At 37.1% G+C, this 57,671-nt stretch carries 55 protein-coding genes and 1 riboswitch (1 of these 56 running past the window's edge); of the genes, 33 read left to right on the forward strand and 22 right to left on the reverse strand.

All coding sequences use genetic code 11. From position 1 onward, the window contains the following. Positions 1-128: 128 nt before the first annotated feature. Positions 129-710 (reverse strand): hypothetical protein, encoded by a 582-nt coding sequence (locus J2Y40_RS21700; protein ID WP_310001303.1) that lies wholly within the window; start codon positions 708-710, stop codon positions 129-131. A 340-nt stretch (positions 711-1,050) separates the two neighbouring features. Between J2Y40_RS21700 and J2Y40_RS21705 the strand changes: the two genes are divergently transcribed. The 5 genes from J2Y40_RS21705 (at position 1,051) to J2Y40_RS21725 (ending at position 5,799) form a co-directional block, all read left to right on the forward strand. Continuing rightward, entirely contained in the window at positions 1,051-1,416 is a 366-nt protein-coding gene (locus tag J2Y40_RS21705; RefSeq protein ID WP_153393007.1) for a BlaI/MecI/CopY family transcriptional regulator, read from the forward strand. 6 nt (positions 1,417-1,422) lie between these two features. Then, positions 1,423-3,279 (forward strand): M56 family metallopeptidase, encoded by a 1,857-nt coding sequence (locus J2Y40_RS21710; RefSeq protein ID WP_310001308.1) that lies wholly within the window; start codon positions 1,423-1,425, stop codon positions 3,277-3,279. Positions 3,280-3,337: 58 nt separating this feature from the next. Continuing rightward, positions 3,338-4,240, forward strand: coding sequence for a GLPGLI family protein (locus tag J2Y40_RS21715; RefSeq protein WP_310001314.1), 903 nt, complete (start codon positions 3,338-3,340; stop codon positions 4,238-4,240). A 107-nt stretch (positions 4,241-4,347) separates the two neighbouring features. Further along, positions 4,348-4,920, forward strand: coding sequence for a sugar O-acetyltransferase (locus tag J2Y40_RS21720; RefSeq protein ID WP_153392998.1), 573 nt, complete (start codon positions 4,348-4,350; stop codon positions 4,918-4,920). A gap of 12 nt (positions 4,921-4,932) precedes the next feature. Further along, positions 4,933-5,799 (forward strand): GLPGLI family protein, encoded by an 867-nt coding sequence (locus J2Y40_RS21725; protein ID WP_310001318.1) that lies wholly within the window; start codon positions 4,933-4,935, stop codon positions 5,797-5,799. A 57-nt stretch (positions 5,800-5,856) separates the two neighbouring features. Here the strand turns inward: J2Y40_RS21725 and fsa are convergent, their stop codons facing one another. Further along, a complete protein-coding gene (gene fsa / locus J2Y40_RS21730; protein WP_153392992.1) occupies positions 5,857-6,510 on the reverse strand; it encodes a fructose-6-phosphate aldolase in 654 nt (217 codons plus the stop codon). Positions 6,511-6,778: 268 nt separating this feature from the next. On the opposite strand from fsa, the gene J2Y40_RS21735 reads away from it, so the two are divergent. Continuing rightward, complete coding sequence (locus J2Y40_RS21735; RefSeq protein WP_153392989.1) at positions 6,779-7,279, forward strand: YdeI/OmpD-associated family protein; 501 nt, start codon at positions 6,779-6,781, stop codon at positions 7,277-7,279. A gap of 84 nt (positions 7,280-7,363) precedes the next feature. On the opposite strand, the gene J2Y40_RS21740 is transcribed toward J2Y40_RS21735, so the two are convergent. Next, positions 7,364-7,921: a hypothetical protein gene (locus J2Y40_RS21740; RefSeq protein WP_310001322.1), complete on the reverse strand. Its 558-nt coding sequence runs from the start codon at positions 7,919-7,921 to the stop codon at positions 7,364-7,366. 192 nt (positions 7,922-8,113) lie between these two features. On the opposite strand from J2Y40_RS21740, the gene pepE reads away from it, so the two are divergent. From pepE to J2Y40_RS21755, 3 genes are all read left to right on the forward strand, one after another. Next, positions 8,114-8,806: a dipeptidase PepE gene (gene pepE / locus J2Y40_RS21745; protein WP_153392983.1), complete on the forward strand. Its 693-nt coding sequence runs from the start codon at positions 8,114-8,116 to the stop codon at positions 8,804-8,806. Between the two features lie 83 nt (positions 8,807-8,889). Next, positions 8,890-10,257 carry a D-alanyl-D-alanine carboxypeptidase/D-alanyl-D-alanine-endopeptidase gene (gene dacB, locus J2Y40_RS21750; protein ID WP_153392980.1) on the forward strand — a complete coding sequence of 456 codons (1,368 nt, stop codon included), beginning with the start codon at positions 8,890-8,892 and terminating at the stop codon, positions 10,255-10,257. 7 nt (positions 10,258-10,264) lie between these two features. Further along, entirely contained in the window at positions 10,265-11,419 is a 1,155-nt protein-coding gene (locus J2Y40_RS21755; RefSeq protein ID WP_409017733.1) for a sensor histidine kinase, read from the forward strand. A 78-nt stretch (positions 11,420-11,497) separates the two neighbouring features. Here J2Y40_RS21755 and J2Y40_RS21760 read toward each other — a convergent pair whose 3' ends face one another. Together J2Y40_RS21760 and J2Y40_RS21765 are read right to left on the reverse strand one after the other, a co-directional pair. Beyond that, positions 11,498-13,354 (reverse strand): peptidase M61, encoded by a 1,857-nt coding sequence (locus J2Y40_RS21760; RefSeq protein WP_153392977.1) that lies wholly within the window; start codon positions 13,352-13,354, stop codon positions 11,498-11,500. A gap of 179 nt (positions 13,355-13,533) precedes the next feature. Next, positions 13,534-15,165: a M1 family metallopeptidase gene (locus J2Y40_RS21765; RefSeq protein WP_310001326.1), complete on the reverse strand. Its 1,632-nt coding sequence runs from the start codon at positions 15,163-15,165 to the stop codon at positions 13,534-13,536. 225 nt (positions 15,166-15,390) lie between these two features. On the opposite strand from J2Y40_RS21765, the gene J2Y40_RS21770 reads away from it, so the two are divergent. The 6 genes from J2Y40_RS21770 (at position 15,391) to gwsS (ending at position 19,026) form a co-directional block, all read left to right on the forward strand. Continuing rightward, positions 15,391-15,981 carry a Crp/Fnr family transcriptional regulator gene (locus J2Y40_RS21770; protein ID WP_310001328.1) on the forward strand — a complete coding sequence of 197 codons (591 nt, stop codon included), beginning with the start codon at positions 15,391-15,393 and terminating at the stop codon, positions 15,979-15,981. Between the two features lie 122 nt (positions 15,982-16,103). Continuing rightward, on the forward strand, positions 16,104-16,343 hold the full coding sequence (locus tag J2Y40_RS21775; RefSeq protein ID WP_153392969.1) for a hypothetical protein: 240 nt from the start codon (positions 16,104-16,106) through the stop codon (positions 16,341-16,343). A 90-nt stretch (positions 16,344-16,433) separates the two neighbouring features. After that, entirely contained in the window at positions 16,434-16,673 is a 240-nt protein-coding gene (locus J2Y40_RS21780) for a hypothetical protein (protein ID WP_153392966.1), read from the forward strand. Between the two features lie 54 nt (positions 16,674-16,727). Then, positions 16,728-17,714, forward strand: a complete 987-nt coding sequence (locus tag J2Y40_RS21785) for a hypothetical protein (protein WP_310001333.1) — start codon at positions 16,728-16,730, stop codon at positions 17,712-17,714. Positions 17,715-17,716: 2 nt separating this feature from the next. After that, on the forward strand, positions 17,717-17,953 hold the full coding sequence (locus J2Y40_RS21790) for a hypothetical protein (protein WP_153392960.1): 237 nt from the start codon (positions 17,717-17,719) through the stop codon (positions 17,951-17,953). Beyond that, entirely contained in the window at positions 17,935-19,026 is a 1,092-nt protein-coding gene (gene gwsS, locus J2Y40_RS21795; protein ID WP_310001336.1) for a grasp-with-spasm system SPASM domain peptide maturase, read from the forward strand. The genes J2Y40_RS21790 and gwsS overlap by 19 nt, the downstream gene beginning before the upstream one ends. Positions 19,027-19,163: 137 nt before the next feature. Here gwsS and tatC read toward each other — a convergent pair whose 3' ends face one another. The 5 genes from tatC to J2Y40_RS21820 all read right to left on the reverse strand — a co-directional run bounded on the left by tatC (position 19,164) and on the right by J2Y40_RS21820 (position 23,031). Further along, positions 19,164-19,991, reverse strand: a complete 828-nt coding sequence (tatC, locus tag J2Y40_RS21800; protein ID WP_185151935.1) for a twin-arginine translocase subunit TatC — start codon at positions 19,989-19,991, stop codon at positions 19,164-19,166. Positions 19,992-20,060: 69 nt separating this feature from the next. Further along, on the reverse strand, positions 20,061-20,573 hold the full coding sequence (locus tag J2Y40_RS21805) for a hypothetical protein (protein ID WP_153392954.1): 513 nt from the start codon (positions 20,571-20,573) through the stop codon (positions 20,061-20,063). 119 nt (positions 20,574-20,692) lie between these two features. Continuing rightward, complete coding sequence (locus J2Y40_RS21810; protein WP_310001338.1) at positions 20,693-21,379, reverse strand: type 1 glutamine amidotransferase domain-containing protein; 687 nt, start codon at positions 21,377-21,379, stop codon at positions 20,693-20,695. 117 nt (positions 21,380-21,496) lie between these two features. Further along, complete coding sequence (locus J2Y40_RS21815; RefSeq protein WP_153392950.1) at positions 21,497-22,060, reverse strand: Crp/Fnr family transcriptional regulator; 564 nt, start codon at positions 22,058-22,060, stop codon at positions 21,497-21,499. A gap of 11 nt (positions 22,061-22,071) precedes the next feature. Beyond that, positions 22,072-23,031 carry an SIS domain-containing protein gene (locus J2Y40_RS21820; RefSeq protein WP_153392947.1) on the reverse strand — a complete coding sequence of 320 codons (960 nt, stop codon included), beginning with the start codon at positions 23,029-23,031 and terminating at the stop codon, positions 22,072-22,074. A 158-nt stretch (positions 23,032-23,189) separates the two neighbouring features. On the opposite strand from J2Y40_RS21820, the gene recQ reads away from it, so the two are divergent. The 12 genes from recQ (at position 23,190) to J2Y40_RS21880 (ending at position 38,999) form a co-directional block, all read left to right on the forward strand. Then, on the forward strand, positions 23,190-25,394 hold the full coding sequence (gene recQ, locus J2Y40_RS21825) for a DNA helicase RecQ (RefSeq protein ID WP_153392945.1): 2,205 nt from the start codon (positions 23,190-23,192) through the stop codon (positions 25,392-25,394). Positions 25,395-25,462: 68 nt separating this feature from the next. After that, complete coding sequence (locus J2Y40_RS21830) at positions 25,463-26,443, forward strand: polysaccharide deacetylase family protein (RefSeq protein ID WP_153392942.1); 981 nt, start codon at positions 25,463-25,465, stop codon at positions 26,441-26,443. Continuing rightward, positions 26,430-27,212 (forward strand): formyl transferase, encoded by a 783-nt coding sequence (locus tag J2Y40_RS21835; RefSeq protein ID WP_153392939.1) that lies wholly within the window; start codon positions 26,430-26,432, stop codon positions 27,210-27,212. The genes J2Y40_RS21830 and J2Y40_RS21835 overlap by 14 nt, the downstream gene beginning before the upstream one ends. Continuing rightward, on the forward strand, positions 27,209-28,288 hold the full coding sequence (locus J2Y40_RS21840; protein ID WP_153392936.1) for a glycosyltransferase: 1,080 nt from the start codon (positions 27,209-27,211) through the stop codon (positions 28,286-28,288). The genes J2Y40_RS21835 and J2Y40_RS21840 overlap by 4 nt, the downstream gene beginning before the upstream one ends. 62 nt (positions 28,289-28,350) lie before the next feature. After that, a complete protein-coding gene (locus J2Y40_RS21845; protein ID WP_153392933.1) occupies positions 28,351-28,698 on the forward strand; it encodes a hypothetical protein in 348 nt (115 codons plus the stop codon). A gap of 127 nt (positions 28,699-28,825) precedes the next feature. Then, positions 28,826-30,229 (forward strand): dihydrolipoyl dehydrogenase, encoded by a 1,404-nt coding sequence (gene lpdA, locus J2Y40_RS21850; protein WP_153392930.1) that lies wholly within the window; start codon positions 28,826-28,828, stop codon positions 30,227-30,229. 102 nt (positions 30,230-30,331) lie between these two features. Next, positions 30,332-31,183, forward strand: coding sequence for a DUF4476 domain-containing protein (locus J2Y40_RS21855; protein ID WP_153392927.1), 852 nt, complete (start codon positions 30,332-30,334; stop codon positions 31,181-31,183). Between the two features lie 265 nt (positions 31,184-31,448). Next, positions 31,449-32,273, forward strand: a complete 825-nt coding sequence (locus J2Y40_RS21860) for a S1 RNA-binding domain-containing protein (RefSeq protein WP_153392924.1) — start codon at positions 31,449-31,451, stop codon at positions 32,271-32,273. Positions 32,274-32,691: 418 nt separating this feature from the next. After that, a complete protein-coding gene (locus J2Y40_RS21865) occupies positions 32,692-33,285 on the forward strand; it encodes a TetR/AcrR family transcriptional regulator (RefSeq protein ID WP_153392921.1) in 594 nt (197 codons plus the stop codon). Positions 33,286-33,382: 97 nt separating this feature from the next. After that, positions 33,383-34,735 (forward strand): TolC family protein, encoded by a 1,353-nt coding sequence (locus tag J2Y40_RS21870; RefSeq protein WP_153392918.1) that lies wholly within the window; start codon positions 33,383-33,385, stop codon positions 34,733-34,735. A gap of 9 nt (positions 34,736-34,744) precedes the next feature. Beyond that, positions 34,745-35,806: an efflux RND transporter periplasmic adaptor subunit gene (locus J2Y40_RS21875; RefSeq protein WP_153392914.1), complete on the forward strand. Its 1,062-nt coding sequence runs from the start codon at positions 34,745-34,747 to the stop codon at positions 35,804-35,806. Between the two features lie 7 nt (positions 35,807-35,813). Next, positions 35,814-38,999: an efflux RND transporter permease subunit gene (locus tag J2Y40_RS21880; RefSeq protein WP_153392911.1), complete on the forward strand. Its 3,186-nt coding sequence runs from the start codon at positions 35,814-35,816 to the stop codon at positions 38,997-38,999. 561 nt (positions 39,000-39,560) lie between these two features. On the opposite strand, the gene J2Y40_RS21885 is transcribed toward J2Y40_RS21880, so the two are convergent. Beyond that, complete coding sequence (locus J2Y40_RS21885; protein WP_153392903.1) at positions 39,561-40,007, reverse strand: KTSC domain-containing protein; 447 nt, start codon at positions 40,005-40,007, stop codon at positions 39,561-39,563. Between the two features lie 343 nt (positions 40,008-40,350). Continuing rightward, entirely contained in the window at positions 40,351-42,690 is a 2,340-nt protein-coding gene (metE, locus tag J2Y40_RS21890; RefSeq protein ID WP_310001346.1) for a 5-methyltetrahydropteroyltriglutamate--homocysteine S-methyltransferase, read from the reverse strand. A gap of 178 nt (positions 42,691-42,868) precedes the next feature. Then, positions 42,869-43,055, reverse strand: a riboswitch (cobalamin riboswitch). Between the two features lie 155 nt (positions 43,056-43,210). Between metE and J2Y40_RS21895 the strand changes: the two genes are divergently transcribed. After that, on the forward strand, positions 43,211-43,672 hold the full coding sequence (locus J2Y40_RS21895; protein ID WP_153392894.1) for an Lrp/AsnC family transcriptional regulator: 462 nt from the start codon (positions 43,211-43,213) through the stop codon (positions 43,670-43,672). Positions 43,673-43,690: 18 nt separating this feature from the next. Here J2Y40_RS21895 and J2Y40_RS21900 read toward each other — a convergent pair whose 3' ends face one another. The 3 genes from J2Y40_RS21900 to J2Y40_RS21910 all read right to left on the reverse strand — a co-directional run bounded on the left by J2Y40_RS21900 (position 43,691) and on the right by J2Y40_RS21910 (position 46,383). Then, on the reverse strand, positions 43,691-44,350 hold the full coding sequence (locus J2Y40_RS21900) for a hypothetical protein (RefSeq protein ID WP_153392891.1): 660 nt from the start codon (positions 44,348-44,350) through the stop codon (positions 43,691-43,693). A 198-nt stretch (positions 44,351-44,548) separates the two neighbouring features. Next, positions 44,549-45,538 carry a retropepsin-like aspartic protease gene (locus J2Y40_RS21905; RefSeq protein ID WP_310001351.1) on the reverse strand — a complete coding sequence of 330 codons (990 nt, stop codon included), beginning with the start codon at positions 45,536-45,538 and terminating at the stop codon, positions 44,549-44,551. Between the two features lie 80 nt (positions 45,539-45,618). Further along, positions 45,619-46,383 carry a hypothetical protein gene (locus J2Y40_RS21910; protein WP_153392885.1) on the reverse strand — a complete coding sequence of 255 codons (765 nt, stop codon included), beginning with the start codon at positions 46,381-46,383 and terminating at the stop codon, positions 45,619-45,621. Between the two features lie 271 nt (positions 46,384-46,654). Between J2Y40_RS21910 and J2Y40_RS21915 the strand changes: the two genes are divergently transcribed. Next, a complete protein-coding gene (locus tag J2Y40_RS21915) occupies positions 46,655-49,114 on the forward strand; it encodes an SEL1-like repeat protein (RefSeq protein WP_310001355.1) in 2,460 nt (819 codons plus the stop codon). Between the two features lie 223 nt (positions 49,115-49,337). Here J2Y40_RS21915 and J2Y40_RS21920 read toward each other — a convergent pair whose 3' ends face one another. The 7 genes from J2Y40_RS21920 to J2Y40_RS21950 form a co-directional block, all read right to left on the reverse strand. Next, complete coding sequence (locus tag J2Y40_RS21920; RefSeq protein WP_310001357.1) at positions 49,338-50,027, reverse strand: DUF2306 domain-containing protein; 690 nt, start codon at positions 50,025-50,027, stop codon at positions 49,338-49,340. Between the two features lie 18 nt (positions 50,028-50,045). Then, on the reverse strand, positions 50,046-50,504 hold the full coding sequence (locus J2Y40_RS21925) for a DUF2750 domain-containing protein (RefSeq protein WP_153392876.1): 459 nt from the start codon (positions 50,502-50,504) through the stop codon (positions 50,046-50,048). Positions 50,505-50,744: 240 nt separating this feature from the next. After that, positions 50,745-51,326, reverse strand: coding sequence for a GDP-mannose pyrophosphatase NudK (nudK, locus tag J2Y40_RS21930; protein WP_153392873.1), 582 nt, complete (start codon positions 51,324-51,326; stop codon positions 50,745-50,747). A gap of 27 nt (positions 51,327-51,353) precedes the next feature. Then, on the reverse strand, positions 51,354-52,271 hold the full coding sequence (locus J2Y40_RS21935; RefSeq protein ID WP_310001361.1) for a TIGR01777 family oxidoreductase: 918 nt from the start codon (positions 52,269-52,271) through the stop codon (positions 51,354-51,356). A gap of 17 nt (positions 52,272-52,288) precedes the next feature. Next, positions 52,289-52,633, reverse strand: a complete 345-nt coding sequence (locus J2Y40_RS21940; RefSeq protein ID WP_153392867.1) for a hypothetical protein — start codon at positions 52,631-52,633, stop codon at positions 52,289-52,291. An 8-nt stretch (positions 52,634-52,641) separates the two neighbouring features. Then, complete coding sequence (locus tag J2Y40_RS21945; RefSeq protein ID WP_153392864.1) at positions 52,642-53,235, reverse strand: HPP family protein; 594 nt, start codon at positions 53,233-53,235, stop codon at positions 52,642-52,644. After that, on the reverse strand, positions 53,236-54,141 hold the full coding sequence (locus J2Y40_RS21950; RefSeq protein WP_153392862.1) for an arginase family protein: 906 nt from the start codon (positions 54,139-54,141) through the stop codon (positions 53,236-53,238). 536 nt (positions 54,142-54,677) lie between these two features. Here J2Y40_RS21950 and J2Y40_RS21955 point away from each other — a divergent pair. The 4 genes from J2Y40_RS21955 to J2Y40_RS21970 all read left to right on the forward strand — a co-directional run. Next, on the forward strand, positions 54,678-55,010 hold the full coding sequence (locus tag J2Y40_RS21955) for a single-stranded DNA-binding protein (protein WP_153392859.1): 333 nt from the start codon (positions 54,678-54,680) through the stop codon (positions 55,008-55,010). Between the two features lie 16 nt (positions 55,011-55,026). Beyond that, positions 55,027-55,479 (forward strand): HRDC domain-containing protein, encoded by a 453-nt coding sequence (locus J2Y40_RS21960; protein ID WP_153392856.1) that lies wholly within the window; start codon positions 55,027-55,029, stop codon positions 55,477-55,479. 122 nt (positions 55,480-55,601) lie between these two features. Continuing rightward, positions 55,602-56,972, forward strand: a complete 1,371-nt coding sequence (gene hisS / locus J2Y40_RS21965) for a histidine--tRNA ligase (RefSeq protein WP_153392853.1) — start codon at positions 55,602-55,604, stop codon at positions 56,970-56,972. Between the two features lie 9 nt (positions 56,973-56,981). Then, on the forward strand, positions 56,982-57,671 hold the 5' portion of the coding sequence (locus J2Y40_RS21970; RefSeq protein WP_310001366.1) for a leucine-rich repeat domain-containing protein. The gene runs 645 nt beyond the window's last position; the window shows 690 of its 1,335 coding nt (coding positions 1-690); it begins with the start codon at positions 56,982-56,984; its stop codon lies beyond the right edge, outside the window.

A 57,671-nucleotide genomic window follows, 5' to 3' on the forward strand; every position in this document is an offset into this window, starting at 1 on the left:
AGACTTAATCTAAAAGGAAAGAGTCCGGTACAGTACCGAACTCTTTCATATAATAATATTGTTTAATTTTGTCTAAACTTTTGGGTGCAGTCTATCTTAAGCAGGATTCAGTTTATTTTATACAACGATTATTGAGCTAACTGAGCAAAAGGAGTCAGCTTATTATCATCAGACATTGTTTGTCCTAAGAAGTCTTTTTTCTGCTCTCCTTTCATTCTTCCGGCAGCATCATTGGCATTGAAATAAGCTTCACTTAATTTTGTTGCAATTTCTGCTGGCTTAAAATCAAATTTTGTATCGCCTTCTACTCCAAGATATCCGTTCTTTCTGGTAAGATTGGTGATATAATTGCTGTAATTAGTAAATGTATTTCTCAGATACAGCGTGTGGTATTCCATACATTTTTTAGCTTTTTTGGAAGAATTGTTTAGGATGCAGTTCTTCATATTATTTCTGTACAGGAACCATTCAGATTCCAGAATGCCGTATTCTTTACTTAATGTTGTCTTTCCGTTAGTCACAATATTACCATCGCCTTCCTTGTCTGCAATTGTTTGTAAGTGGGTAATAACCAATGGAACTGTATTTTCAATCTTTGTTTTAGTTTCCTTCAGAATGCTGAGATCTCCAGCAGGAGAGTTCTTCTTTTGAGCCGTAGTAACGTTAAAAATAAGCAGTAATAGTACAATCAATAAATTATATCTTTTCATGAGAAATTTTTAAAGCACTAAAATAAATATAATTTCCCGGTTAAAACAAATTCATTTTAATTTTATTTAATAAAAATTAACAAGTTTTAAGAATTTACAGTGTAATTTCATGTTTTTCTGCCGATTAATAAGGTGCAAAAATCAGAATGTTGAAAATTTAACATATTTTAATAAAATTTATTTTACTGATTTTCAGTTAATTATATTAATTTTGTTTTTATCACTAGAAAAATAGTTGTGAGCATTATATTTATTTCTACATTTGTATAACTAATTTCTTAGTGATATAGATTTTAAGGGTAATAAAACGGTATCACACGAACGATTAAATGATAAGAATATGAAAATTCAGACTTTAACAAAAGCAGAGGAACAGGTAATGCAATACCTATGGAAAATAGAAAAAGGCTTTTTAAAAGATGTTCTCGATCTTTTTCCTGAACCAAAACCGCACACCAACACCGTTTCTACTATTTTAAAAGTATTGAAAGATAAAGAATTCGTAGATTATCACGTACATGGAAGACAGCATGAGTATTTTCCATTGGTTTCTAAAGAACAGTATTCCGGGAAAACAATGAAAAGCCTTGTGAAAAACTATTTTAAAGGATCTTACAAAAGTGCCGTTTCTTTCCTGGTAGAAAAGAATGAAATGACTGTAGAAGATCTGGAAATGTTACTGAACGAACTTAAAAACAAAGACTAACTGATTATGGAAACATTACTTCTATATTTTGGAAAAGTAATTTTATGCTCCGGTGTAACATTTTTGTACTACCAGTTGTCTTTAAAAGACAAGACGTTTCATCATTATAACAGGTTTTATCTGTTGGCTGCCATGGTTGTATCATTGCTGCTCCCGCTGATTAAAATAGAAGATTTTACCATAGAGGTTAATAATGATGTCTATATGCTTCTTGATAAGCTGCAAAATTTTAACACAGAAAAAAATATTAACAATGACCACACTTATTTTAGAATTATTTTTTCAGCTCTGGGACTGGTTACTCTCTATTTTTTAGGGAAACTGATCTATGGGGTCATCAGGATCCAACAGCTTAAAAGTCAGTTTCAAAAGGAAAATATTGAAGGAATTAACTTCTATCGTACTGACCTTACCGAAGCTCCGTTCTCTTACTTTAAAAATCTTTTCTGGAAGAATACAATTACCCTGAATTCTGACATTGGAAAACAGATTTTAAAGCACGAAATGGTGCATATTGAACAGAAACACTCATTTGATAAAATTTTTATCGAAATCATTACCTCTGTTTTCTGGTTCAATCCTTTCTTTCATATCATCAAAAGAGAAATTAGTTTAATACACGAATACCTGGCTGATAAAAAAGCCGTAAAGCAATCGGACACCAAAGCATTTGCGCAGATGCTTTTAGCAAGCCACTTTTCCGGAACCCAGTTGCCTGCCACAAGTCCGTTTCTAAGTTCAAATCTAAAAAAACGACTCAAAATGTTACAAAAACCAAAAACCAAATTCGGATATGCGCGCAGAATTTTTGCCCTTCCGGTTTTATTTTCAGTAGCCTTTGCTTATCTGGTAAATGCTAAGAACAAAGAAATTCAAGAAACCAATATAGTAATTGAGAAAGCTGTTTCTCAGATTAAAAAAGATACCGTTACTCCTCAGAAAACCGAAAAAGCAATAAAATCTCAATTTTTTAAAGAACCTGAAAGTCAGAAAAAAATTACGGCTCTCGGACAAAAAATACAGGAGAAAAGTAAGGCTCTGAAAACTCTGAAGCCTGACAGTAAAGAATTTGAGAAAAACCTTGAAGAGATTGGTGAACTTTCCGGAGAGATTGGAAGAATCACAAGTTCTGATGATTTTAAAATGGTTTATGCTTTTGATGCTTCGGAATTTAAAAAAGTGAATGAATATTTCAAATCCAGTGAATGGAAAAACAAAATGAAAGCGCTGGAAGATATTGGAGTGGAAATACCAGATCTGTCTAATCTGAATATTGACTTCCCCGACACTCCTCCTACACCACCAAGAGCGCCGGGAGCTCCAGCAACACCTCCTTCGCCGCCCAAAGCGCCTAAAGTGAGATTTTTCAAGTCCAACGATTATGTATACGAAAACTGGAGCCCTAAAGCAGAAGCTTCTGCTGAAGATGCAAAAAAAGCAGCAAAAGTGGCTAAGGTAAAAGCTGAAATCGCAAGAAAGAAAGCGAAACTTGATATAGAAAGTGCGAAACTGGAAGGTGAAAGAGCCAAACTGGAGGCACAACGAAGAGCTCTGGATGGAAATGAAAGAAATGTGTATGTTTTTAAATCTTTCAATTCTGATAAGATGGGTGAAATGCCAAAATTGATGGAAATGGAAGCTGATTTTATCCGAAAAGATCCTAAAGGAGAGATCACGATGAACGGAATAAAAAGGTTCAAGCTGAATGAATGGAATAACACCAAGATATTCATAGATGGGAGAGAAGTTTCCAGAGAAGAAATGGAAGCCCTGAAACCTGAAAAAATCGCCAGTATCACCATTAATAAGCACAACTCAGCCAGCATCAGACGCGGAGAAATAAGAATTCAGACAAAGAAATAAAGTTCCATTAAGCTTTGTCAATCAAAGAATGACAAAGCTTTTTATTTAAAGATACACTATGAAAATTCAGATTTTACTTTTACTGCTCGCAGGTATTCTCACCGGAGCACAAACCAACAGATTCTTTTATGAGTATAAATTCATCCCGGATTCCAACAATAAAGAAGACGTGAAGAAAGAAATGATGCTGCTCGATATTAATAAAGAAGGCTCAACCTACTATAGCCATGATAAATTTGTTGCAGATTCAACTTCCAGAGCAGATCTGGAGAAGCAGCTGAAATCTGGGTTAGGAAGCATTAGTGTCAACAGAAGAGAAAAGTTGGGCCAGGTTTCTTATAAAGTAACAAAACAATATCCTGAGTTTAAAACCTATCTTTTTACCAGTGTTTCTACAGATAAATATAAAATACTGGAAGATAAAAAACCGGTTTGGAAAATTCTGTCTGAAAAGCAGAAGATCGGAGAATACAATGCTCAAAAAGCAACAACAAGCTTCGGAGGCAGAGAATGGACCGCTTGGTTTACCTCTGATATTCCTTTTCAGGATGGACCATATAAGTTTTACGGCCTTCCGGGGCTGATCGTCAAAATTGAAGATGCTACAGGTTCCCATACGATGACCCTTGTGGGCAACAAAGCTATACAGACTCCGGAACAGGAAAAAGAAATGACTCTTCCGGGTAATGTGAGGATATTTGGAATGGATGGCAAGGAGCTTGAAATATCAAAAGAGCAATATAAAAAAGCATGGAAAGCCTATGTGAATGATCCCTCTAAAAATATGAGAGAAATGATGAACAGGGGAGGAAGTGATAATTCCAAAGTGGTTTTTAAAGTAAAAACACCGGATGGAAAAGAAATGTCTGATCCCAACGAAGTGTTCAGGGAAATAGAAAAAAGAACCAAGGAAACCCTTAAGAAAAATAATAATCCGATCGAGCCGGATCTGGTGAATTAAAGTTATTTCATTTTTTAATCTTAAAAAAACAGGATAGGTATTATAAACTATCCTGTTTTCTTTTTTATTATCATACTTTAGCATTAAATTAAAACCATAAATTTTTTATGACAGAGAAGGAAAAATGTGCAGTAGGATTGCTTTATGATGCTAATTACGATAAAGAACTGATCCGCGAAAGAATGGCCTGTAAAGATCTGTGTCTGGAATATAATCAGTTAAAAAATTCGGATACTCAGAAAAGAAATGAAGTGATCCGGAAAATCATTAAAGATACGGGGGTAAACATTTGTATAGAACCGTCTTTCTGGTGTGATTACGGATATAATATCGAGGTTGGAGAAAATTTTTATGCCAATCATAATCTTACCATTCTGGATTGTGCCAAAGTAACCTTCGGTGACAATGTTTTCATAGGCCCAAACTGTAGTTTTTATACCGCGGGACATCCGTTAGATGCTGAACAGAGAAATAAAGGTCTGGAGTACGCCCATCCCATTACTGTAGGGAATAATGTGTGGCTGGGTGGAAATGTCGTGGTATTGCCGGGAGTATCTATCGGAAATAATGCTGTGATAGGAGCCGGAAGTGTAATAACTAAAGATATTCCTCACCATGTTGTAGCAGTGGGAAATCCGTGCAGGGTTATAAAGAATATTGAAGAAAACAACACATTTTAAAAAATCATAAATATGAAAAAGAGTATTTTTTTGTTCTGTCTCTTATCAGGGCTATTCTTTTACGGGCAGAGCCAGCGTTTTACCTATGAGTATAAGTTTGTCATTGATTCTACCGCTAAAGATAAGCAGGAGACAGAAATGATGTTTTTGGATATTTCTCCCAAAGGATCAAAATTTTACAGCAAAGATTATTTTGAGTCTGATTCCATTATGAATGCCAATTTTGAAAAGCAGATAAAAAGCGGAACAACAGATCTTCAGCTTACAGGAATGAAGTTCAAAGGAAAAGTGAGATACAGTATTGAAAAATCATATCCCGATTATTCCGTTAACTACTACATCATTTTAGCAACTGATGAATACCAGGTTCAGGACGGGAGAACGCAGAACTGGAAAATTCTTCCTAATAAAGCCAAAATAGGGGAATTTTCCACACAGAAAGCAACCTGTGAATTTGCCGGAAGAAAATGGACGGCATGGTTTACAACAGACCTGCCCATTCAGGACGGCCCGTATAAATTTCATGGTTTGCCCGGATTGATTGTGAAGCTTGAAGATGCTTCAAATTCCCATTCATTTGAGCTAAAAGGGGCTAAAAAGCTTCCTGCAGGATATGAATGGCAAAGTGTCAAAGACAAAGAACGTTATGATCCTTTGATTATAGTAAATGAAAATAAATATAAAAAGGCTTTTAAAGATTTCCTGAATGATCCAATGAAAGGGCATAGAAAAATGATGGGTGATGGTGTGATTACGGAAGTAAGAGACAGTACAGGAAAAATTATAGATCCTGAAAAAGTCAGACGGGATCAGGAAAAAAGAATAAAAGATAATTTAAAAAGGCAGAACAATATCCTCGAAATTGATCTGTTGAAATAAAAACAAACTCCCGGAATCAACGATTTCGGGAGTTTTATATCTGAATAACATTCAGTATTAAGCTAATTTCTGAGAATCAGCAATGAACTGAGCCAGTCCGCTGTCTGTTAATGGGTGTTTCAATAAGCTCAAGATTGGAGGAAGCGGAGAGGTGATTACATCAGCACCAATCTTAGCACAGTCTATGATGTGCATAGAGTGACGGATAGAAGCCGCAAGGATCTCCGTTTCATACATATAGTTATCAAAGATCAGTCTGATTTCCTGAATAAGGTTAAGACCGTCAGTAGAAATATCATCTAATCTTCCAAGGAAAGGAGAAACATAAGTTGCCCCTGCTTTAGCCGCTAAAAGAGCCTGCCCCGCAGAGAAGATTAACGTACAGTTCGTTTTGATCCCTTTATCAGAGAAATATTTCAATGCTTTAATACCGTCTTTGATCATCGGGATCTTTACCACGATATTTTCATGGATAGCCGCTAATTCCTCACCTTCTTTGATCATTTCTTCGTAAGTAGTAGAAAGTACTTCAGCAGAAATATCACCGTCTACAAGTTCGCAGATCGCTTTATAATGATTCTTGATCGCTTCAGATCCCTGGATTCCTTCTTTTGCCATTAGGGAAGGGTTCGTGGTAACACCATCTAAAATTCCAAGGTCTCTTGCTTCTTTGATCTGCTCTAAATTGGCTGTGTCAATAAAAAATTTCATTTTGTTTGATCGATTTATTTGCTGCAAAGATAAGGATTCCTTTGTGAGTGTAAAATTTTAATTGAGATTGATTGTAATAAGCATACTATTTGAATTAACCTCAGTTCGAATTATAGAGGTTTGAAGCTGGGAGCTGGAAGAGGGAAGTTATGAAGGGCACCCATAACAAGTGTTTATCTTTTTTATTTAATTTACAATGTCTTTCAATATCTATAACTAAAGTATCTTGCATCCTTTAAAATAAAATTTAACTGTACATTTGTTCATCATGAAAAAGAGCAGCTTTACTACCCAACTGGAAATTATCGGGATCAATCCGTTTGTTTTCCTTCCTGAAGATGTTTTAAATAAGATATTTGAAGCCTCCGGAAAGGATAAAAGTCCTATTCCGGTAAAAGGGACGGTAAATGGAATAGAATTTCAGCAGAATCTGATGAAATACCTGGGTGAATGGAGGCTGTATGTGAACCTTACCATGTTGAAAAATTCTCCCAAAAGGATTGGAGAAACTATTGAAGTTTGGGTAGAATATGATGATAGAAACAGAAGTATTTCCATTCATCCTCAATTAGAAGAAGCAATACAGGCAAGTTCTGTTGCGGTTAAAAATTTTGAAAATTTAATTCCTTCCAGAAGGCATGAGCTGATCCGCTATATCAATAATCTGAAAACTGAAGCCAGCATTCAACGGAATATTGAAAAAATTATCAGACATTTACACGGCGAAACAGACTTTTTCGGAAAAAAGATTGAAGAAAGGAAGGATTAAAAGCAGTACTGAATTTTATCTATCCAAAAAAATACCCCTAAAAGTATCTGACTTTTAAGGGCATTTTAATATTGTGGATTTTTTTTATGAATTTAAAGCCTGGCTGAGCTTTACAGCATCCTGGTTTGTAGGATCATATTGTATGGATTTAGCAATATGTTCTTTTGCTTTATTGGGATCACTTTTCTGTTCCGCAAAGGCAATATAGAAATAGGCATATGCCAGATTCTTTTTATTTTGCTCTACTTCCTCAGGCTTTACCGTTGCAATATATTTTTCATAAGCCAGCTTTGCATTTACATCATCTTTTGCAGATTGATAAGCATAGGCCTGACTGTAATAGGATGGAGCCCAATCCGGTAATAAAGCGGATATTTTTTTCCACGTATCAACAGCATTGGTCCAGTCGGACGCTTCCTGGTAAGCATTAGCCAGTTTTGCCAGTGTTTCTGCATCTTTTGGATTGGCCTCAACTTGCTTTTTAAGCCCTTCAATAACAGGATTATTTGATTGAGCTGTGGTGGCTGCAGCGGGGGTGTTGGTTTTATCCGTCTGCGTAGTTTGAGCATGTACAAGACTTGCGCTTCCCGCAAGTATCAAACCTAAAAATAGATTTTTAATATTAACTTTAACCATTTTCATAATCTTATATTTAAAAATTCTAAAGGTTGAAGTTCAATAATAATTCCATAAAAACTCAGATTTTAGAAGCTTTAAGTTTTTTTAGAAAATATTAACGGGATTGCTGTTTTTTTTAATTTAATTTTTGATTCGTTGAAGTCTGGGGTCTATCTTTGTAATTCAACTATTTTTTAATCAATATAATTTTCTTGTATGAACATCATATTAGCCTCAACATCTACCATTTTCGGTGGAGAATACCTGGAATACTTAAGAGAAGAATTAATTCAGTTATATAAAGGAGTGGACGAAATTGTGTTTGTCCCTTTTGCAAGACCCGGTGGGATTTCTCATGATGAGTATACCGCAAAAGCACAATCTTTTTTTGAAACCATTCATATTAAGGTGAGAGGACTGCATGAATTTGAGGATAAGGCAGAAGCTTTACATCATGCTCAAGGATATTTTACAGGCGGAGGAAATACTTTTTTGCTGGTTAAAACATTACATGAAGAAGGATTGATGTCCGTTTTAAAGGAAAATGTAGAAAAAGGGAAAGCGTATTTAGGCTGTAGTGCGGGAAGCAACATCGGAGGGCAGAATATGAAAACCACGAATGATATGCCGATTGTTTATCCACCAAGTTTTGACTGTATGGGGCTGGTTCCTTTCAATATCAATCCGCATTATCTTGACCCGAATCCTGATCTTAAACATAATGGAGAAACCAGAGAAACCCGTATTAAAGAATTTCTGACTCAGAATGACATCAAAGTCGTAGGCCTAAGAGAAGGAAACTGGATCAGAAAGATTAATGAGAGGATCACTGTGGAAGGAAGTGAACTGACAAGAATTTTTGAAAAAGACAAAGAACCCTACGAAATAGAAGCAGGAAGTGCTGTGTAAGGAGAGTATTCTCTATACTTCGTTGAATTTCCATGGTTTAAAAAGGGATTTTTTTTAATTATATTTGAATAAACAACCACAGAATGAAAAGAACGATTGCGGCTTTTACGCTTTCAACACAGCTGTTCTTTGCCCAGAATATATCTCAGAAACTGGACAAAGCGACTAAAGATCTTATGGATTCTTCAGGTGCCGTTTCATCTGGCCTGTCATTGTATGTTTCCGATGAAAATGGTAACCTGATTTATGAATACCAGGGAAATAAAGGACTTTCTACAGCTTCAACACAAAAAATATTTACAGCGGGAGCAGCCCTTGAAACACTAGGCAGGGATTATACCTTTAAAACAACAGCCGGGTATTCCGGAAATTTGTCGGGAGGTACACTGAACGGCAATCTTTTCATCAGTTCAAACGGAGATCCTACGCTGGGCAGCTGGCGTTATGAGGCCTATAAACCTGAAGCATTTAAAAAGAAATTCATTGAAGCCGTTAAAAGCTCCGGAATCACAAAAATATCCGGTGATCTGGTGATTGATGATTCTTATTTTGACCATCAGACGATTCCGGGAGGCTGGCCCTGGGATGACCTCGGGAATTATTACGGAGCCGGAGTTTGGGGAGTTAACTGGCGTGAAAACCAATTTGATATCAATATCAACGGAACAGAGTTTAAAGGGTTTTCCTATCCTTTGGAAAATGTGAAGTGGCTGAATGATCTTAAAGCAGGAGGAAACTCTGATCAAAGCCTCATCTTTACCGCTCCACATTCTGATGTTGCATTAATAAACGGAACTTTGCCGGCTGGAAAAACCGTTACGGTTTCAGGTTCTGTGCCCAATCCGCCTTTACAGCTGGGAGCAGAAGCCAGACAATGGCTAAAGGAGGCAGGGATAGATCTTTCAGGAAAAGTAATAACCTCTTCACAGCTTGAACTGGAAGGAAAAAGTATAGAGCCTTCTAAAAAGACAATCCTTACTTACCAGTCTCCGACTTTGGATAAAATTGTCTATTGGTTTTTACGAAAAAGTGTGAATCTTTATGGGGAAACACTCATTAAAACTCTGGGGAAAGAGAAAAAAGGAAATTCAAGCTTTAAAAGCGGAGTTGCTTATCTGAAGGAGTTCTGGAAATCAAAAGGAATCAATCCGAATATGATTAATTTTGCGGATGGAAGCGGACTTTCTCCTCAGAATTATGTCGCTGCCAAAGCCGAAGTACAGGCTCTTTTATACGCGAAGAAACAATCCTGGTTTGACGCTTATTATGATGGCTTTCCGGTACAGGATAACGGAATGAAAATGAAAAGCGGAACCATGAGAGATACCAAGTCTTTTGCAGGTTATCATACGGCCAAAGACGGCAAAAAATATGTATTTTCAATCATTATTAATAATTATCAGGGAAGCGGAAGCGCAGAACTGCAGAAAATTCTGAATGTTTTAAAATAAACAAACCGTGAGGAAATCCATATTTGCCAGATTGAATAACTGGATTATTTTTGTTGTAATGACTGCTTTGGTGGTTGCCATAGTAGTATCATCTACCATATTAATCAATTTCTTGCGTAAAGAAGAAATTAAAAGGGTTGATATTCTAGTAAGTGCTCTGAAATTCCAGCAGGAAGTAACCACTCCAAGTTTAGAAGTCCAGGAGCTGGTTCTCCAGATCTATAGTTCCAATACAACCATTCCTGTTATTATTTTAGATAAGGATGACCGCCCTGTTGAACATAAAAATATTCCCCAGGAAATTGAAAATGATTCTGAAGAGATTGTCATGCTGGCCAAAAAAATGGGCAAAAATTATCCTCCTATTGAACTGAAATTTTCTAATCAGAATAATCAGTTTGTTTATTATGATAATTCACGTGTTCTTAATAATCTGCGATATTCACCTTATATTCTGGGGTTGTTTATTCTGTTGTATTTTGGTTTTTCATTCTGGTTTTTCAGGACTATTAAAAAGACGGATGAGGGATATCTCTGGGCAGGTTTGGCGAAAGAAACAGCCCACCAGATCGGAACTCCTTTATCTTCAATGATTGGCTGGATGGAAATCATGAAGCTGGAAACCCCGGACTCTGAAGGAGTTTATGAAATTGAAAAAGACATTGAAAGACTGAGGACAATCTCCGAACGTTTTTCAAAGATCGGTTCCGTTCCTGAGCTGAACGATATGAATTTCAATGAAACGATTCTGGAAAATTATGACTATCTGAAAACACGGATTTCGAAAAAAGTAAAATTCAGCCTGCATCTTCCTGTCTATACTGTTATGTTGCCACACAACAAGATCCTGATGAGCTGGGTAATTGAAAACCTGGTGAAAAATGCAGTAGATGCCATGAAAGGCGAAGGCATTCTCGATATATATGTTTTTGAAAGAAACAAAAATATTCTGGTCGAAGTAAAAGATACCGGAAGCGGAATGACCAAACAGCAGGCAAGAAATGCTTTCAAACCGGGATATTCAACTAAAAAAAGAGGCTGGGGACTGGGACTTTCATTAGCCAGAAGAGTGATTCATGAATACCATAACGGAGATATTAAAATTTCTCAGACAGAAGTAGGTAAGGGAACAACTTTCAGAATTACTATTAAAAAAGCTTAACCAATTACATTCAAATCTAAACTAAAACAATAAAAAAAGCGGAGAATTACTCCGCTTTACTGTTATATACTAAATTTATTATTTCTTCCCTGTCAGCCACTGATTCTGCAGTTTCTGCTCTGCAGGTGTAGGATTGGCTTTGTACTGAAGAGTTTCTATACTCATCTTATCCAGAACGGCTTTTCCTTTAAGGGTCATCTTCTCGCTTTTTCCTGCGTTGTTTCTAAGAATGGTAACAGTAACTTCCTGACCTTCTTTGATTGATCTTGCATAACCTACAAAATCCTGCATCTTCTGAATATCAATGGATTTTCCGTCCAATGCTAAAATTTCGTCGGTACTTTTTAAACCAATGTTTTTTGAGAACGTAGACAACGCTGCGGTTTCTTCAAAAACAAGGGTTTTATTTTTTTCGTTATAGCCGGTAAGATTCGGATCTTTAATAAACCAGAAGATAGGTGGGATTTCCTGCTTGTTAACCGTTACACCTACCATATTCAGGTATTCTGCATAAGGGGTTGGCTGGTTTCCGGCAATATATTTATTGTAGAAATCTTTTACCTGCGGATATCCGGTTACTGCAACCAGTTCATCAATCAGCTTGTCATCTTTGAACGGTTTATTTTCTCCGAATCTTTGAGATAACTTTCTGATCATATCACGATAGCCCATTTCTCCGTTGGATAATTTTCTCAGTTCAATATCCAGGCACATGGCAAGCAGGGCTCCTTTTTCGTAAACGTTTCTGTATTGATCTTTATAAGGCTCCTTCAGAACATTTTTACTCATCACCGTGAATGGCATGGTATCATCATAATTCTTGGAGTTGGTGATTTTCTCTCCGATTCTTTCAAGAAACTCATCTTTATTAATCAGGCCTTCCTGAATCTGGAACAGGTTCGCGAAATATTCCGTTCCGCCTTCATACATCCAAAGATGCTGGGACATTTTCGGGTCTGAATAATCAAAATAATGAATCTCTTCAGAATGGGTTTTCAGAGGATTTACGGTATGGAAAAACTCATGGGAAACCACATCGGTAAGGGTTTTATCGATCGCGTTTTTAGGCATGGCTTCCGGAAGAACCACACTTGTGGATTCATGATGTTCCAAAGCTCCAAAACCTTTGATATTTGGTCCGTTACCTCCGGAAAGATAAAGCATGATCGCATATTTCTTATTGGTATTCATGTCGCCTAAGAATTTCTTTTGGGCAACCACCATTTTTTCTATATTATCTTTAAAATCGGCAGCTTTATATTTTCCTGTTGCAGAATAAACCCCTAATACCAGATCCATTCCTCCGGCATTAAAAGTAACATAATCTGGCTTGGTGTACATTAACGGCGAATCTGTAACCTTTGCATAGTTGGCTAATGTGTAAGTATCTGTAGAATCGGATTTATCCTGGTCTACAAGAGCGGTCGTTCCATAAAAATCTGCAGGCTTCTGAACCACCAGCTGATAAGGAACATCCTGCATATTATCAATATAGCCGATAAAACCGTGGGTATTGATCAGGTATACTTTTCCTTCCTCAATATTGGTTCCTGATGGAGAAAATACTGCTTTATGTTTGGAAGCATCCATTTCTTCATCAAAACTGTCGTTCACCAGGTAGGTTACTTTCGTCAGGCTTTGGGCATTTTTAAGTGAATATGTATTGTCATTTACTTTAGTATAAGTAAGTTCTTTGCCTTTGTTGTCATAGAATTTAATCCCTTCTACAAATCTTCCGTAATCATCTTCAGAATAAGTACCCGGAACTGTTTTAGGAAAATGGAATTTTACGTCTCCTGATTTCATTTTAGGAAACTCCATGGTAACAGCTACTTTGTCATCTTTTACATGAACAAGATCAATTGTTGTTTTGATAGATTGGGCGTTGGCCATTAAAGCGGCAAAAAGCCCGAGAGTGAGTGTGGTTTTTTTCATTAAGTTTGAATTTTTATAACTAAGTAGTTGTTGTTTTTCTCATTTTGTTACGAAGTAAGGTCTTAAACTTTTCTTAAAATTTTTTGAGGCAGAAAATCGAAATTCCCGATGGAGAAATTGAACAGCTCCAGAAAGCAAAAAGGCAAATTCGCCTGAAACGATTCTGCCTTTTATATGATTTACTGAGCTTTTATATAATATACATAATAGTTCTTATTCCACTCAACCGGGGTATTTTTCTTTAACTTTACCGTTTGCCATTGCTCTGTCGGGTTAATGGTTTGTTCCCCGTCAATTCTTATCGGAAGCTTAAGATTTTTTACCGTATTGGTATAGCGGAATTTTAAAGTTTCGTTATCCTGTGAGTATTCCAGGGTCGGAATTTTGGTCGTTCTCAGATACTGATCAAAAATACTTGAAAGATCAATTCCTGCTTTGGTTGAAATATAATCCTCAATCTGTTTGGTGGTAACAGTTTTATGATAGAAATCCTTGTTCATTCCTCTTAAGATCTGTCTGAACTTTTCATCGTTATTGATGACCTGTCTTATCGTGTGGATCATACTGGCTCCCTTAGGATACATATCACCGCTTCCTTCACTTCTTACTCCGTAATGGCCAATGATCGGGATATCATTCATAATCGTGTTATGAAGTCCCTGGGCATAAATATCTGCCGATTTTTTATCCATATATTTTTCAGTGAAAAGAACTTCGGAATACATGGTAAAGCTTTCATGAATCCACATATCTGCCATATCTTTCGCTGTAATATTGTTGGCAAACCATTCATGGCCGCTTTCGTGGATGATGATATAATCCCAGTTCAGGCCAACTCCGGTTCCCGAAAGATCTCTTCCGAGGTATCCGTTCTGATATCCATTTCCATAGGCCACATTGCTCTGATGCTCCATGCCGAGATACGGAGAGTCTACGAGTTTGTAGGAGTCCTCATAAAAAGGATAAGGTCCGAACCAGTATTCAAATGCTGAGAGCATTGGCTTTACCTGCTGGAACTGTTTTTTTGCTTTTTCAAGATTATAATCGAGTACCCAGTAATCCAGATCGAGCTTTCCTTTTTCACCGTTAAAAGTGTCTTTAAAGTTGACATACTTTCCGATATTCGGAATGATAGAATAGTCATTGATCGGATTTTTCACTTCCCATGTATATGTTGTTTTACTGCCCTCGGTTTTTTTATCAATCAGTCTTCCGTTTCCTACTCCTGCAAGTTCATTGGGAGTGATGATCTTCATAATAATACCATTATCCGGTTCATCGCTCCAGATATCTTTGGTAGGCAGCCAGAGTGACGAGCCTTCTGCCTGATCAGCAACACTCATCCAGGGATTCCCTTTTTCATCCTTGGTGAAGATCCAGCCTCCGTCCCAGGGTGCTTTTTTAGCAATCACAGGGTTTCCGGAGTACGTGACATTCATGGTGTATTTTTCACCTTTTTTAAATTTCTTTTTAGATGTTACGAAAATAAAATCACCATCCTGCTTATAACCGGTAATGGGAAAGCTGCCTTCCACTTGATCTGCTTTCATAGGCTGCTGCAAATCGATCTGGAAAACAGGATTTGTAACATCTTTGGTGATTTCAAAGCTGATCTTATTGTAACCTTTAATACTTTTCTGCTCAAAATCTGGTTCTACAGAAAGGTCGTATTTTTTTACATCCCAAAAGTTCCGGAACTGGGTGTCAGAACCCCTTAAAGTGTCCTGTTTGGTGAAAACTCTGTTTTTTTCAAAGACCTGCCCGAAAGCAAACCCTGAAATAAAGAGAAGAGTGAACGTCAGCTTTTTCATAGTGAATTGCATTAATAATCTTTCAAAAATAGAAAAATTAATGCCAACTGAAAGATGTTTTTTTATGATTGATTATTAGAGTTGTTAATAATATTTGATTTTAATGTATTTTCATTTGTAGAATATTGAACTTTTTCTTATTCGGTTAACATTTGTTAATGAAACATATGAAAAATGTAAATATTTTTGAGAAAAGCAACTTTGAAAAGATAACAGGATACGCCTATGAACTCTGAAGCATTACTTTCATTTTTAAAAGAAAACCTGAAGCTGAGTGAAGAAGAAATTGAAATGTCAAAACACCTATGGAAAAAAGTAACCTACGAGAAAGGCTCCTATTTTAACCAGCGTGGAGATATCTGCTTACAGTTGGGTTTTATAGAAAAAGGGATTTTCAGAACCTATTTTATTGATGATCATTCTAAAGAACATATTCTTTTCCTGAGTGGAAAAGGAGAATTGGTTACGGCTTTGAGGAGTATGACCAAAAAGATTCAGTGTACCTATTATATTGAAGCGATTATAGAATCATCCATCTGGGTGATTAATGTAGATGATCTGGAAAATTTATATGAGATTTCCAAAGGATGGGAAAGGGCAGGGCGCATTATTGCCGAAGAATCTTTTTTTGCTCTTTTACACCGGATGGAAACCATTTCTTTTTTATGTGCCCGGGATCGGTATATGCAGTTTCTTAAAGAATTTCCGGATCTACCGTCCCATATTCCACAGTATTATATCGCTTCGTTCCTGGGAATGGAAAATCCTTCGCTTAGCCGCCTGAAACGGGGTATAACAGCGAATGAACAGGATTGATAAAATTAAAAAATATTCAGTAGCTACGAATTGAGGCCTATTCTTCTAAGGCCTAAGAAAAGAGAAGAAACCGCTGAAACACTCCGGCGGAAGGGAGTGTATGAACTAAAAATGACAAAATTATGCAACTTGAAAATTTAAACTCAGACAAATTCAAAACCCTAACAAGACCACAGTTGGGAACCGTGAAAGGTGGTGACAGACGTGCCACTAAAAGCGGAACTTATACGGCTAAGGGGCTTGATGTCCTTAAAGATGGAACTTATACCTATTCTGAAGACCGTCAGGAACTTAATAGTGAAGGACAAACCATGCATATGGAGTACTGTATTGACGGCAGATGGTATACCATACGTGCCTGATGACAAAATGTTCAGTAACAGGCTGAAAAAACTTTTAAAAAGCATCCCAACGTAACAAAGCAGGATGTACTAACTAAAAATATTGAAATCATGAAACTTGAAAATTTAAACTCAGACAAATTCAAAACCTTAACAAGACCACAGCTGGGAACAGTTAAAGGTGGTGAAAGATGTGCAACCAGAGGAGGAAGTTATATTGCTAAAGGTATTGACGGACTTAAAGATGGTACCTATACTTATTCAGAAGACCGTGAGGAATTTAACAGTGAAGGAACTCTTATGCGCAGGGAATATTGTATTGACGGCAGATGGCATATTGTAAGGTTTTAATAAAGAATTGTTCCGTCTTAAAGGGCGGAACATTTTCTGCTTATTCAGGGAAATATGAACATAAAAATTAACTCCATTCAGCAGGATTATTCCACCAATGATGTTCTGGACTGGATCTATTTTGAATATCCATCTGCGGTATGTGATAGAAATGAGGATTTTGAAGTGGAAAGTATGCATATTTCCAATCACACAAATCCTATCAATGATAATTCATATTGGTATAGGAGAGGGTACTTAAAAGATCATGGGTATCATCCGGGACCTATATTGAATCAATATGATAACCAATCAGTCAGAAACATATTCTTAAACGTTTATGATCAATATAATTTTGAAGAAAAAGCCATTCATGAAGCGTATATTGATTGGTATGACCAACTGTTCAAACAGCGGTTAAATAAAAGAAGCGATAATAATATCAATAAATTAAAAGTTCTTCAGAAAGCAAAAGAAGCAGGGCTTCTGATTCCTGAAACACTGGTCTCTTACAATATATCAGTGATAGAAGGCTTTTACAGGTCTCATGAGAAAATCATTGTTAAAGATGTCATGCTTGATGATATAAAGATTAATTGGGATGAAGAGTTTGATATATTGGTAAAAGTTCCTCCCACCATTGTTACAGATGCTCATATTCAGCAGTTAAAGGAAATCAGAAGTAATATATCACAAGGGTATATTTTTCTGCAGGAATATATTGAAAAAGAATATGAACTGCGCATTTTTTACCTGGACGGCAAACTGTATTCTATGGCTATTTTTTCTCAGGCTAATGAAAGAACCAAAGTAGATTTCAGAAATTATGATACAGAACGGCCAAACCGCTGTGTGCCTTATCTGTTGCCGGGAAAAGAAACCAAAAAAATAAAAAAACTGATGAAAAGCCTGGACATTAACTGTGCTTCCATAGATATGATTTATACAGATAAAAAAGAATATGTTTTTCTGGAAGCCAATCCTGTAGGGCAGTTCCAATGGCTTTCGGATAATTGCAACTATGATATTGAACGAAGCATTGCCCGATTTTTAAACCAATAACAATGAATGAAAAGAGAGAGCAGGTCCGGAGAGATTTCATAAGCTGGGCCGAAGAAAACAGGCATAATCTTCCATTGAATTCCGCTTTCTGGGAGGTCTGGATATTGCGAAAAAAACAGACAGATGATGTTCAGGATAGCTTCTTAGAAGTATTAGGCAGGTATGATGCCAGACTGGAAAGAGGTGTCCCTTTTTACAAACCTTATTCAAAACTGGTGATATGGAATCTGAATGGTTAAAACTGTACAGCAATTGTGTGTTGGTACAAGGAGCATCAAGAGCATCAATATGCGATCTTCAAAGGGGTGAAATTCATCTGATTCCACTGTCTTTAGCTGAATTATTCAATAAAAAAGACTGTTTTAACATCAATAACGTCAGAAAAAAATTAAACCCGGAATCTCAAAAAGTTCTGGATGATTATATTGAATTTCTTGTTGAGCATGAACTATGTTTTTTCTGTACTTCAAAAGAAATTAACCGCTTTCCGAAGATGCCGGAAGAATGGCTCTTTCCCGCTCATATTTCTCACGCAGTTCTGGATACGTACTCCAATTTTGATTATTTCGATGATTCTTTTCTGGCCCAGCTGGAAAAACTTTGCTGTAACCATCTCCAGTTCCGGTTTTTTAATGAAATATCTACCCAAGAGCTGAAGCTTTTACTCGAAAAAATAAAACCAACCCAGATGAAGTCAATAGAAGTGATACTGCCTGAAAATAAGGAAGAAATACAATTCTATGATACAATAGTTAGCCTGGTGAACACACATAAAAAAATAAGTACTTTAATCATAACCAATGCTGATGATAATAAAGTTTTGCAGGACGAAATCGAAGGGATGGGAATGATCGTAAAGGTTACAGAAAAAATCGACAGCCCTTTACATTGTGGGTTGATGAGTCCCCAATTATTCAATGTTAATATTCCTACTTACACAGAGTCTATCAATCACAATTCCTGCCTGAACCGAAAGCTTTCCATTGATACTGATGGCAATATCAAAAATTGTCCGGCAATGAAAGCGTCTTTTGGAAATATCAGGAATACAGCTTTAGAAGAAGCTGTCAGTCATTCAGAATTTAAGAGATATTGGAATATCACCAAAGATCAGATCACCAAATGTAAGGATTGTGAATTCCGTCATGTCTGTATCGACTGCAGAGCCTACATAGAAAATCCGGAAGATCAATATTCAGCACCCCTTAAATGCGGCTACGATCCGCAAATCTGTGAATGGGAAGACTGGAGCATCCACCCCTTAAAGCAGAGAGCGATAAACCGCTACGGAATGAGAGAAATTATAAAATAAATGAAGACTTGTTTTTAATTTGAATAATTCACTTAAAAATCAAGATTCAAACAAAATATAACATCATACCCGGAGTTAGGACAATAAGCAATAAGCAATAAGCAATAAGCAATAAGCAATAAGCAATAAGCAATAAGCTATTTCTGTACTGCCGGAAGATTCCCGTTAGCCTTCTGAACCCTTTTGTAGGTGATATTACACATCATGATACTGAATTCATAAAGGATCAGCAGTGGGAAAGCAGCCATCAGCATACTTAAAACATCAGCAGGAGTAATAATTGCAGCAACCACCATGATCAAAACGATAGCATGACGACGGTATGTTTTCATGAACATTGGAGTCAGGATGCCGATGCTTGTCAGGAAGTAAATCAGGATCGGGAAGAGGAATATCACCCCCATCCCTATAACAACCTGTAGAAACAGTGTAGTATAATCACTCAGATCATATAACGGAACAATAATATCTGAAATTTTGAAAATAACCCCGAAGTTAACTGCAAATGGAAGAATTAAAAAATAACCGCAAAGTACACCTGTCATAAACAGAATCCACACTGCATTGATGATATAAATTGAATTTTTTCTTTCTTTAGGATGAAGAGCAGGACTGATGAATCGCCACAATTCCCATACAATATAAGGAAAAGCAGCTACCATTCCTCCGAAAATAGAAACAGCCATCATCACATTGAACTGCTGGTAAAGTCTCTGTACACGAACCGGAAAGTCCTTAGGAAGGTGAATACTGTCTTCTCCTAGGATCATTCTCGAAAAATGGTTCACCACTTTAAACGTAGGAAAATCATTTCTTGTAGGCCCGAAAAAAATATGGTCCATGATCCAGTTGATATTGAAACCGACAGCAAAAGCAGCAATTATAATCGCAATAATCGAGCGGATAAGATGTCCTCTTAATTCTCCAATATGCCCAAGAAAGGACATGTCTTTACCTTCACTCACAGAATATATTTTTTTAAGGCACAAATTTATGAAATATTTGATGAAAAGCCCGACGTTTGAAACTTAAAATTACTGCGGTCTGTACAAACTGAAATCATATCCTCTTTCCTTGACATTCATTGCTGTTAAAAGTTCCTCTGCTGTCCTGTTGATTACCTTCCATCGTTCATCATGATCCACATCAACAGTTGCGAAAAGCCACTCCGATTCTGAAATTTGGGAAGTAACCTCTTTAAAATACAATAATTGGGGTAATAAAGACCTTTCAACCAGCTGATTTCTGAATAAACTTTCCATCTGCTTCTCATGAAAAAGGCTTTTCAGATCATCACCAATATCTCCAAAATACAGATTCTCTTCAATAAGTTTGAACTGTTCGGAATGATAAGTACAGAAGATCAGGCACTTTACTAAAAGATCATAATGCCCATGGCTGTATTGATCATAATAAGCATCGCTTCCGTACTCATCAGCCCCTTCCTTAGGAATATAATGTGGGGCAGATCTTCTTACATCATCCTGATGATCCAGGTATTTTTTAAGAAAATAGGCGAAGACAGCCAGAAGAGAAAAAAAGATCATGATTAGTTTTTTAACAGAATTGCCGAAATTAAGAAATAAAATTAATTTTTCATATAAAAAAGGTCATGCAGAGCGTATCTATGCATGACCTTGTCCGGTTTTTAGATGATAAACCTACATTATTTCTCCAGAATTTCCAGTACTTTTTCTCCAACTGCTCCTCCGGACTGAGGGTTTTGTCCTGTAACCAAACGTCCGTCAGATACTGCAAAAGGAACAAAATCCTGATCTGCTTTTACATAATGGGCACCTCTGCTTTTCAAAACGTCTTCAGTAAGATAAGGCATATGATCAGCCAGTTCCGCGGCAATTTCCTCAGAATTGGAAAACCCGGTCAGCGTTTTTCCTTTAATAAGAAGCTCTCCGTCTGAAAGTTTAATATTGAACAAACCTACCGCTCCGTGGCAGACAGAAGAAACAATACCTCCGTTTTCATAAATTTTGCTGGCGATTTCCTGAAGTTCGGTATTTTCCGGGAAATCCCAAACTACACCGTGCCCTCCGGAATAATAGATCACACTGTAGTCTTCTGCATTGATATCAGAAGGTTTTAAAGTATCTGCCAGCTTATTTCTAAATGTTTCATCAGCATAATATTTCCAGTCTACAGGCTGTACAAACATCTGCAGAGAAACGGGGTCGAGCGGAGTATAACCTCCTCTAGGGCTTACAAAATCTATTTCATAGCCTTTTTCATGTAGTTTTTCATAAAAATGAACGGCTTCTCCCAGCCATAAGCCGGTAGCTCTGTCCATTTCAGGATACTTTTCTACACTTGTTACTACGATTAATGCTTTCTTTTTCATTGTATTCGGGATTAAATGTTATTTTTTGTATTTGTTTTGATGAGTACAAAGTTTCACATTTTAATACTGGAAAAGAAGGATATTTCTCAAAAAAAAAGTGTGACCTTCATCACACTTTTAAGAATATAATCTGCTTAATGTCTCTCTTGAAACACCCAGGTAGCTTGCAATAAACTGTTTAGGAATATGCTCTGTAAAACCTGGATACTGCCGCACAAAATCTTCATACCGCTCTTTGGCAGGTTTGCTGATCAATGAAAGTATCCTTTGTTGTAAGGCCACATAACCGAAATTAGACTTCACCCTGAAAAAATGTTCCATGGTCGGAAATTTTGAACAGAGGCTGTTTAAGTTTTCGTAGGTTATGGCATATACTTCCGTGTCTTCAATACAGTCAACGGCCAATGATGAGTTTTCCTGTTTAAAAAAGGCTGCAAAATCTGAAATCCACCAGTTGGGAGCTGCAAACTGAAGAATGTGCTCTTTTCCGGTACCGTCAATGATGCTGCTTTTCAGAATTCCTTTTTCTATAAGGTAAATTTCGTGAACAGGCTGGTTTTCCTGGATCAGAAACTGCCGCTTCCTGAATTTCTTTTGGGTAAAGAAAGACAGGACTGCTTCAAAATCATCATCGTTCAAATTGATGACTTCCTGAATATGGGCTTTCAGAAACTGGCTCATACAGGCGAAAATTAATTTATTCCTTCATCAAGAAGTTTATGAAGGTCAATAATTCCAAAATATTTTCCGTTTTCCGTTACCACCAGCTGTCCAATATTGTTTTCTTTAAGAACCTTCATCGCTTCCTTAGCCAGAGCATCTTTTTCAATGGTTTTCGGATAGCCAGACATAATATCTTTAGCCAGAGCCTTTGTAATGTCTTCCCCTTTCATCAGCATTCTTCTCAGATCACCGTCTGTAATTACCCCGATAATTTTTTCATCATCCGTAACCACTGTTATTCCGTGGCTTGAAGCACTGATGGATATAATCACATCTCTGATGGATGAATTTTCCGATACCTGCGGCTTCTGGGAAGACAGGAACTGTTCTACTTTTGAAGTCAGGTTTTTTCCGAGACTTCCTCCCGGATGGAACTTAGCAAAGTCATTCGCTTTAAAATCATTCAGTTCCATTAAAGCCACAGCAAGCGCATCTCCCAGTGCCATTTGAATAGTCGTGGAGCTGGTTGGCGCCAGCTTATTAGGGCAGGCTTCCACATCTACATGAGTATTCAGGACAATTTCAGAAAACTCAGCAAGCTTACTGGTTTTATTTCCGGTCATCCCGATAAGGGCGGAAGAATAATCCTTTAGATAAGGAACCAGGTTGGCTATTTCCGGGGAATTTCCAGAGTTGGAAATACACAAAACAACATCCTGTTTCTGGATCACCCCCAGATCTCCGTGGATGGCTTCCGATGCATGAAGGAACTGTGAAGGGGTTCCCGTAGAGTTTAAAGTAGCAACGATCTTGTTGCCGACATGGGCCGACTTTCCGATTCCCACAACAATTAATTTTCCCTTGGCCGAATGAATGATCTCTACGGCTCTGGCAAAATCTTCATCAATCCTGTTTTTTAATTTTTCAAGTTCTGAAATTTCTATCTCTAAAGTGCTTCTAGCAATTGAAATAATGTCGGTTCTTTCCATTTTACGAGTATGAGGTATACAAAAAATCTCTTAAAAAACGTTATATTTTAAAAAGGATATTTAATATAAATTTTATTTTTTATAAATTCGTTCGCTTTTATTTTAAGCAGAATTTTTATAACTTTGAGGTACATGCAAATTTAGCAATAGAAAATTAGATGAGCGCAAAAAAAGCCAATTTATCAGGCGAATTGAAAAAGTATTTTGGGTTTTCTACATTTAAAGGCCAGCAGGAACAGATTATAGAAAACCTATTGAATGGGAAAGATATATTTGTCTTGATGCCGACAGGAGGTGGTAAATCTTTATGTTACCAGCTTCCGGCACTTATTTCCGAAGGCACGGCAATTGTAGTTTCGCCTTTAATAGCGTTGATGAAGAATCAGGTAGATGCAGTAAACGGCCTTTCGTCAGACGATGGGGTTGCCCACGTATTAAATTCATCATTAAATAAGACACAGACCAAACAGGTTTTTGACGATATCAAAAGCGGAAAGACCAAACTTTTGTATGTTGCCCCGGAATCATTAATCAAAGATGATTATTTAGATTTCCTGAAAGATGTGAAGATTTCTTTCTTTGCTATTGATGAGGCGCACTGTATTTCAGAATGGGGACATGATTTCAGACCGGAGTACCGGAATCTGAAACAGATTATTGATAAGATTGCCGACGTACCGGTGATCGCTTTAACGGCTACAGCAACCCCTAAAGTTCAGGATGATATTCAGAAAACTTTGGGAATGACGAATGCGCTGGTCTTTAAAGAAAGCTTCAACCGTCCCAATCTGTATTATGAAGTATGTCCAAAAGTTAATGTTGATAAGGAGATCGTAAAGTTCATCAGCCAGCATAAAGGAAAATCAGGAATTGTTTACTGTCTTAGCCGAAGAAAGGTTGAAGAATTCGCCCAGCTGCTGCAGGTAAACGGAGTTAATGCACTTCCTTATCATGCAGGTCTTGACCAGAAAGTAAGAGTAGCTAATCAGGACAAATTCCTGATGGAAGAAGTAGATGTAATTGTGGCAACCATTGCATTCGGAATGGGGATTGATAAGCCGGATGTACGTTTTGTAATCCACTATGACTTCCCTAAATCGTTGGAAAGCTATTACCAGGAGACAGGAAGAGCAGGAAGAGACGGTGGTGAAGGACATTGCCTGGCATTCTACGATCCTAAAGATATAGAGAAGCTTGAAAAATTCCTGGCACAAAAGCCCGTGTCAGAAAGAGAAATAGGACTGCAATTATTAAATGAAGTGGTGGGCTATGCCGAAACTTCAATGAGCCGAAGACAATACATTCTTTATTATTTCGGAGAAAATTTCGATCCTGTAAAAGGTGAAGGAGCCATGATGTGTGACAACTCATCCAATCCTCCCAAATTAAAAGATGCTGCACAAGATCTGAAAAAAGTTCTTGAACTGATTAAAGATACCGGAGAAAAGTTTAAATCTAAAGATCTGATCTCTGTCATCGCAGGAAAAGAAACTGCTGTTACAAAGTCCTATAAACTGGAACAGACTTCTCATTTCGGATTTGGAAAAGAAGAAAAGGATAATTACTGGAAAACTATTTTAAGACAGGCTACCGTTCAGGGGATTCTGCAAAAAGATATCGAAACCTACGGGGTTTTGAAAATGTCTGAAAAGGGCAGAAATATTCTGAGCGGACAGTTGAAAGAACCGTTTTTAATTGCAGAAGACCGGGAATTTGATCTTACCCAGACCAAAGCAGACAGCGATCAGGTACAGTTGCAGGCAAGCGGAGGCCTCGATCAGAATTTGTTCGGACAGTTGAAAGAATTGCGTAAAAAAGTGGCTAAAAAACACGGGATTCCCCCTTATACTGTTTTTATGGATCCAAGTCTGGAAGATATGACGGTTCAGTATCCTATTACGGTGGAGGAGATTGCTAAAATTTATGGAGTAGGAGAAGGAAAAGCCAAAAAATACGGTAAAGAATTCGCAGATTTCATCAAAACTTACGTAGAAGATAACAATATCGAACGTACTCAGGATATGGTCCTGAAGCAGGTAGCCAACAAATCCAGCCATAAAGTATTCATCATTCAGAGCACCGATAAAAAGATTGATCTTGAAGATATTGCAAGAGCCAAAAATCTTTCAATGAATGAATTGCTGAAAGAAATGGAAAGCATTGTCTATCAGGGGACCAAACTGAATATTGATTATTATATAGAAGACAATTTCGATGAAGATATCGTAGAAGGCTTCATGGAATTCATGAACGAATCCGAAAGTGACAGCATGAAAGTGCTTCTGGATGAATTTGGAGATGAACTTTCAGATGAAGAGGTAAGAATGCTGAGAATTAAATTTATAAGCGATGTAGCTAATTGATGAAAATGACAGTTTTTTAGTTTCAGATTGAAAGATCAGAAAAAACTGTAAATTTGCACACAACACTTATGAAAAAAAATAACGGCATTTTCACCGTATCCTTGGATTTTGAACTCTATTGGGGAATCCGGGATAAGAAAACGATTCAGGAATATGGTCAGAATATTGCAGGAGTTTGGGAAGTCGTTCCTAAGCTCCTGAAACTCTACAATCAATACGATATTCATTGTACCTGGGCAGCAGTGGGAGCTATGATGACCGGAGATCATCAGGATTTACAACAATATTGCCCTGTAAATACACCTTCTTACCAGGAAAAAAATCTTTCCCCTTATCACCATTTCATTCCTTCTTCACAGGAAATGGATGGTCTTTATTTATATGGAAAGACATTAGTGGAACTGGTTCAGAAAGCTGAGCATCAGGAAATCGGAAGCCATACTTTTTCACACTATTATTGTTTGGAAGACGGGCAGACTAAAGATCAGTTTGAAGCAGATACCAAAGCTGCTATCGCTGTTTCTTCGGCCAACAAAATTGAAATAAAGTCTTTCATCTTCCCTCGGCATCAGATTAACAACAGCTATTTGGAAGTCCTGAAAAATAATGGGATTTTAATTTACCGTGGCACAGAAAAAGCATGGTATCATTCTCCTGCAAAAGGTTCAGAAGAAGGCCTAATCAAAAGAGCTTTCAGGTATCTGGATTATTTTGTGAAAGTGGGAAGTCATCATACCCAGAAAACTTCTGATCTTCATGAGGCAGGCTTTACAGTCATTCGGGCAAGCCGTTGGTTGAGGCCGTATTCAGAGAAAATAAAATTTCTGGATGGGCTCAAGCTTCGAAGAATAAAACAGCAGATGACCTACGCTGCCAAAAATAACGAAATTTTTCACCTTTGGTTTCATCCGCATGATATTGGAATTCATCAGGATATCAACTTCGGGTATTTGGAAGAAATCTTTCAGCACTATAAAAAATTAAATCAAAAGTATAATTTCCAAAGCAAAAACATGTCTGAAATAGCAGCAGAATATGAAAAAAAATAATAACAGTAAAAAAATAGTCATGCTCACCGGAAATACACGGTCATCGGCAATTATTTATAATGCGTTAGTACAAGATTTTGATATTTCTGCCGTGCTGCAGGAAGAAGCGGTACCTATGAAGCAGATTATGAAAAATCGTGCTAAAAGATTAGGCTGGGTAAATGTGGGTGGACAAATTATGTTTGGTCTTTTATTGCTGCCGTTTATTAAGAAATTTTCGAAAAATCAGACAAAAAAAGTCATTGAAAAACTAAAAATAGACCTGTCTCCGATTCCTGAAACCGTACTTACAAGAACCGACTCAGTAAATTCAAATAAAACACTTCAGCTGCTGCAGGAACTTAAACCAGATTTAGTGATTGTTAACGGCTGTAGAATTATTTCCAAAAAAATTCTGAATAATACCAATTCGGTTTTTATGAATACCCATGAAGGAATTACTCCAAAATACAGAGGTATACACGGCGGATATTGGGCTTTGGCAAATAATGACAGAGAAAACTGCGGGGTTACCGTACATTTGGTAGATCAATCGGTAGATACAGGCGACGTTATTTATCAGGCAAGAGTTTCACCGGAAAAATCAGATAATTTTACAACATATCCGCTATATCAAACCGCAGAGGGCAGTAAGATATTAAAACTTGCCGTTGAGGATTTTTGTAATGATGATCTGAAAACAATGAGTGGAACAAAAGAAAACTTCATTTGGTATCATCCTACCATCTGGCAGTATTTATATTATAGAATTTTCAGAGGCGTGAAATAATGAAAAAAAAAGTTTACTTTCTTTTACCAGGGCTCACTTTTGGAGGAGCAGAGAGAATTATTTTTACCCTGCTCAATCATTTGGATGATGAGAAATATGACTTTACTCTTTTCCTTTTTAAAAATGTAGATTTTCCCACTTCACAGCTTAAACCCAATATCAAAGTACGGGAATTGGGTATAGAAAGAATTAGGTTTTCAATTTTTAAAATTTTACCGATTATTTATAAGGAGAAACCAGATGTTTTCTTTTCCGGTTGGGGCGAAATCTCAGCGTTTATATCCCCGTTTATTCCGTTTTTAAAAAAGACCAAGTTTATCTCCAGAGAAACCAATGTCGTCTCACAGCATGTAACCAAAAAGGAAATAAAAGTTTTTTATAATTTTTATAATAATTTTCAGAGGATCATCGCGCAAAGTGATGATATGAAGAAGGATTTAATAGAAAATTTCAACATTAAGGAAAAGAAGATTGTTAAAATCAATAATCCTGTTGATTTCGATTTTATCAATGCTAAACTGGACATTTCTGTAAAACCTGAAAGCTTTAAAGATGATTATAAAAATGTGGTGGCCATCGGAAATTTATCCTCCAGAAAAGGATTTGATAACCTGTTGAAAGTCTTCTCAAAATTGACCCATGAAAATATCCTGCTCCATATTCTTGGGGACGGAGGCGATAAGGAAATGCTGTACGCGATGAAGGAAAACTTGGGTTTAAAAAACGTTATTTTTCATGGAAAACAGGAAAATCCCTACCAGTTTTTGAAATTTGCGGATCTTTTTATTCTTTCTTCAAGATATGAAGGCTTCCCCAATGTGCTTCTGGAAGCCGGAGCCTGCGGAACCTATTCTTTAGCCAATAACTGTCCGGGAGGAATTAATGAGATCATTCAGAATCAGATCAATGGAGAAATTTCGGATATTGAACATACGGCTGACTTTGCTGAGAAGGTTATAGAGGTATTGCAGAGAACTTATGATAAAGAATCTATTAAAAACTCCATTAGATCAAGATTCTCTAAAAATGTTATTTTGGATCAGTATGAAAAGGTTTTGCAGGAGTTAACGAAGTAATAATCCTATTGCCTTGTGGGCTTTTATTTTCTTAGATTTGGGGTCTGATAAAACAGATATTAATGACAAAAATCCCCCAAATAGGTTGTGCTTGTGAAAAACCTACTTCCAGCTATACTGAATACAGAAGTTCAGAATTAGGTATAGATCATACTGACGGCAGGCATGGAGAAGTAACGATTCAACAGTGTAAGTTATGCCAGAGAATATGGATTCATTATTTTACTGAAAATAAAAATTCTCCCAATTCAGGAAGATGGTACAAAGGAATTGTTTCTAAAAAAGATCGGACACAGATAACGCCGGAAAATGCAGTAGAGCATTTGGAAAATCTTGAATGGTATGTGTATGGAGGCCCGTTTTTTGAAAGTCCGGCGACAATAGGAAAGGGAAAAGTAATGGTAGATTAGCCGGTGCCTTAAGATATTTAAAATTTCCTGATTTCAAAATTGACAAAACTCACTTTGGCGCTTGATAATTTATATGTAAATTTGTGAGAATTAAGAAAGATAATAATAAACAAATTCATAGAATAACATGAGTCAATTCGATGTTACCGTAATAGGTTCTGGTCCCGGTGGTTATGTAGCTGCTATCCGTGCAGCTCAATTAGGTTTCAAAACAGCAATTATTGAAAAATATTCAACTTTAGGCGGAACTTGTCTTAACGTTGGATGTATTCCTTCAAAAGCGCTTCTTGACAGCTCTGAGCATTTCGAGAATGCAAAACACAATTTTGCAGGTCATGGGATCATTATCAATGAACCACAGGCAGATATTGCAAGAATGATTGAGCGTAAAAACGAAGTAATCAAACAAAATACAGACGGAATCAGCTACCTGATGAGCAAAAATAAAATTACTGTTTTTGAAGGCGTAGGAAGCTTCGAATCTGCTACTCAGATCAAGGTTACTAAAAATGACGGTTCTTCTGAAACAATCGAATCTAAATATACCATCATTGCATCAGGATCTAAACCATCTTCTCTACCTTTCATCACACTAGATAAAGAAAGAGTGATTACTTCCACGGAAGCTTTAAACCTTAAAGAAATTCCTAAGCACCTTGTAGTAATCGGAGGAGGAGTAATTGGTCTTGAATTAGGATCTGTATACTTAAGATTAGGAGCTCAGGTAACAGTTGTTGAATTTATGGATAAGATCATTCCTGGAATGGACGGAGCTTTAAGCAAAGAATTGACTAAAGTTCTTAAAAAACAGGGAATGAAGTTTATGCTTTCTACGGCGGTTTCTGCTGTGGAGAGAAACGGAGATACTGTGAAGATCACCGCTAAAGATAAAAAAGGAGAAGAAGTAGTGGTAGAAGGAGATTACTGCCTTGTTTCTGTAGGTAGAAAACCATACACAGACGGACTTGCCCTTGAAAAAGCAGGAGTAGAACTTGATGAAAGAGGAAGAGTAAAAGTAAACGATCATTTACAGACTAACGTTGCCAACATCTATGCGATTGGTGACGTGATCAAAGGAGCAATGCTTGCTCACAAAGCTGAAGAAGAAGGAGTTTTTGTTGCTGAAACATTAGCAGGACAAAAACCTCACATCAACTATAACCTGATTCCTGGTGTGGTTTATACATGGCCTGAGGTTGCCGGAGTTGGTAAAACTGAAGAACAGTTAAAAGAAGAAGGAGTAGCTTACAAAGTAGGTTCATTCCCAATGAGAGCATTAGGTAGAAGCCGTGCAAGTGGTGATATTGATGGTCTTGTGAAGATTATTGCTGACGAGAAAACTGATGAGGTGTTAGGTATGCATATCATTGGAGCAAGAGCTGCTGACCTTATTGCTGAAGGAGTAATTGCTATGGAATTCCGTGCAAGTGCTGAAGACATCGCAAGAAGTTCTCATGCTCACCCAACCTATGCAGAAGCTATTAAAGAAGCAGCATTGGATGCTACGGCAAAAAGACCGATTCATATGTAATTTTAATTGAAAAATTAAAATATTTAAATAATTAAAGAGAAGCAGTTTCTGTTTCTCTTTTTTTTGGCACAGAAATGGAGTGCAGAATAATAAATTTCACCTATGAAAAATATCTTTACAAGTTTAATCATATTCGCAGGACTTAGTTTATCTGCACAGGAAGCAGGAAAAGTTGGCGAACTTTTGAAAAATGAGGCAACATCAACAGAAATGAAGGCTCAAGGAAGTGTCAATACAAAGAACAGATCTTTTGACAATTCAAGGTCTGGCAATATAAATGGCCAGCAAAACAGAATTAAAAGCCCAAATTACCAATGGAACCGGAATTACGGTTATGCAGAAGTTTTCCTGCGAATTCCTGAACAGGGCTATTTTACAGTAGAAGTCGGAGATCAGACTATCTCAAACGGTTCAGGAAAATACCGTTTCTTTGATCTTCAGTCCGGAAGAAATTTTATTTCAGTCTATAATAACGGATTTCTGATCTACAGAACTACTTTGACGCTTAGAAATAACAGCAGAATGGTACTGGATTTCTTTACAAATGAAGGATTATATTTATTGGATTCTTATCCGGTTCAGGGGCAATATGCCTTCAATGATTGGAATGATATCTGGAACAATCCTTACGGAAATCAGCCCGGCAATTGGAATAACTCCGGAAATGTGATGGATAATAATACCTTCCGCCAGTTTGTTGATATGCTTCAGAGAAATGCCAAGTTCGATGACAATAAGATAGCCATGATTAATCAGCAGATGAACAACTCTCTGTTTACCTCTGCACAAATACGGGATTTGATGAAGTTAATCAGCTTCGATAAAAACAGGCTGTCTCTTGCCAAATCTATGTATAGAAACTGTGCAGATAAAAACAAATATTTCCTGGTATACGATGCTTTTGACTTCGAGAACAGCAAAAAAGAGCTCATGGAATATATTTCAAGATCATAATAAGAAAAAGAGAGACCTCATAGGTTTCTCTTTTTTTTAACCTTATCAATATCCTTGTTTTATAGACTTCCTTATTCAATAAAAATGGGCTAAAGCCCATTAAAAAGATAATAATCCAATTGGCTTTAACCCCAATCCATGTTCATTAATAATCACGGGTTTTCTACCTATGTAAAGCCAAAAGCCAACTTTAAAAAATCATAAAGGAATCTGATGGTTTAAAATCTTCAAATTTCCGTACCTTTGTCAGCTAATTTTATCATCAATGCAACTCGGAAAAACCCAGACTTTAAAAATTTCAGAAAAAAATACTTCAGGATGGATCCTCACGGATGAATCAGGAGAAAAAGCTTTTTTGCCAAAGATCTTCATTCAGGACGACAAAGAAACCGGTGAAGAGGTAGAAGTATTTGTTTATCAGGATGACCAGAAATTAAAGGCTACGACTGAAATTCCATTGGCTGAAGTAGGAGAGTTTGCAGTAATGAGCTGTGTACAGAGTCTTCCGAGTGGAGCGTTTATGGATTGGGGGATCATCAAAGATCTTTTTATCCCATACAAGCAGCAGAAATCAAAAATCATCGAAGGGAAAAGATATCTGGTCCATATTTATGTAGATGAAGATTTGGATCTGATCACTGGAACAACAAAGTTCAAAAGAAATCCGCAATATGAGGATCTGCCGTTCAAAAAAGGGGACAAAGTAGACCTTATCATGATGAATGAAAGCGAATTGGGCTGGAATGTAGTCATCAATAAAAAATATATTGGTTTGATATACGCTTCGGATGTATTCAAAAAACTGTATCCGTTGTCTGAGGAAGGGGGGTACATTAAAACGATCCGTGAAGATGGGAAAATTGATGTTTCCCTGCAGCCGGAAGGTTTCGAAAATATTGATGAATTCAGAAAGAAGATTCTTGACAGACTGGAAGAGAATTACGGACTGATCCACCTTTCGGATAAATCCTCACCAGAAGAGATCAAGGAAGAGCTTCAAATGAGCAAAAAGAATTTCAAGAAAGCCATTGGCGGACTGTATAAGGATAAAGTTATTGATATTTCAGAAGACAAAATCCGACTACTATAATTTTTATTCTTTAGACTGATCTGAAAAAATAACATTTAAAATATATTAAGACTGCCCAGTGGGTGGTCTTTTTTATTTGGTCTGATTACCTGTTTTGTTTTTTATAATCAACTTAAGTTTAGGAGTTTGATGTAGATTTGAAGCTGGAAGAGAGAAGTTATGCAGAACATCAATAACATGTGTTTATTTTTAGCTAATTTGATTTTACAATGGTTTTTACTATCTATAACCAAAAGTAACTTCCAGCCTTTTGTTCCTAACTTTCTTAATCTGACTGGTTAAAGTTAGTTAATAATTGAATGTATATAAAATTACAAAAACATGATGCATGTCATAACAATTTTGTTTAATTATTTTGTTTAACAATTTTGTCAAAAACAGAATTTGATTTAAATTTGCACAAAATTGTTTAACAATAATGTCAAATCAAGCAAAAAAGGACCAAACACAGGAATTGATCAAGGAGACCGCGAAGAATTTATTCTTTGTGAAAGGAAAATTTGGCGCAACTACCCAGGAGATTGCAGATGAAGCCGGAGTAAACAGGACGCTTATTAACTACTACTTCCGTTCAAGGGATAATCTGATTCAGATCATCTTTGACGAAGCCCAGAAAGTGGAGCAGGAAAAATCAAAAATCATTCAGACCTCAGATCTTCCTTTTAAGGAAAAAATGAGCAAATTCATAGAAAGCAGTCTTTCTACAAGCCTTCAGTATCCGTATCTGGAAACCTATATTGTTTCCCAGATCAATAAAGGAAATTGTCATCAGAAAGAAATTGAAGAAGATTTTCTGGAGACTTTATACAAGGACATTGAAAAAGAGATGGAGCTTGGAAATATTGAGAAAATGGCTCCCGTACAATTCATTCTCAATATGGTATCGCTTCTCGTTTTTCCGAGTGCCATAAGACCTTTATTCATGGAGAATCTGATGATTAATGATGAAGAATATGATAAGATCATTTCCGAAAGAAAAGAGATTATTATCAATATGTTGTTCAAAAACTAAAAAAATGTTAAAGTATTTTTAAAAGTGATCCGTCCTTTAGAAATATAAACATTGAAAGAGAAAAATCAAATTAAAAAAATAAACGAAGTATAAAATTATGAACAGAAAACGTATAACTGCTAAAAAGCTAAAAATTGGGATAGCTGCAGCATTTATGATTTTCGGTTTTTCATCGGTATCTGCACAGCAGCAGGTTTCTTTGCCAGAAGCAATCAAACAGGCATTGCAGAATAAGGCAGAAGCTAAAAAAGCTGCACTACAGGTGAAAAAAGCCGAATATAAAATTGATGAGGCCAGAGCCGGAGCTCTTCCACAGATCAGTGCTACAGCAGGACTTACCTACAATCCAATTATTCAGGAATCTTTGCTTGAATTTGGTGGCGAAAGAATCAGAGCTCAGTTAGGACAACCATGGAGCTCAAGTGCAGTAGTCCAGCTTCAGCAGGCTTTATTTGACCAGAGAGTTTTTACAGGTCTTAAGGCTGCGAAATCTACCAGAGAATTCTATATTCTGAATGCAGAACTTACCAATGAACAGATCATTGAGAACGTAGCAACCGCCTACTATCAGGTATTTGTTCAGGAAGAAAATCTGAAGACTGTAGAAGCCAGCTACGCCAATACGGAAAGAGTAAGAAACGTGATCAAAAGCTTGGTGGATAATGGTTTAGCTAAATCTATTGACCTTGACCGTACCAACGTACAGCTTACCAACATCGGTTCCAATAAACAGCAGCTGATCAACTCTGTTGAGCTTTCTAAAAATGCTTTGAAATTTTATATGGGAGTTCCGATCGGTACAGATATCGAGCTTGAAGAAAAAACAATTGAGCCGAAACCTGAACTTATTGCAAGCAATGTGAATTTAGAAAACCGTACAGAGCTTAAAGTACTGAATAAGAACAGAGAACTTCTTCAGTTTAACAAAAAAGCAACAGAAGCCTATCTGTATCCTACGGTAAACCTTACTGCAAGCTACGGCTGGGCTGGAATGGGTAAGAAGTTTCCTTTAACCAACGGACTTAATAACGGGGTACTTTGGAGCGATTATTCAGCGATAGGCTTGAATGTTAATATCCCGATCTTCACTGGTGGAGCTACAAAAGCAAAAATTCAGCAGGCAGAAATCGATATTCAGGATATTGATCAGGATATTCAGAAAACACAGCTGAGCTTAGATCTGGATTACAAAAATGCCATTACCAATATGGAAAATGCTATTATCAATATCCAGAGTATGAAAGACAATGTGGAGCTGGCAGAAAGAGTACAGAAAAATACCCAGTCTAACTATCAGTACGGATTGGCAACCCTTACAGAAGTATTGGATTCTGAAAACGCTTTAACACAGGCAAAACAGAACTACTCCAACGCATTATTAGACTATAAGCAGGCTGAGATCAAACTGATTAAAGCTAAAGGCGAACTCAACACATTACAAAACTTATAATAAACTAAAATGAAAAAAACTTTAATATATATCATCGTAGCGGCAGTGCTGGTAGGTCTTGCAGCTTACAAGATTGCAGGAAACAAAGAAAAACAGACCCAGGAAGTAAAGGAGGTTGCTAAGCAGGTCGATAAGATCAATGTGAATGTGGTAACTGTTGCAAGAGAAAATATTGATACAGATTATTCAGCTAACGGAACATTCATTCCTAAACAGGAAATGAACCAGTCTTCAGAGATCTCAGGACGTATCGTAAGTGTTTTGGTAAAAGAAGGTTCTAGAGTAGGAGCTGGTCAGGTTTTGGCAACCATAAAGAAAGATGCCATCGAAGTTGACGTTACCCAGGCTCAAAATAACCTTCAGAATGCAATTATTGATAACCAACGTTATGAAAATGCTTATAAAACGGGAGGAGTTACCAAGCAGCAGCTGGATAACTCAAGACTACAGCTGAAAAATATGCAGGCTGCGGTAAGAGCACAGAGTGTAAAAGTAAATGATACAAGCATTCGTGCAGGGATCAGTGGTACCATCAACAAAAAAATGGTTGAGCCGGGAACTGTGGTTTCTCCAGGAACAGCAATGTTTGAGATCGTTAACATCAACAGTCTGAAATTATCTGTTTTGGTGGATGAAAGCCAGATCGGGAAAATCCAGCTAGGTCAGGAAGTTCCTATTAAAGTGAATGTATTACCGGAAGATTCTTTTGTAGGTAGGATCACATTCATTGCTCCGAAAAGTGATGCTTCCCTTAATTTCCCGGTTGAAATTGAAGTTCAGAACAGAGGAAACCTGAAGGCGGGGATGTATGCAACTGCTACCTTTAAAACCAATAACGGTGCCGAAACACAGAATATGATCACTGTACCTGCAGAAGCTTTCGTAAACGGAGTAAGCTCAGGACAGCTGTTCATCGTTCAGAACGGTACAGCTAAGATGATCAAAGTAACGATTGGTAAGGTATATGGAGACAAAGTTCAGATATTAAGTGGTCTGAATGGAGGAGAACAGGTAATTACCAGCGGACAGATCAATCTTGATAACGGATCCAAAATCAATATCGTAAAGTAGAAGAAAGATGAAGTTAGCAGAAATATCCATTAAAAGGCCTTCCCTGGTTATCGTATTATTTACGATATTAACTCTGGGTGGTATTTTGAGTTACTCCATGATGGGGTACGAATTGATTCCGAAGTTTGAAACCAATATGGTAACCATTTCTACGGTATATCCGGGAGCTTCACCTGCAGAGGTGGAAACCTCCGTAACCCGAAAGATTGAAGATGCTGTGGGGTCTTTGGAAAACGTGAAGAAAGTAGAATCTTCTTCTTATGAAAGTTTATCCGTAATCATGGTTCAGCTGAATGACGGAGCGGATGTAGATTATGCCCTGAATGATGCCCAGAGAAAAGTAAACGCTATCCTGGCAGACCTTCCGGATGATGTAGATGCACCGTCTCTGAATAAATTCTCCCTGGATGATCTCCCGATCATTACAATGAGTATTTCATCAGATAAACTGAACAGTAAAGATCTTTATGACCTTTTAGATAAAAAGATTGAACCCATCTTCTCTCGTGTAAACGGTGTAGCACAGGTTGACCTTGTAGGTGGACAGGAAAGAGAAATCCAGGTAAATCTGGATGAGAAAAAACTGCAGGGATACGGACTTTCAATCGGAGACGTACAACAGGCGATTCTTTCCTCAAACCTTGACTTCCCGACGGGAAGCTTGAAAACGAGAACCACAAAATCTACAATTAGATTATCCGGAAAATATAAGTCGATTGCGGAAATGAACAACCTTGTGGTTTCCAATAAAAATGGAGCTCAGGTACGTTTATCTGATATTGCTACAGTTTTCGATGCTCAGAAAGATGTTGAGAAAGTAGCGAGATTTAACCAGTTTCCAACCATCTTAATGCAGGTAAAAAAGCAGTCTGATGCCAATGCGGTTGCCGTATCTGAAAGTGTTCAGAAAACCATTCAAACGGTAGAAAATGCTTATAAAGTTCAGGGAATAAAAGTAAAAGTGGTAAACGATACCACAGACTTTACCCTTGAATCTGCCAACCACGTTATTTTCGACTTGTTCCTGGCAATTATCCTCGTGGCGATCGTGATGTTATTATTCCTTCACAGTATCAGAAACGCGTTTATTGTAATGGTTTCCATCCCGGCTTCGTTGGTGGCAGCGTTCATCGGAATGAATCTGATGGGCTACACGCTGAACTTAATGAGCTTACTGGGACTTTCGCTTGTGGTAGGTATCCTTGTGGATGACGCGATCGTAGTACTTGAGAACATTTATCGTCACATGGAGATGGGGAAAAGCAAAATCAGAGCAGCCTATGACGGAGCTTCGGAAATCGGGTTTACCGTAGCAGCGATTACCTTGGTAATTGTGGTGGTATTCTTACCGATTGCGATGAGTTCAGGTCTTGTAGCAAATATCCTTGCCCAGTTCTGCGTCACGGTAGTTATTGCCACTTTATTATCGTTATTGGCTTCATTTACGATCATTCCGTGGCTATCATCAAGATTCGGTAAGCTTGAACATTTAACAGGTAAAAACTGGTTTGAGAAATTCATCCTTTGGTTTGAAGGTTTAATTGAAAAATTCACGCACTGGATCACAGATATCCTTGAATGGTGCTTGAAAACAACATTAAGAAGAATTTCAACCGTAATTATTACATTCGTTGTCCTGATCAGTTCATTTATGCTGGTAGCATTCGGATTCATCGGAGGTGAATTCTTCCCGCCGATTGACCGTGGCCAGTTCCTTGTTCAGATGGAATTATCGAAAGATGCAACAGTAGAAAAAACCAACCAGCTGACATTAGATGTTGAGAAGTTTTTAAGAAATGATAAAGATGTTGTAGACCTTATTACAACGGTAGGTCAGCAGTCAACAGGTTTTGGTGGGGCTCAGGCAACAACGTACCAGTCTGAAGTTCAGGTAAACTTAACAGATAAGTCTGAACGTTCTGAAAGTACCAACATTAAAGCGGCAAAAGTAAAAAGAGCACTGGAAGAGAAATTCACAGGAGTTGAATTCAAAACAGCGCCAATCGGTATCATGGGAGCTGAAAATGCACCGATCGAAATGGTGGTAACCGCTCCGGACAACGCAACAGCAGTAAAAGAAGCGACAAGAATCTTGGAATTGCTGAAAAAAGTTCCGGGAGCAGTAGATGCTGAATTATCAACAGATACAGGTAATCCGGAAGTTCAGGTGAACATTGATAGAGATAAAATGGCTTCTTTGGGCTTAAATCTTTCAAGTGTAGGACAAACGATGCAGACTGCATTTAACGGAAATACCGATGGGAAATTCAGAGCCGGAGAATATGAATATGATATTAATATCCGTTTCGGAGATGCCAACAGACAATCCATTGATGATGTTAAAAACTTAATGTTCACCAACCCTCAGGGGCAGCAGGTTCGTTTAAGCCAGTTTGCTGAGGTGAAAATGGGTTCAGGACCAAGCTTGCTTGAACGTAGAGATAAATCACCTTCTGTAAAAGTAAGAGCTAAAGCAGTAGGTAGACCTGTTGGTGACGTAGCGAATGAATGGGCAGCGAAATTTATGGATAGTAAAGACAAACCAGTAGGAGTTGATTACATCTGGAGTGGTGATATGGAAAACCAGCAGGAAGGTTTCGGTACATTAGGTATTGCATTATTAGCAGCGATCGTATTGGTGTACCTGGTAATGGTTTCTCTATATGACAGCTTTGTGTATCCATTCGTGGTATTGTTCTCCATTCCGTTGGCGATGATCGGAGTAATGGTAATCCTTGCCCTGACAGCCAACTCATTGAACATCTTTACGATGCTGGGGATGATTATGTTGATTGGTCTTGTTGCAAAAAACGCGATCCTGATCGTCGACTTTACGAATGCCAGAAAAGCAGCAGGTGCTAATACACATGACGCTTTGATTCAGGCTAACCACGCTCGTCTTCGTCCGATTTTGATGACAACGATTGCGATGATCTTCGGTATGCTTCCGATTGCATTGGCAACAGGAGCCGGAGCAGAGATGAACAAAGGTCTTGCATGGGTAGTTATCGGTGGTTTGACATCGTCTCTATTCCTTACCCTGATCATTGTTCCGGTAGTATACTCTCTGTTTGATTCCATCCTGAGAAGAATGGGTAAACATGAAAAAGTAGACTATGAAGCTGAAATGAAAGCTGAATACGATCACAGAGAACTAAGTGAAGATGGATTTACTCCAAAACATTTAGACTAAAATAATAACCTTTAATTAGCCAAAAGCGTCTCAGATTATCTGGGGCGCTTTTTTTATTGATCATAAATTTTGGCTGAAACTGGTGGATTTTTTTGATGGATGATAGGTTGGATGGACTGAAGTCCATCGCTATTGAATAAGGAAGTGATTTTATTAAAGAGGTTTATTTCTTTGACAACAGAGATCATGTTAACTAGAACAAAATAAGAACTGATTGATCGACTTAGGAAGCAGGAGCGTTAAAAAAATTGAGATTGAATCCGTTAAAAAAATTCCACTGTCTGAGCATAGCTGGGATTTGGCCCCGAAGAAGAATCGTTTGATCCATGCGAGTTTGGAAATTTTAGGAGTCAATCTCAATTTTTAGCGGATGATTCCAGTCTTGAATTTTGTATACTTTTTTTCAAGAAAAAGTATAATAAGAAAAAAAATCATTTTTATATCAGTCTACTTTTTTGTCTGATCCCAAAGCATTAATGTTGATTCTTTAAAAATAGCCATATAATATAAAAAAAGCTTTCAGGATAAACTGAAAGCTTTTATGATTTTTGTATATGGAAATTAATCTGCCATAGCCTCACCGGACTTTCTGTAGATAAAACTTCCATAGATATGTCTTCTTGCAAAACGGCTTGGAGAATCAGAATTAACCATTTTAATGTAGGTATTTCTCGGAACACCAATGTATTCATACATATTTCCGTTCAAATGCTGTACTGTCAGAACCGATTTTTCAAGAAAGAAATCCTGAATATTGGACTTTGTGATGGTCTCCGTATATTCTTCTTTGTATTTTTCCTGCGTTTCAGGATTGATGCTCACCAGAAAATGATAGGCTTCAATCACTGATTTGCTTTTTTCCTCTGCTTCTAATTTTCCGGCTTCATCATTGATAAATTTATCAGGATGAGTATCCTTCATCGTATTTCTGTAAATAGTTTTTAACTCCTTTAACGTAACGGTTTTATCAACTCCTAAAAGCTTTCTGTGCTCGCCCAGTTTTTTCATAATGTATGGTCCTTATTTCGGGGTGCAAAATTAAGCTTTTAAATTGTAAAAATCATAACTTATTCAGTATTAATTTATTTAATAATCAGAAACTGAAATTTATATACAGACAATATGAGCGGATAAGACTATTTTAATATGTGTGGAGATAGATTATAGCCTATTTCTATAGAATCATAATGCGTCTTTTATAGTACCATTCTATAATAATCCTAACCATTAATTATATTCCAAGATAAACCCATATAAAAGCCCACTTTATTCAATAGGAGCGGGCTAAAGCCCGCTCCAAAAAAACAAAAACCCCTCTGGCTTTAACCAAAACTAAACCAAGAATTTGGAATTATAACCAATGATTTCCCAGTTTCTCCCTTGTCACATACTCCGCACTTGCTTCTCTTGCAGCCTCCACCATGGCAATCAGAGCCTTTTCCGTTTCATCCCAATGCCTTGTTTTCAGACCACAGTCGGGATTTACCCAAAGCTGCTGTGCCGGAATTACGGCTTGTGCCTTATTCAACAATTCTACCATTTCTTCTTTGGACGGAACTCTTGGAGAATGAATATCATAAACTCCCGGACCGATCTCATTCGGATATTTGAAATCAGCAAAGGCATGCAGCAGTTCCATCTGGCTTCTGGAACATTCTATGGTGATTACATCGGCATCCATATCCGCAATATTCTGGATAATGTCATTAAATTCAGAATAGCACATATGCGTATGAATCTGAGTAGCATCTTCCACACCGCTGGCAGAAATTCTAAAGGCTTCTACTGCCCATTTCAGGTAACTTTGCCAGTCGGATTTCCTCAACGGAAGACCTTCACGAATGGCAGGTTCATCAATTTGGATAACCCTGATGCCTGCTTTCTCTAGATCGGTTACCTCATCACGGATAGCCAGAGCAATTTGTTTACAGGTAAGAGAACGGGGCTGGTCATCCCGTACAAAAGACCATTGAAGGATGGTTACAGGACCTGTCAGCATTCCTTTTACCCATTTCGTAGTTAATGATTGGGCATATTGTGACCAATAAACGGTCATAGGATGAAGTCGGTGGACATCTCCATAAATAACAGGCGGTTTTACACACCGGCTTCCGTAGCTTTGTACCCAGCCATTTTGAGTGAAGGCAAATCCGGAAAGCTGTTCTCCGAAATATTCCACCATATCATTCCGCTCAAATTCTCCGTGAACGAGTACATCAATTCCTGTCTTTTCCTGCCAGCGGATTGTTCTTTCCGTTTCTTTTTTCAGTAGTTCATCGTAGTGTCCGGCAGTGAGTTCCCCTTTTTTGAATTTCGCTCTCCAGCTTCTTACTTCTTTGGTCTGAGGAAACGAGCCAATGGTTGTTGTTGGGAACAATGGAAGTTGAAGGACTTTCTGTTGGACTTCTTTTCTGATGTTGAACGGATTATTTCTCTGTGCATCTGCTTCAGTGGTTACGGAAATGCGGTCTTTAACTTCCTGATGATGAATAAGCGTTGATACTTTACGGTTTTCCAGTGCTTTCCTGTTTTCAGCTAATACCTGCAAAGTATGATAATCCGGATTTTCTGAAGCTAGCTTTTTCAAAACAGCGATTTCTCCAATCTTTTGTTTGGCAAAAGCCATCCATTGTTTAATTTCAGGAGACAAAACTTCTTCATTAGTTTCCGAGTCAAGATCGAAAGGAACATGGAGGAGCGAACAGGAAGGCGCAATAAAGACCCGTTCTGATCCGATTTCACTGACCGCTTTTTTAATCCAGTGAAGCGATCTTTCAAAATCGTTTTTCCAGATATTTCTTCCGTCCACAATTCCAAGAGAAAGGCTTAATGTGGTAGGAATTGCCTGTAAAACGTCATCCAACTGCTCAGGACAGCGCACTAAATCAATATGCAAAACATCTGTCGGAAGGGAAGAAGCCAGAGAAAGATTGTCTTTTAATCCTTCAAAATAAGTGGCAATGATCAGTTTAAGATCCGGAAACTGTTTTCTGATTTCACCATAAATATAGTGATACGTTTCTTTTGCTTTTTCATTTAAATCCAAACCGAGGAACGGTTCATCAAACTGAATGTATTCTGCACCGTGGTGTTCTAGCTCTTTTAAAATTTCAATATAAACAGGCAAAAGATTTTGAGCCAGATCCAATTTGTCGAAATCTTCTTCTTTTTCTTTACCCAAAAGCAGGTAAGTAACCAATCCGATAATGACAGGTTTCGCATTAATCCCGGATTGTTTGGCACGGATAAATTCTTTGATGATTTTATCTGAAAATAATCTGAAATTCTGGTTTTTCCTGAATTCAGGAACGATATAATGATAATTGGTGTCAAACCATTTGGTCATTTCCATGGCGGTGATGTCCAGACCGTTTTTCTGATAGCCTCTGGCCATAGCAAAGTAAAGATCAAGCTCTGAGTAAGATTCTTCAGAAGCAATAGCCTGATAACGTTCCGGAATGGCTCCAACGGTAAGCGCCATATCCAATATCTGATCATAATACGAAAAATCATTACACGGAATAAGATCGATGCCTGCTTCCTGCTGGATTGTCCAGTTGGCTTGGCTGATGGTTTCCCCGGTTTCCAGCAATTGTTGCAATGATGTTTTACCTGCCCAATATTGTTCACAGGCTTTTTTGAGTTCTCTGTTGCTGCCAATACGCGGGCAGCCAAGTAGGTGTGTTTGCATTTTCTTTCAAACTTTTAAATTAAACAATGGTTTAAAAGCTCTTTTGAATGCTTCGCTATGCCGCCGCGGAAAGAAAATAAAGGAAACGCAGAGATACAAAAAGGACGTAATTTTCCTGTTAACGGTAGAATACGTTCAAAGTATCATCTGTATGACCCAAAGCTTCAGACCGCGGAAGCATTGTCAATCCGGAACAGGCAGGTCTCCTGGCTTGCAGCGGCATCTGTCATCCTTCCCGCTTTTGGCAGTGGATATGCTGGGACAGAAACCTTTGGTATGCTGCTTACAGTTGCGCGACAGCTCGTGATTTTCACACGATTCCCTATTAATCTACGCTACGTAAAACCTCTTCCGTTTTGATGAAGTATTATAAAGAACAAAATAGGGGATAAAGATATAGAATTAAGATAATTGATTGGCTGTATTTTGAAAATTTAGAATAATATTTTGAATTGATCTTATTTTAAAGCTGAATATTCTGTATTTTTGAAAAAAATGACCGTAAAAAGAATATTATCCTGTGGAAAGACTTGATGAAAAGGATCTTCAGTTGCTGAGAATCCTGCAAAAGAATGCAAAACTGACCGTTAAAGAGCTGGCAAAAGAAATTAACCTGTCTCCGTCACCTGTTTTTGAACGGGTCAAAAGATTAGAACAGGAAGGTTATATCAAGCATTATGCAGCTGTTCTGGAAGCTGAAAAGCTGAACAGGGGTTTTACGGTTTTCTGCCAGATTAAGCTGAAAATTCATGACAGAGCTGTCGGAAATAAGTTTGTAAAAGACATCCTTAATATTGAAGAAGTAGCGGAATGTTACAATATCTCCGGCGATTTCGATTTCCTGCTGAAAGTTCAGGTAAGGGATATGAAACATTATCAGGATTTTGTCTTCAATACATTGGGATCGGTAGATTCTATCGGAAGCACACACAGTACTTTTGTAATGGCGGAGGTAAAAAATACCCATGGGGTTTCCATATAAATATTATAGAGGACAATATTATTTGCTCCTGACTTCCAGAATATTTTCTACAGGTTGCTCCGGATGTTCAAGATAAACTTTATTCATATCGACTTTTCGCAGCCAATCAGAAACTTTAAAACTCCGTAGCGGCAATTCTGTTGAATCTTTATTGATCTCAAAGCTCAGGCTTTTAATGGTATTTCCTCCACCGAAGGATTGTCCCCAGAACTTGTTTTTATCATAGCTGATAAGACGGTTGTCCAGATTTTTACCTTCTGTATCATAAACTTCCGGACGGGTATAGGTTTTATCAAAAGTCCATTGGGTAATATACCCGATTCCGTTAGAGTCAACTGTTAATTCATTTTTACTGAGTTTTGAAAGCACAAGATTGATTTCTCCGGAATATCCTTTGGGAACAATAATTTTTAAGGTTGGGGAATATAGTTTATAACATGAAACTATTAAAACAGGAATTGATGTTAAAAAAACAATTGATATAAATTTAGTTTTGCGGAATATAAGGCTCAATATAAAGGACAGAAACAAAATCAGCCCTATAACCATAACCAGTATAACGACAGAAACAAATATTCCCGAAAACAAACCCCCTCCCGGCATATCTTTCAGCTGGTATAAAAAATAGAGCAGTAAGAAGGCTGATAAAACAGGAGAAATTCTCTTTACAGTGTTCATACAGGTTTCGTTTTTAACAAATTTAAGCCAAATGTTCAGAAAGAACAATCGTTAAGGGTACTTAAAATCTTCAGTATAATTAGGATGGATTTTCGAATTAAGATCTGCTTATTAAAAATCTTTAATTTTTTCCTTAATGAATCTTAACACTTAAAGGCTCTTAATGTTTCAAAGAAAATTTAAGTCGTTTTTTATGATTTAAAAAGACTCATACAGATGTTTATTAATCTTAAAATAAATGAGCTGTCTTTTAAAGTCAATAATCGTATTGAATTTCTTCAGGAATTTATTTCCGAAAAAGCCGGCCATTTTCTCTGTGGCATCAATACCTTCTTTAGAGCTTGAAAGAGTAACCGGAATATTATAAAGAAACTTTTGGGCAAATTTCAGGGAAGGGCAGAGTACAACGGGCATTTCATATACGGAACCGTCCGAGCCTTGAGCGGTTGCTTTTCCTATTGTTTTCATGATGTTTGCCAAAGCATTTTTCCTGGCAAAAGGGGAAGCAATGGTCAGCGCATCATCTGCACCGCTGTCAAGACCAAATAATCCAGAATATTCTTTGCCGTTGACTGTGAAACTGCTTTCTACAGCCGGATAATCATTCACCATGTGAAGTTTCATTTTTTCATATCCCGTAAAATCAATGGTTGTGCTGTTTTCGTCGTGAAACTGGATCTCCTTTTTATGGTAATCGATTTCAATAATCTTTCCTTTCATCAGGTCTGTGCCGAAAACGCCATCAAAATGATCAGTTTCATAAGGGATCAGAGTGAACAGAACATCCTTTTTTTCCATATCTCCCAATTGTACAGTGTTATGACTGCTGTGTTCAACAGAGTTTGTTCCATTAGAACCCTGATTGACAGATTTACCATCAATGATAAGATCTGGTTTTTTCTTTGCTTGCATATTGATAACAGAACCGTTGGCACCGGTATCCAATAAAAACTTTATATTGTCGGTTTTGTTGACTTTACAATAGATATAGATTGAATGATCTTCCAATGAAAACGGGATAATAACCGGGCTATTTTGTGCTGTTATTCCAATACTGATCAATGCTGCTAAAAAAAGATAAAAGAATTTCATAACGTTCTGTTTACCGGCGAAAATAGAGGTAATTATCACCTTTGCAAAAGAAGAACTTACCGTTAACCTTTCCTTAACCGTGTTATTAACATTCATTGTTATTTTTCGGATGTTAATAAAAAAACAGCACCCGATCAGGTACTGTCTCTGTTATTTAAAATTTTCTAAACCAAAGGCTATGGTTCCTCACAATCCATCTTCAGTTTCGTAAATATCTTATCAAAAGTTTTATAGATGGTTCCTTCTTCATCTACAGCCGGCCTGAAGCTGTTATTGGCGCAATTATGAAATGAAATACTGATCAGGTCAATTAATGCATAATCATCTTTTTGCGGATCATTGAACTTCGCATTAAAGTTTGCCATAACCGCTTGTGGATTGGAATTTCTTTTGCTGCTTGCTTCTGCATAATTCTTCCATGTAGCATACATCTTTTCCTTGTCAGGTGCGGCTATTGCATCAATCTGTTCTCTGCAGGTATTGTAAAATTTACTGTTTTTCAGCGAGGAAGGATCAGAAAAGGCGGTAATGTCTTCTTTGGTAAGCTGGTATTCATTTTCAAAAGTCTGCATTGCTTGCTGGTGAAGATTTTTCCATACCGGAAGATTAATCACTTTAAGAGTGTACAGTTCTTTTTTCTTTTCCTGGTACTGCTGTTCCAGTTTTTGAAGATAAGTGTTTTTATTTTTCCGGATGTCTTCAAGACCGGAAAGTTTGAATACCATAGGACTGTCAAAATAAAGACCGCTGAACTTGTACAAAAGCTTATACGTATCGTCGATCTCACTCTTTTTATATTTTGCCGGATTAAAATATCCTTTATTGTCACAGCCGAAAGTCTGGTAAACATACTGTACCAGATTTTGAGTTTTACCGGAAGCTTTCTGTCCCCAAATTGCAAAAGACATCATCAGCGAAAGCCCGGTTACTATTTTTTTCATACAGATAGAGAAATTACGCCCTCAAAATTAAGGTTTTAAATTCAAAAAAGAAAAATGTAATGCTCTTTTTAACGATTAAATTCTTGTGATTTAATGCAGGTCGCAGCCTGTTTTTCATTTCCTTTTATTATTTTGCATGAAACTTGATGAAAGTTCTGTTTTCAGAAAGAACAAAAATTAAGAATATAATCAGAAAGCAAAATATTAATGAATCAGGAATTAAGCTGTTCTCAGGACCTGGTTTTTAATGGAAACATACACACAATTTATTATGGCGCACCGTATTTACGTATATAATGTTGAAGCAAAGAATAATGAGCAGTATCCTTATTATTTAGGAGAATGGAACTACGAGATTCCGGTACTGCTGCTCCCCCTGTTTTTTGGAAATCCCAGATCAAAAGGAAAACTGCTATATTTTGACAGACAAGAAGGTATTTCAAAACTGCGGACCTTTTATCAGCTGCTGGCGGACCATTATCAGCTGAATTATAAAAAGGTGTATTATGAACCAGTAAATAAAATGTTTGAATTTCTGGAGGCGCTTCCTTATGATACTTTTAAAATGGACGCCTGGGACGTTTTCAATATGAGTGAAGACAGGCATTCTGATCAGGCCAAAGACTGGGTTGAAGAAATAAAAGATAAGTATATCATCTACAATAAAGCAGTACAGAAAATGGATCTTCGGGTTTTGGAAAAAGAGTTACTGAAAAGATCCGGATACAATTCATTTCTGGAAATTCTGGAGACAGACTGGATTAACTACGGACTTGGGTACTGGAATGATGAGGCTTACAAAGATACCTATGAAACTTTTGAAGAAAACGGCTTGTGGGGATTTAAAGACCGGAAAGGTAATGTACGTATTCCTGCAGTGTATAACGAAGTTTATGCTTTTAATGATGAAGGAATTGCTGTTGTTCAGAAAGATGGTAAGTTCGGCTATCTTAAAGATGATGGTACTTTGCTTGTAAGATGTCTTTATCAGGATGTTTTGGAAGCATTTTCTATAGATGGGAAAAATTATGGATTGTTTCAGGATAATGACCTGTGGGGCGTTATGGATATAGACGCGGGAGAATGGTCTGTTCCGAATATATTTGATGATCTGGAACTGCTGAACCGGAGAGGTTTGTTCATTGCTAAAAAGGGAGAACATTTCAGATTGATTAATCACCTGAATAAAGAAATTGTTGCAGGAGATTTCGAAACCCCGTTTGATTTTGATTACCAGAGCCTTGTTTTCAGAAAACTTCCTGGAACTTCAAAGAGAGCTTATTATAATCTGGAAGGAACTTATATGGGAGAATATCCTGAAGATACTCTTTCTCAGATGGCTAACGGATATTACTGGGTAAATCCTAATAAATTTCAACATAAGATCAGCATTATCCAACCAGACGGAAGCCTTCTGGATGAAGGAATTGATAAGCTGATTACCCTGGATGGCTATACAGTATCTGCCTATAGGAAAGATAAAAAATGGCAGATTTATGATCATATTAGTTCGCTGTTCAGACTAAATGGATTCGAAATTGAAAATATCCAGATCGATTCACATATTCAGGAGATGAAGAATGTGTTTATTGTTTCAACTTCAGAAGGAACCGGACTTTACGAAGCTTCGAAAGACCGCTGGCTTGTTCCGTTTTCTAAAGAACATCAAAAGATAGATTCTTGCAGACCGGAAATATGCAGGATTATCCTTCAGAATGGAATGTTTTATTATGACCGGAAGACAGAAATTTTAAGTCCGACCTATGATTATATCTGTGAAGGGATAAACTATGATACGCAGCTTTTATGTCTTTTCAGGGGATCTGAAATGTTGATATTGAATACAGACAGAAAACTTCAAAAGGTATCAGATTCTGAAATGGGGTCTTTGTATGAAAAAAGATATAACCTTCGCGGAAAAGACCAGAAGTATTTCCTTGACTTTTATAAAAAATGGACCGAAAAAACCGGCCCGGGATATGAAAACCATTTTAATAATGAAACCCTGAAATCTAAAGCTGCTGAAATGGAAAAAGAAGGCAATATCAGAGAAGCTATTCGGCTTTACACGATGGGAGCAGAGCGTGGAGATGCCTCTATGCAGACAGACCTTGCATTTATCCTGACCAACGGAGACTATCCCGAGTTTTACGATCTTCAGAAAGGACTTTCTTTATACGAAAAAGCAGCAAAACAGAATCAATCTTACGCCTGGAATAACCTGGGATATCATTATCAGAACGGAATCGGATACCCCCAGGATATTCGGAAAGCACTGGAATGTTACGGAAAAGCAGCAGATTTGGGTAACGGTACGGCACTCGGCAATCTGGGAGACCTTTATTTCTATGGAAAACAAGTGGATCAGAACTATGATCTGGCTCTTGATTATTATAAAAAAGCAGAAAAGAAATACTGTTTCAACAGAGAAAATATTTCCGAGATTTATTATCAGAAAAGGGATTATGCAAATTTACAGCGCTATCTGAGGCAGGATTACGACGGTACTTACTCCCATATTTATTACGGAATCCTCTATGATCATGGATTTGGAGTAAAACAGAATGTTAAAAAAGCCCTCAGATATTATGAAGATGCCCTGGAATACATGAGTTATTTCTATGCTCTGGAAAGATTGCTGTATTATTACAAAGAAGATCCAAATTTTGCAGACCCTGAAAAATATAAGCAGTGGAAAAAGTATGGGGAAGAAAATGATATGGACATATAGAGCCTGAAAAAATTATTTATTGTTCAGGTATTGGCTTTTCAATTTTAAAATAATAGTTTTGATATAAATTCATTTAAACGTGACACTATATTTATTTCTAATCTTTATTGTCCTGATATTTGGCGGAATTGCTTATCTGATGATGCGTTTTTTCAATCGCTGGACAAGGAACAGCAGATATGAAACGATTTGGGATACATTGATCTTTATCGGCTCATTCGCTTTAGTGCTGCTTGTGGCCGGATTTATTTTTTTCTACAATCTGAATCTCGGACGCTGATATCCGCCGGTTTCTTTTAATGATGAAAAAGGCAATTGAAAGATTAATGATGAGTGACAGCCACACATTCATTCCATAAAACAATTCATAGTCATGAAGCTCTTCATGGTAGAAGAGATTTTTAATAATTCTGAAGGTAATGGCAGTAACGGTCACGGCATAGCTCAGGATCATAGCATTTCTATGTCCTGTAATGTTTCCTTTTTTAATGGAAAGAACAGCAGTCGTGGTAAAATAAGCCCAAAGTATATCCTGAAGCAAAAATCCGGTAATTCCTGTTAATCCTCCATTCGAAAAAAGCCCCAATACGAAACAGGCTGGTACATTAATGAGCAGGATATTATAAATGTAAATCTTGCCAATAATCCTGTGCAGCTTTTTATTTTCCTGTAAAAACAGGCTCGAAAACTGCGTTAAACCAGCCAACAGACACAAGGTTATCGAAAAAATATGAATATAGAAAAAAGCCATCCAATACGGATTGTTAACCACCTGCTGCTTAAACTGAAGAAAGCCCACATTCTTTTCCAGGCCGGTATATTGGGAGATCGTCTGCAGCATGACGATACTGAATATCATCACAGAAAGTACAGCCAGTGCATTAACGATCTTTATTCCAATAGACTTTGCCATCTGTTTTACCCCGTAATTCTAATCTTCTAAAACTTCCTTAACCTGAGTTTCCAGATCCTCAATGCTCTCGAACTTTTTGAATTTGATGGATTTTCCTGTTTTCTTAAGTTCTTCAATAAGATCAAGGATCAGTTCCAGAGGTTCAGCCTCATATCCGAACAGATGATTGTCAAAATTAGTTCCTGCAACAATTCCGTCCCGATTCATTCCCAGGCACCAGTTTTCGATAAAATCATTCAGAAAAATCTCTGATACTTTATAGTGATCCCATTCCTTTTCAATACAGGATTTTGCCCTTGCCTGATCAGACCAGAAGCAGATGATCTGTACAGGTTCACCGTCTTCATATTCCAGTTCGTTGGAGTAGGAGACTGCAAAACCTGTTTCATCCTTTAAAGCATAAATAATTTCAGTTTCGCAGACTTTTGTAATAAAATCTTTATGGCGGTTTTCTACCGTAATATGGTCTTGTAGCATATGTTTATAAATTTCAGTATTGTATTAGTTAATGTGAATTGGTGTTAAGGAGTTTAAATGTAAAAGGCAGGAAGCAGGAAGTTAATTTCAGTTATATATTGAAAGCTATGTGAAAATGAAATTAAATAAAAGCAGATCAACATTTGCTATTATTGATTTTCATAACTTCCCTCTTCCATTATCCAGCTTCAAACCTGCATCTATCAGATATTCTTATCCCGAACAGAGGTTAATTACAGATTATAAGATTCCCTTAATTCTAAGATACTGCAGCAGCATAATTGTTTTCGCATCTTTAATCTCTCCTTCATCAATCATTTTAAGAGCTTTGTCAAATGGAAGTTCCAACACTTCAATGTGTTCACCTTCCTCTTCCAGTCCGCCTCCGTCTGCAATTTTCATATCCTGGGAATATTCAGCGATAAAAAAATGCAGGATTTCAGTAACAGAACCGGGAGACATATATGCTTCAAATATTTTTTCGGCATTGGAAATTTTATATCCGGTTTCCTCTTCCGTTTCTCTTTTGATACATTCTTCGGGATGATCATTATCCAGAAGTCCGGCACAGGCTTCAATAAGCATCCCATCCTGATTTCCGTTGATGAAAGTAGGGAGCCTGAACTGTCGGGTTAAAATAACCGATTTTAAAGTTTTATGATAAAGTAAGATAACCGCTCCGTTTCCCCGGTCATAAGCTTCTCTGCTTTGGGTCTCGGTTGAATCGTCTTTTTTAGAAATAGAATACGTTACTTTTTTTAAAGTATACCAGTTGTCAGAAAGAATTTCTGTTTGAATAATATCTACGTTGGGAGTGTGCATGTAATGGTAAGTAGTTTATATACTATTTTATTGAGTATTGTTTTGAATTAATAAATCTTCCAAAGCCTTTTTCAGATCAGGAAATCTGAACCTGAATCCTGTACTCTGTATTTTTTGGGATGAAGCTCTTGAACCTTTCAGAAGTGCGTCTGCCAGTTCACCGAACATCAGCTTTAAAACAAATGACGGAACATTGGGCATGAATAAAGGTTTTTTAAGAACTTCGGCAATTTCTTTTGTTAAATTTTCATTAGTGGTATGTTCTGGAGCAACGGCATTATAAGCTCCGTTTATTTCTGAATTTTTCAATGCTGTTTCATAGATTGAGCATAGATCATCAATATGAATCCAGGGCATATATTGCTTTCCGCTGCCTAAAGCAGATCCGATACCATATTTTATTGTTGGAACCATTTTTTTCAAGGCTCCGTCTTTTTCCGAGAGTACAACGGCTGTTCTTATTTTTATCACTCTTTCTGCAAGAACCTGTTCCCTAAAGTTATCCGCAGCTCTTTCCCAAAGAACAACAACTTCACTCAGGAAATCATTCCCCGGCATATCATCTTCCGTATAAATGTTTTCCGTAGTTTCCGTACCGTAAAAATTAATTCCTGAAGCCGAAATAAAAGATTTAAGTTTCATTTTTTTATCTCTTATCGTTTTCAGAAGAAGCTCCGCAGAATCTACACGGCTGGAAATCAACTCTTCTTTTCTCTCTTTGGTCCAGCGTTTTTCAGAAATATTGGCTCCTGCGAGGTGGATAATGTGGGAAACTCCATCCAAAGCAGCCCCATCAATCATTCTTTTCCGGATATCCCATTCAAATTCATGTTCATGTTTCTTTTTTCTGGTTAAAAACCTTACTTCAAATTCTTTTCCTATCTTTTTAGACAGTTCCTGTGCAACCATGCCGCCAGCACCTGTGATCAGAACAATTTCTTTCATAATTATAGAATAGGGGGTTAGTTTTTATTCTTTACGATGAGGATAAAATCATCTTCCAGGAATTTATAACCGTAATCATAAATAAACCGGTATTCAGCGCCATTTTTATAGATCTTCAGATTTGTAAAATAATCGAAGTCGAAGCCTAAATTGTCTAATTTGGATTTTGCCACTTTTGCTTTTCCTTCTGTATTGATTTCTACGAGAATGCGATAGTTCTTACGGAGTTTGTTATTCACATTCCGCATCAAATTGTTAGAATCTTTGTTCTGCTTATTATTGTAGGCATTCCGGCAGGAGTCGTTGCAGAACTTTTTATCCGTCCTTCCGATAATTTTTTCGCCGCATTCCAGACAGTTCATCGTTTAGTTTATTTTAAGTGGTGGCCATGTCTTTTCTTTAACAGTCTTTTAAAACTGCTGTGAGAAGGGTAGCTTCGGTTAGGCGTTATATTATTGAAAAATAAAGCCACAATCAGCAGGATAATACACCCCGATAAAACAGGGGAGATAACGTACCAATACCCCAATTCAGGGATTTTTCCCGTAGAACTTACTGCGATCAGAGCCGTTGCTCCGCCGGGAGGGTGAAGAGTTTTTGTGTACTGCATCAGAACAATAGAAAAAGCCACTGCCAACGGAGCGGAAAGCCAGATAATATCAGGGACAATCTTGTAAACAGTAACCCCCACAATAGCTGAAAAAACATGTCCTCCAATCAGGTTTCTGGGCTGTGCCAGAGGGCTTTGGATGGCTCCGTAAATCAAAACACTCGAGGCGCCAAAAGAACCGATCAGAAATATATTTTCAGTCTCCGTTAAAGAATGGGATTGAATAAAAGCAATGATTCCGATTCCAAAAAATGCACCCAGAAATGACCAGAAATGCTCCTTGTAATCAACCAGCGTTTCCTTATAAATCACATATTTTGAGACCCTGAAAGTTCTTTTTATCGTCTTCTTCATTTACTCTTCTTTATTTTTTATAATTTGAATTAAGTTGTTAATAAACGGCTGGGTATAAATTCCCTCCGGATCATAGTCTGGATCAAGAATGGTAATCTGGATTCCAAAACACTTTGGTGACCGGATCAAAGGATTCAGCATTTCCTGAAGGTTGTTGTAATCAATTCCGTCTTCCATCCGGCTGTCTACCGCGGGCATAAGTTTATCTTTCAGAATATCTACATCAAAATGAATGAAAAACCCGTCAAGGCTTTTATATTTGATCATGGTAAGAAAATCTTCCGCAGTTTTTTTGAAGCCGTTTTTTCTGAGATGTTCAAGGTCAAAATAATGAATATTTGAACGGATGATTTCGGCCGTATATTCATCATCATTGGTTTCTGCATTTCCGACACAGAAAATATTTTCCTCTTGAAAATAAGGTTTAAAGCCGTCAATATCCGTCAATTTGTTATGACCGTATCCTGTAACTATAGCCAGATCCATTCCGGCAGCGGCTCCCGTTTCAGAAAGCGTTGGCGGAATAAAATCCGTGTGGCCGTCAAGATAAAAAAGTCCGAAATTCCCCAGCTTCTTTAGTGCGAGGGCGTTTCCGATTAGAACGCTGCAATCACCACCCAACATAATATTGAAATTTTCTGGATGATGGTTTTTCAGAATAAATTCGGATTGTTTCCGTGCATATTCAATGATCTTGCCTGCATTTCGTACCCCTGATTCTTCATCCATATTCATGGAATATTCAGGAGCTTCCAGTCTGAAAATATGCTGGGGATCAATTCTTTTATGAAAACCAAACTTTCTGAGCCAGTCCGGGAGTTTTTTTACACCAGGTTCTGTCTCGTGCTCTTTTTTCTTAAGTCCCAGATTGAGAGGGAACTCAAAAATAGTGATGCTTCTTTTCATAAAAGAAATTTCATCAAAGATACGGAATTATCCGTTTGCAAACGGGTAGATTGAGTATGAATGCCTCCTTAAGAATAATTTAAAAGAAGGATTTTAAAATGAGATACTAAATTCATTTTATTCCTATAAACAATGAATAATTTACCAATTATTAAAGACTAGAAACTTTTAATAACCACACAATTTTCTTCAGGAATAAAACTTACTATTTTACATTTTGTTTTTTTAAGACTGAAGATTTTTATTTATTTTTTTTCGGACAAAGAAATTCTTGAGAAAATGTAAAAAATTAGATTCATGTGAAAGAACTATTCAGGTCAAGAGGATAGTACTCTGAAACTATGATTAATAATGGGGTTTGACAGATTCTTAAATTCTTTTTCTCTGTTTTATTATCCGTTTACAAACGACTACAAATGAATTTAAATAGTTTATAACCGACTGTGTTTTGGGGAAGTGGCAATCTTTGCAACAGAGATTTGAGAAAGCAGTGAACGTCTCTGATCTGAATTATTAATCTTAAAAATTATAAAGTTATGTCACTAAGAAACAAAGTAACATTAATTGGTTACACAGGAAAAGAAGTAGAAATAGTAAACTTCGACAACGGAACTCTAAAAGCAAACGTATCTTTGGCTACCAATGATCATTACACCAACGCAAAAGGAGAAAAAGTAGAAGAAACACAATGGCACAATCTGATTGCTTTTGGGAAAACAGCGGAAATACTCCAGAAATATGTTTCCAAAGGAAAAGAAATAGCTATTGAAGGAAAACTGACGTATCGATCATACGATGACAAAGACGGTGTTAAGCGATATATAACAGAAATCAGAGTAGATGAGATTCTGCTTCTGGGAGGCAAATAATTCTAAAAGTACAGTAATGAAAGTAAAAGTTTTTAAAATCAGGCTTCCGGAAGAATTTTTGTACAAAGATCAAAAAATGCTTGACGATTTCCTGGATGTGAATGAAATTATAAAAGTAGAAACGGCTTTTGTAAATGACGAATGTTATTGGTCTGTAATACTGTATTTTGAAGAGATAAAACCATTGAAAAATATAGTAAGAGAATCCAAAGTGGTAAAATACTCTGCTGATAATGAGATTTTAAGCTCTGATGAAGAAAAGATTCTGACTGCCCTGAAACTCTGGAGATCAGAAAAAGCAAGAGAACAGAACCTACCCACTTATTTTATTGCGAGTAATAAAGAACTGGTATCGGTTGCGAAGTATAAGCCTGCAAAAAAAGAAGAACTGCTTGATATCAAAGGCTTCGGGAAACATAAGATCGAAAATTATGGCGAAGAAATCCTGGAGATTCTTGAAAGCGTCTGATTTTTCAGAATTAATGATCACCTAACAACAAAAGCTGGAGAAGATTACTTCTTCGGCTTTTTATACTATATAAATTCCTTTCAATTCCGTACTTTTGCGTCTATCAAAATGATATACAAGAAATGAAACCAGGTTTAGCAAAAGGAACGAGAGATTTTACGTCACAGGAAGTTTCCAGAAGAAAATATATTATCAATATTTTACAGAATAACTTTGAGTTATTTGGATTTCAGCCATTAGAAACTCCAAGTTTTGAAAATCTTTCTACATTGACAGGGAAATATGGTGAAGAAGGAGACCGTCTTATCTTTAAAATTTTAAATTCGAGCATTAATGAAGCCAAGGAAGATAAAAAAACTCAGATGCTTCATGATTTTCAAAGAGCATTAGAACAACCTTTTAGTTCGGAAAATTTAACGGACAAAGCTCTTCGTTATGATCTTACTGTACCTTTTGCAAGATTTGTAGCGATGAATCATGGGAAACTGACATTTCCATTCAAACGTTCTCAGATCCAGCCGGTATGGAGAGCAGACCGACCACAGAAAGGACGATTTAGAGAATTTTATCAATGCGATGCAGATGTTGTAGGAAGTGAAAGTTTACTTCAGGAAGTAGAACTGGTTCAACTGTATTTAAAATCATTCGCAGATTTGGGTGTTTCCGTGACAATTCACATGAACAACCGGAAAATTCTTTCCGGATTAGCTGAATATGCTGGGATTACAGATAAACTGATCGATTTTACTGTAGCTTTAGATAAGCTGGATAAAATCGGAAGAGACGGAGTTGTTAAAGAATTGCTGGAAAGAGAAATTTCCCAGGAATCTATAGACAAACTGGATTTCTTATTTGAGCAGTCTGATGATGCGCTGGAAAACCTTCTTCAGCTGAAAGAAAAATTTGCAGGAAACGAAATAGGGCTAAAAGGAGTGGAAGAACTGGAGTTTGTTCTTACCCAATCTCTGAATCTTGGAGTTGATATGCAAAATCTTGTATTCAATATTACCCTTGCCAGAGGATTAGATTATTATACTGGGGCTATTTTTGAAGTAAAAGCTGATGAAGCTGCGATGGGATCTATCGGCGGTGGCGGTAGATATGATAACCTTACAGAAGTTTTCGGTGTTAAAAACATTCCGGGAATCGGAATTTCTTTCGGGCTGGACAGAATTTATCTGGTAATGGAAGAGCTTAATCTTTTCCCTGAAGAAGCATCTTCCTCAATAGAATACCTGTTCGCCAATTTTGGAGGCGAGGAAACAACAGAAGCACTAAAACTGATTATGCAGTTGAGAAGAAAAGGAATTTCAGCAGAACTCTATCCTGAAAATGCAAAGCTTAATAAACAATTTACTTACGCTGAAAAGAAAGGAATTAAAAATCTTGTTTTCCTGGGTGAAGAAGAAATCAGAAACAATACAGTAACTTTTAAAAATCTTGAAGCGGGAGAACAGAAAACAGTTTCTGTAGAAGAATTTTTAAATCTGTAATACAATTTCATGATAAAGAGAGTACTTTGTTTGGGCTGGCTGGCATTGGCGATTATCGTCAGTGCCCAGATTTCCCTTCCTCTAGGACCTTCGGATCCTTATGCTTATAATGCAGAAAAAAAGAGTATATCTTTAAATAATATCAAAGACTTTCCTAAAGAAATTTTAAACAAAGATCTTAAAATCTTAAAGATAAGGGCTCATGAAAGTTTCAGGGAAATTCCCGGAGAAATAAAGAGCCTTAAAAACCTTGAGGATTTTGAATTGATCAATTCTGGGGGAAATATCACCTTTCCTGAAAGTTTTGCAGATCTTCAAAATATAAAAAAAATAAACATCAGCCTTAGAGGAAGTGAGTTTCCACAACCTGTTTTAAAGCTTAAAAACCTTCAGGAGCTTAAATATGGAGATAAAAAGCTGGGAAAATGGCCGGAAAATCTAGGGAATCTGGAAAATCTTAAAATACTGGATCTGTCCTATTTCAGATCGATAGATACTGATTTTGCCCATCTTCCTGAACTGATATTGCCCAAAAGTATAGGAAATCTGGAAAAGCTGGAACAATTTATTGCCGTCAGTAATCAGATGAAAAACCTTCCTGACGAAATAGGAGGTCTGATTTCGTTACGAGATCTGGATCTGGGGTACAACAGTTTAATTGACTTACCTGAACGTTTTGGCCTTCTGAAGAATCTGAGA

Source organism: Chryseobacterium sp. 2987 (genome assembly GCF_031456375.1).
In the GTDB taxonomy this organism is placed as follows: Bacteria; Bacteroidota; Bacteroidia; order Flavobacteriales; family Weeksellaceae; genus Chryseobacterium; species Chryseobacterium vaccae.

Excerpts from the sequence above, each read along its gene's own strand:
- J2Y40_RS21700 (WP_310001303.1), bottom strand. The coding sequence starts at position 710 with ATGAAAAGATATAATTTATTGATTGTACTATTACTGCTTATTTTTAAC.
- J2Y40_RS21705 (WP_153393007.1), top strand. The coding sequence starts at position 1,051 with ATGAAAATTCAGACTTTAACAAAAGCAGAGGAACAGGTAATGCAATAC.
- J2Y40_RS21710 (WP_310001308.1), top strand. The coding sequence starts at position 1,423 with ATGGAAACATTACTTCTATATTTTGGAAAAGTAATTTTATGCTCCGGT.
- J2Y40_RS21715 (WP_310001314.1), top strand. The coding sequence starts at position 3,338 with ATGAAAATTCAGATTTTACTTTTACTGCTCGCAGGTATTCTCACCGGA.
- J2Y40_RS21720 (WP_153392998.1), top strand. The coding sequence starts at position 4,348 with ATGACAGAGAAGGAAAAATGTGCAGTAGGATTGCTTTATGATGCTAAT.
- J2Y40_RS21725 (WP_310001318.1), top strand. The coding sequence starts at position 4,933 with ATGAAAAAGAGTATTTTTTTGTTCTGTCTCTTATCAGGGCTATTCTTT.
- fsa (WP_153392992.1), bottom strand. The coding sequence starts at position 6,510 with ATGAAATTTTTTATTGACACAGCCAATTTAGAGCAGATCAAAGAAGCA.
- J2Y40_RS21735 (WP_153392989.1), top strand. The coding sequence starts at position 6,779 with ATGAAAAAGAGCAGCTTTACTACCCAACTGGAAATTATCGGGATCAAT.
- J2Y40_RS21740 (WP_310001322.1), bottom strand. The coding sequence starts at position 7,921 with ATGAAAATGGTTAAAGTTAATATTAAAAATCTATTTTTAGGTTTGATA.
- pepE (WP_153392983.1), top strand. The coding sequence starts at position 8,114 with ATGAACATCATATTAGCCTCAACATCTACCATTTTCGGTGGAGAATAC.
- dacB (WP_153392980.1), top strand. The coding sequence starts at position 8,890 with ATGAAAAGAACGATTGCGGCTTTTACGCTTTCAACACAGCTGTTCTTT.
- J2Y40_RS21760 (WP_153392977.1), bottom strand. The coding sequence starts at position 13,354 with ATGAAAAAAACCACACTCACTCTCGGGCTTTTTGCCGCTTTAATGGCC.
- J2Y40_RS21765 (WP_310001326.1), bottom strand. The coding sequence starts at position 15,165 with ATGAAAAAGCTGACGTTCACTCTTCTCTTTATTTCAGGGTTTGCTTTC.
- J2Y40_RS21770 (WP_310001328.1), top strand. The coding sequence starts at position 15,391 with ATGAACTCTGAAGCATTACTTTCATTTTTAAAAGAAAACCTGAAGCTG.
- J2Y40_RS21775 (WP_153392969.1), top strand. The coding sequence starts at position 16,104 with ATGCAACTTGAAAATTTAAACTCAGACAAATTCAAAACCCTAACAAGA.
- J2Y40_RS21780 (WP_153392966.1), top strand. The coding sequence starts at position 16,434 with ATGAAACTTGAAAATTTAAACTCAGACAAATTCAAAACCTTAACAAGA.
- J2Y40_RS21785 (WP_310001333.1), top strand. The coding sequence starts at position 16,728 with ATGAACATAAAAATTAACTCCATTCAGCAGGATTATTCCACCAATGAT.
- J2Y40_RS21790 (WP_153392960.1), top strand. The coding sequence starts at position 17,717 with ATGAATGAAAAGAGAGAGCAGGTCCGGAGAGATTTCATAAGCTGGGCC.
- gwsS (WP_310001336.1), top strand. The coding sequence starts at position 17,935 with ATGGAATCTGAATGGTTAAAACTGTACAGCAATTGTGTGTTGGTACAA.
- J2Y40_RS21805 (WP_153392954.1), bottom strand. The coding sequence starts at position 20,573 with ATGATCTTTTTTTCTCTTCTGGCTGTCTTCGCCTATTTTCTTAAAAAA.
- J2Y40_RS21810 (WP_310001338.1), bottom strand. The coding sequence starts at position 21,379 with ATGAAAAAGAAAGCATTAATCGTAGTAACAAGTGTAGAAAAGTATCCT.
- J2Y40_RS21815 (WP_153392950.1), bottom strand. The coding sequence starts at position 22,060 with ATGAGCCAGTTTCTGAAAGCCCATATTCAGGAAGTCATCAATTTGAAC.
- J2Y40_RS21820 (WP_153392947.1), bottom strand. The coding sequence starts at position 23,031 with ATGGAAAGAACCGACATTATTTCAATTGCTAGAAGCACTTTAGAGATA.
- recQ (WP_153392945.1), top strand. The coding sequence starts at position 23,190 with ATGAGCGCAAAAAAAGCCAATTTATCAGGCGAATTGAAAAAGTATTTT.
- J2Y40_RS21830 (WP_153392942.1), top strand. The coding sequence starts at position 25,463 with ATGAAAAAAAATAACGGCATTTTCACCGTATCCTTGGATTTTGAACTC.
- J2Y40_RS21835 (WP_153392939.1), top strand. The coding sequence starts at position 26,430 with ATGAAAAAAAATAATAACAGTAAAAAAATAGTCATGCTCACCGGAAAT.
- J2Y40_RS21845 (WP_153392933.1), top strand. The coding sequence starts at position 28,351 with ATGACAAAAATCCCCCAAATAGGTTGTGCTTGTGAAAAACCTACTTCC.
- lpdA (WP_153392930.1), top strand. The coding sequence starts at position 28,826 with ATGAGTCAATTCGATGTTACCGTAATAGGTTCTGGTCCCGGTGGTTAT.
- J2Y40_RS21855 (WP_153392927.1), top strand. The coding sequence starts at position 30,332 with ATGAAAAATATCTTTACAAGTTTAATCATATTCGCAGGACTTAGTTTA.
- J2Y40_RS21860 (WP_153392924.1), top strand. The coding sequence starts at position 31,449 with ATGCAACTCGGAAAAACCCAGACTTTAAAAATTTCAGAAAAAAATACT.
- J2Y40_RS21865 (WP_153392921.1), top strand. The coding sequence starts at position 32,692 with ATGTCAAATCAAGCAAAAAAGGACCAAACACAGGAATTGATCAAGGAG.
- J2Y40_RS21870 (WP_153392918.1), top strand. The coding sequence starts at position 33,383 with ATGAACAGAAAACGTATAACTGCTAAAAAGCTAAAAATTGGGATAGCT.
- J2Y40_RS21875 (WP_153392914.1), top strand. The coding sequence starts at position 34,745 with ATGAAAAAAACTTTAATATATATCATCGTAGCGGCAGTGCTGGTAGGT.
- J2Y40_RS21880 (WP_153392911.1), top strand. The coding sequence starts at position 35,814 with ATGAAGTTAGCAGAAATATCCATTAAAAGGCCTTCCCTGGTTATCGTA.
- J2Y40_RS21885 (WP_153392903.1), bottom strand. The coding sequence starts at position 40,007 with ATGAAAAAACTGGGCGAGCACAGAAAGCTTTTAGGAGTTGATAAAACC.
- metE (WP_310001346.1), bottom strand. The coding sequence starts at position 42,690 with ATGCAAACACACCTACTTGGCTGCCCGCGTATTGGCAGCAACAGAGAA.
- J2Y40_RS21900 (WP_153392891.1), bottom strand. The coding sequence starts at position 44,350 with ATGAACACTGTAAAGAGAATTTCTCCTGTTTTATCAGCCTTCTTACTG.
- J2Y40_RS21905 (WP_310001351.1), bottom strand. The coding sequence starts at position 45,538 with ATGAATGTTAATAACACGGTTAAGGAAAGGTTAACGGTAAGTTCTTCT.
- J2Y40_RS21910 (WP_153392885.1), bottom strand. The coding sequence starts at position 46,383 with ATGAAAAAAATAGTAACCGGGCTTTCGCTGATGATGTCTTTTGCAATT.
- J2Y40_RS21915 (WP_310001355.1), top strand. The coding sequence starts at position 46,655 with ATGGCGCACCGTATTTACGTATATAATGTTGAAGCAAAGAATAATGAG.
- J2Y40_RS21920 (WP_310001357.1), bottom strand. The coding sequence starts at position 50,027 with ATGGCAAAGTCTATTGGAATAAAGATCGTTAATGCACTGGCTGTACTT.
- J2Y40_RS21925 (WP_153392876.1), bottom strand. The coding sequence starts at position 50,504 with ATGCTACAAGACCATATTACGGTAGAAAACCGCCATAAAGATTTTATT.
- nudK (WP_153392873.1), bottom strand. The coding sequence starts at position 51,326 with ATGCACACTCCCAACGTAGATATTATTCAAACAGAAATTCTTTCTGAC.
- J2Y40_RS21935 (WP_310001361.1), bottom strand. The coding sequence starts at position 52,271 with ATGAAAGAAATTGTTCTGATCACAGGTGCTGGCGGCATGGTTGCACAG.
- J2Y40_RS21940 (WP_153392867.1), bottom strand. The coding sequence starts at position 52,633 with ATGAACTGTCTGGAATGCGGCGAAAAAATTATCGGAAGGACGGATAAA.
- J2Y40_RS21945 (WP_153392864.1), bottom strand. The coding sequence starts at position 53,235 with ATGAAGAAGACGATAAAAAGAACTTTCAGGGTCTCAAAATATGTGATT.
- J2Y40_RS21950 (WP_153392862.1), bottom strand. The coding sequence starts at position 54,141 with ATGAAAAGAAGCATCACTATTTTTGAGTTCCCTCTCAATCTGGGACTT.
- J2Y40_RS21955 (WP_153392859.1), top strand. The coding sequence starts at position 54,678 with ATGTCACTAAGAAACAAAGTAACATTAATTGGTTACACAGGAAAAGAA.
- J2Y40_RS21960 (WP_153392856.1), top strand. The coding sequence starts at position 55,027 with ATGAAAGTAAAAGTTTTTAAAATCAGGCTTCCGGAAGAATTTTTGTAC.
- hisS (WP_153392853.1), top strand. The coding sequence starts at position 55,602 with ATGAAACCAGGTTTAGCAAAAGGAACGAGAGATTTTACGTCACAGGAA.